Origin of the sequence: Nocardia sp. NPDC056541, assembly GCF_042794235.1 — a bacterium.
GTDB lineage: Bacteria > Actinomycetota > Actinomycetes > Mycobacteriales > Mycobacteriaceae > Nocardia.
The window spans coordinates 1-56,741 of the sequence record NZ_JBHTUD010000029.1 but is presented as its reverse complement, the minus strand read 5'-3'; the positions used below and the strand labels follow the sequence as shown (position 1 = coordinate 56,741).

Annotated in this window: 53 protein-coding genes and 2 tRNA genes (1 of these 55 running past the window's edge); 30 read left to right on the top strand and 25 right to left on the bottom strand. The window is 67.4% G+C overall.

The features are described from left to right. From ACFQ9R_RS32455 to pdhA, 5 genes are all read right to left on the bottom strand, one after another. Window positions 1–689, bottom strand: partial view of a uracil-xanthine permease family protein gene (locus tag ACFQ9R_RS32455; protein ID WP_378996248.1) — the beginning only. The gene continues 709 nt to the left of window position 1, outside the view; the window shows 689 of its 1,398 coding nt (coding positions 1–689); its start codon is at window positions 687–689; its stop codon lies off the left edge, out of view. A gap of 85 nt (window positions 690–774) precedes the next feature. After that, window positions 775–1,449 carry a hypothetical protein gene (locus ACFQ9R_RS32450; protein ID WP_378996246.1) on the bottom strand — a complete coding sequence of 225 codons (675 nt, stop codon included), beginning with the start codon at window positions 1,447–1,449 and terminating at the stop codon, window positions 775–777. A 108-nt stretch (window positions 1,450–1,557) separates the two neighbouring features. Continuing rightward, the gene (locus ACFQ9R_RS32445) at window positions 1,558–2,892 is read right to left on the bottom strand and encodes a dihydrolipoamide acetyltransferase family protein (RefSeq protein WP_378996253.1); all 1,335 of its coding nucleotides are present in this window, start codon (window positions 2,890–2,892) and stop codon (window positions 1,558–1,560) included. Next, a complete protein-coding gene (locus ACFQ9R_RS32440; RefSeq protein WP_378996244.1) occupies window positions 2,892–3,866 on the bottom strand; it encodes an alpha-ketoacid dehydrogenase subunit beta in 975 nt (324 codons plus the stop codon). Before ACFQ9R_RS32440 ends, ACFQ9R_RS32445 begins: the two co-directional genes overlap by 1 nt. Beyond that, the gene (gene pdhA, locus ACFQ9R_RS32435) at window positions 3,863–4,945 is read right to left on the bottom strand and encodes a pyruvate dehydrogenase (acetyl-transferring) E1 component subunit alpha (RefSeq protein ID WP_378996242.1); all 1,083 of its coding nucleotides are present in this window, start codon (window positions 4,943–4,945) and stop codon (window positions 3,863–3,865) included. The genes ACFQ9R_RS32440 and pdhA overlap by 4 nt, the downstream gene beginning before the upstream one ends. 171 nt (window positions 4,946–5,116) lie before the next feature. On the opposite strand from pdhA, the gene ACFQ9R_RS32430 reads away from it, so the two are divergent. After that, complete coding sequence (locus ACFQ9R_RS32430; protein WP_378996239.1) at window positions 5,117–5,608, top strand: Lrp/AsnC family transcriptional regulator; 492 nt, start codon at window positions 5,117–5,119, stop codon at window positions 5,606–5,608. Between the two features lie 22 nt (window positions 5,609–5,630). On the opposite strand, the gene ACFQ9R_RS32425 is transcribed toward ACFQ9R_RS32430, so the two are convergent. Then, window positions 5,631–6,833, bottom strand: a complete 1,203-nt coding sequence (locus ACFQ9R_RS32425) for a benzoate/H(+) symporter BenE family transporter (protein ID WP_378996237.1) — start codon at window positions 6,831–6,833, stop codon at window positions 5,631–5,633. 276 nt (window positions 6,834–7,109) lie between these two features. Between ACFQ9R_RS32425 and ACFQ9R_RS32420 the strand changes: the two genes are divergently transcribed. Further along, window positions 7,110–7,928: a sulfurtransferase gene (locus ACFQ9R_RS32420; protein ID WP_378996234.1), complete on the top strand. Its 819-nt coding sequence runs from the start codon at window positions 7,110–7,112 to the stop codon at window positions 7,926–7,928. A gap of 517 nt (window positions 7,929–8,445) precedes the next feature. After that, window positions 8,446–8,820, top strand: a complete 375-nt coding sequence (locus ACFQ9R_RS32415) for a hypothetical protein (protein WP_378996232.1) — start codon at window positions 8,446–8,448, stop codon at window positions 8,818–8,820. 19 nt (window positions 8,821–8,839) lie between these two features. On the opposite strand, the gene ACFQ9R_RS32410 is transcribed toward ACFQ9R_RS32415, so the two are convergent. From ACFQ9R_RS32410 to ACFQ9R_RS32395, 4 genes are all read right to left on the bottom strand, one after another. Beyond that, window positions 8,840–9,205, bottom strand: coding sequence for a hypothetical protein (locus tag ACFQ9R_RS32410; RefSeq protein ID WP_378996230.1), 366 nt, complete (start codon window positions 9,203–9,205; stop codon window positions 8,840–8,842). A 156-nt stretch (window positions 9,206–9,361) separates the two neighbouring features. Continuing rightward, on the bottom strand, window positions 9,362–9,715 hold the full coding sequence (locus tag ACFQ9R_RS32405) for a hypothetical protein (RefSeq protein ID WP_378996228.1): 354 nt from the start codon (window positions 9,713–9,715) through the stop codon (window positions 9,362–9,364). A 320-nt stretch (window positions 9,716–10,035) separates the two neighbouring features. Continuing rightward, on the bottom strand, window positions 10,036–10,659 hold the full coding sequence (locus tag ACFQ9R_RS32400; RefSeq protein WP_378996225.1) for a thermonuclease family protein: 624 nt from the start codon (window positions 10,657–10,659) through the stop codon (window positions 10,036–10,038). A gap of 247 nt (window positions 10,660–10,906) precedes the next feature. Beyond that, the gene (locus tag ACFQ9R_RS32395; protein ID WP_378996222.1) at window positions 10,907–11,269 is read right to left on the bottom strand and encodes a hypothetical protein; all 363 of its coding nucleotides are present in this window, start codon (window positions 11,267–11,269) and stop codon (window positions 10,907–10,909) included. A 198-nt stretch (window positions 11,270–11,467) separates the two neighbouring features. Between ACFQ9R_RS32395 and ACFQ9R_RS32390 the strand changes: the two genes are divergently transcribed. After that, window positions 11,468–14,329 (top strand): SNF2-related protein, encoded by a 2,862-nt coding sequence (locus ACFQ9R_RS32390; RefSeq protein ID WP_378996220.1) that lies wholly within the window; start codon window positions 11,468–11,470, stop codon window positions 14,327–14,329. Continuing rightward, complete coding sequence (locus ACFQ9R_RS32385; protein WP_378996218.1) at window positions 14,330–15,079, top strand: SWIM zinc finger family protein; 750 nt, start codon at window positions 14,330–14,332, stop codon at window positions 15,077–15,079. It begins immediately after the preceding gene. A gap of 37 nt (window positions 15,080–15,116) precedes the next feature. Here ACFQ9R_RS32385 and ACFQ9R_RS32380 read toward each other — a convergent pair whose 3' ends face one another. The 3 genes from ACFQ9R_RS32380 to icmF all read right to left on the bottom strand — a co-directional run bounded on the left by ACFQ9R_RS32380 (window position 15,117) and on the right by icmF (window position 19,936). Further along, window positions 15,117–15,524 carry a DUF3224 domain-containing protein gene (locus tag ACFQ9R_RS32380; protein WP_378996216.1) on the bottom strand — a complete coding sequence of 136 codons (408 nt, stop codon included), beginning with the start codon at window positions 15,522–15,524 and terminating at the stop codon, window positions 15,117–15,119. A 53-nt stretch (window positions 15,525–15,577) separates the two neighbouring features. Next, window positions 15,578–16,645: an amidohydrolase family protein gene (locus ACFQ9R_RS32375; RefSeq protein ID WP_378996212.1), complete on the bottom strand. Its 1,068-nt coding sequence runs from the start codon at window positions 16,643–16,645 to the stop codon at window positions 15,578–15,580. 81 nt (window positions 16,646–16,726) lie between these two features. Beyond that, complete coding sequence (gene icmF, locus ACFQ9R_RS32370) at window positions 16,727–19,936, bottom strand: fused isobutyryl-CoA mutase/GTPase IcmF (RefSeq protein WP_378996210.1); 3,210 nt, start codon at window positions 19,934–19,936, stop codon at window positions 16,727–16,729. 135 nt (window positions 19,937–20,071) lie between these two features. Between icmF and ACFQ9R_RS32365 the strand changes: the two genes are divergently transcribed. After that, complete coding sequence (locus tag ACFQ9R_RS32365; RefSeq protein WP_378996208.1) at window positions 20,072–21,031, top strand: DUF2157 domain-containing protein; 960 nt, start codon at window positions 20,072–20,074, stop codon at window positions 21,029–21,031. Between the two features lie 32 nt (window positions 21,032–21,063). On the opposite strand, the gene ACFQ9R_RS32360 is transcribed toward ACFQ9R_RS32365, so the two are convergent. After that, a complete protein-coding gene (locus ACFQ9R_RS32360) occupies window positions 21,064–21,615 on the bottom strand; it encodes a hypothetical protein (protein ID WP_378996206.1) in 552 nt (183 codons plus the stop codon). Window positions 21,616–21,755: 140 nt separating this feature from the next. Between ACFQ9R_RS32360 and ACFQ9R_RS32355 the strand changes: the two genes are divergently transcribed. After that, the gene (locus ACFQ9R_RS32355) at window positions 21,756–22,550 is read left to right on the top strand and encodes an enoyl-CoA hydratase (protein WP_378663168.1); all 795 of its coding nucleotides are present in this window, start codon (window positions 21,756–21,758) and stop codon (window positions 22,548–22,550) included. Here ACFQ9R_RS32355 and ACFQ9R_RS32350 read toward each other — a convergent pair. The 11 genes from ACFQ9R_RS32350 to ACFQ9R_RS32300 all read right to left on the bottom strand — a co-directional run bounded on the left by ACFQ9R_RS32350 (window position 22,547) and on the right by ACFQ9R_RS32300 (window position 32,211). Then, the gene (locus ACFQ9R_RS32350) at window positions 22,547–23,599 is read right to left on the bottom strand and encodes a hypothetical protein (protein WP_378996204.1); all 1,053 of its coding nucleotides are present in this window, start codon (window positions 23,597–23,599) and stop codon (window positions 22,547–22,549) included. The genes ACFQ9R_RS32355 and ACFQ9R_RS32350 overlap by 4 nt on opposite strands. A 25-nt stretch (window positions 23,600–23,624) precedes the next feature. After that, a complete protein-coding gene (locus ACFQ9R_RS32345; RefSeq protein WP_378996202.1) occupies window positions 23,625–24,212 on the bottom strand; it encodes a MarR family winged helix-turn-helix transcriptional regulator in 588 nt (195 codons plus the stop codon). A 38-nt stretch (window positions 24,213–24,250) separates the two neighbouring features. After that, window positions 24,251–24,322, bottom strand: a tRNA-Cys gene (locus ACFQ9R_RS32340). A gap of 65 nt (window positions 24,323–24,387) precedes the next feature. Next, window positions 24,388–25,446 (bottom strand): ABC transporter ATP-binding protein, encoded by a 1,059-nt coding sequence (locus tag ACFQ9R_RS32335; RefSeq protein ID WP_378996199.1) that lies wholly within the window; start codon window positions 25,444–25,446, stop codon window positions 24,388–24,390. Continuing rightward, window positions 25,443–26,981, bottom strand: coding sequence for an ABC transporter permease (locus ACFQ9R_RS32330; protein WP_378996197.1), 1,539 nt, complete (start codon window positions 26,979–26,981; stop codon window positions 25,443–25,445). The genes ACFQ9R_RS32335 and ACFQ9R_RS32330 overlap by 4 nt, the downstream gene beginning before the upstream one ends. A 15-nt stretch (window positions 26,982–26,996) precedes the next feature. Further along, window positions 26,997–28,019 carry an iron ABC transporter substrate-binding protein gene (locus tag ACFQ9R_RS32325; RefSeq protein ID WP_378663182.1) on the bottom strand — a complete coding sequence of 341 codons (1,023 nt, stop codon included), beginning with the start codon at window positions 28,017–28,019 and terminating at the stop codon, window positions 26,997–26,999. Window positions 28,020–28,112: 93 nt separating this feature from the next. Continuing rightward, complete coding sequence (locus ACFQ9R_RS32320) at window positions 28,113–29,468, bottom strand: metallophosphoesterase (RefSeq protein ID WP_378996195.1); 1,356 nt, start codon at window positions 29,466–29,468, stop codon at window positions 28,113–28,115. Window positions 29,469–29,525: 57 nt separating this feature from the next. Beyond that, window positions 29,526–30,152: a hypothetical protein gene (locus ACFQ9R_RS32315; RefSeq protein ID WP_378996193.1), complete on the bottom strand. Its 627-nt coding sequence runs from the start codon at window positions 30,150–30,152 to the stop codon at window positions 29,526–29,528. Between the two features lie 263 nt (window positions 30,153–30,415). Beyond that, window positions 30,416–30,488, bottom strand: a tRNA-Arg gene (locus tag ACFQ9R_RS32310). A gap of 113 nt (window positions 30,489–30,601) precedes the next feature. Beyond that, the gene (locus ACFQ9R_RS32305; RefSeq protein ID WP_378996191.1) at window positions 30,602–31,324 is read right to left on the bottom strand and encodes a DUF305 domain-containing protein; all 723 of its coding nucleotides are present in this window, start codon (window positions 31,322–31,324) and stop codon (window positions 30,602–30,604) included. Continuing rightward, window positions 31,324–32,211, bottom strand: coding sequence for a DUF3105 domain-containing protein (locus ACFQ9R_RS32300; RefSeq protein WP_378996189.1), 888 nt, complete (start codon window positions 32,209–32,211; stop codon window positions 31,324–31,326). Before ACFQ9R_RS32300 ends, ACFQ9R_RS32305 begins: the two co-directional genes overlap by 1 nt. Before the next feature lie 89 nt (window positions 32,212–32,300). Between ACFQ9R_RS32300 and argS the strand changes: the two genes are divergently transcribed. The 23 genes from argS (at window position 32,301) to murA (ending at window position 56,552) form a co-directional block, all read left to right on the top strand. After that, window positions 32,301–33,962 carry an arginine--tRNA ligase gene (gene argS / locus ACFQ9R_RS32295; RefSeq protein ID WP_378996187.1) on the top strand — a complete coding sequence of 554 codons (1,662 nt, stop codon included), beginning with the start codon at window positions 32,301–32,303 and terminating at the stop codon, window positions 33,960–33,962. A gap of 34 nt (window positions 33,963–33,996) precedes the next feature. Next, window positions 33,997–35,418, top strand: coding sequence for a diaminopimelate decarboxylase (gene lysA / locus ACFQ9R_RS32290; RefSeq protein WP_378996185.1), 1,422 nt, complete (start codon window positions 33,997–33,999; stop codon window positions 35,416–35,418). Continuing rightward, window positions 35,415–36,755 (top strand): homoserine dehydrogenase, encoded by a 1,341-nt coding sequence (locus ACFQ9R_RS32285; protein ID WP_378996183.1) that lies wholly within the window; start codon window positions 35,415–35,417, stop codon window positions 36,753–36,755. The genes lysA and ACFQ9R_RS32285 overlap by 4 nt, the downstream gene beginning before the upstream one ends. Next, entirely contained in the window at window positions 36,752–37,843 is a 1,092-nt protein-coding gene (gene thrC / locus ACFQ9R_RS32280; protein WP_378635756.1) for a threonine synthase, read from the top strand. The genes ACFQ9R_RS32285 and thrC overlap by 4 nt, the downstream gene beginning before the upstream one ends. A gap of 25 nt (window positions 37,844–37,868) precedes the next feature. Beyond that, window positions 37,869–38,795 (top strand): homoserine kinase, encoded by a 927-nt coding sequence (gene thrB, locus ACFQ9R_RS32275; RefSeq protein WP_378996181.1) that lies wholly within the window; start codon window positions 37,869–37,871, stop codon window positions 38,793–38,795. Between the two features lie 268 nt (window positions 38,796–39,063). Further along, window positions 39,064–41,190, top strand: coding sequence for a transcription termination factor Rho (gene rho / locus ACFQ9R_RS32270; RefSeq protein WP_378996178.1), 2,127 nt, complete (start codon window positions 39,064–39,066; stop codon window positions 41,188–41,190). A 254-nt stretch (window positions 41,191–41,444) separates the two neighbouring features. Next, complete coding sequence (rpmE, locus tag ACFQ9R_RS32265) at window positions 41,445–41,681, top strand: 50S ribosomal protein L31 (RefSeq protein WP_067447685.1); 237 nt, start codon at window positions 41,445–41,447, stop codon at window positions 41,679–41,681. 95 nt (window positions 41,682–41,776) lie between these two features. Continuing rightward, a complete protein-coding gene (gene prfA / locus ACFQ9R_RS32260; protein WP_062984459.1) occupies window positions 41,777–42,847 on the top strand; it encodes a peptide chain release factor 1 in 1,071 nt (356 codons plus the stop codon). A 180-nt stretch (window positions 42,848–43,027) separates the two neighbouring features. Next, window positions 43,028–43,909, top strand: coding sequence for a peptide chain release factor N(5)-glutamine methyltransferase (gene prmC / locus ACFQ9R_RS32255; protein WP_378996176.1), 882 nt, complete (start codon window positions 43,028–43,030; stop codon window positions 43,907–43,909). A gap of 331 nt (window positions 43,910–44,240) precedes the next feature. Beyond that, entirely contained in the window at window positions 44,241–44,906 is a 666-nt protein-coding gene (locus ACFQ9R_RS32250; RefSeq protein ID WP_378996174.1) for an L-threonylcarbamoyladenylate synthase, read from the top strand. Window positions 44,907–44,919: 13 nt separating this feature from the next. Continuing rightward, window positions 44,920–46,050, top strand: a complete 1,131-nt coding sequence (locus tag ACFQ9R_RS32245) for an MraY family glycosyltransferase (RefSeq protein WP_378996172.1) — start codon at window positions 44,920–44,922, stop codon at window positions 46,048–46,050. Between the two features lie 28 nt (window positions 46,051–46,078). After that, a complete protein-coding gene (locus tag ACFQ9R_RS32240; RefSeq protein ID WP_378996170.1) occupies window positions 46,079–46,537 on the top strand; it encodes a hypothetical protein in 459 nt (152 codons plus the stop codon). A 286-nt stretch (window positions 46,538–46,823) separates the two neighbouring features. Beyond that, window positions 46,824–47,678 carry a F0F1 ATP synthase subunit A gene (atpB, locus tag ACFQ9R_RS32235; RefSeq protein ID WP_378996168.1) on the top strand — a complete coding sequence of 285 codons (855 nt, stop codon included), beginning with the start codon at window positions 46,824–46,826 and terminating at the stop codon, window positions 47,676–47,678. Between the two features lie 72 nt (window positions 47,679–47,750). Then, window positions 47,751–47,999 carry an ATP synthase F0 subunit C gene (locus ACFQ9R_RS32230; protein ID WP_056817903.1) on the top strand — a complete coding sequence of 83 codons (249 nt, stop codon included), beginning with the start codon at window positions 47,751–47,753 and terminating at the stop codon, window positions 47,997–47,999. A gap of 5 nt (window positions 48,000–48,004) precedes the next feature. Then, window positions 48,005–48,562 (top strand): F0F1 ATP synthase subunit B, encoded by a 558-nt coding sequence (locus ACFQ9R_RS32225; RefSeq protein WP_378996166.1) that lies wholly within the window; start codon window positions 48,005–48,007, stop codon window positions 48,560–48,562. A 19-nt stretch (window positions 48,563–48,581) separates the two neighbouring features. After that, complete coding sequence (locus tag ACFQ9R_RS32220) at window positions 48,582–49,394, top strand: F0F1 ATP synthase subunit delta (protein ID WP_378996164.1); 813 nt, start codon at window positions 48,582–48,584, stop codon at window positions 49,392–49,394. Between the two features lie 67 nt (window positions 49,395–49,461). Continuing rightward, a complete protein-coding gene (gene atpA / locus ACFQ9R_RS32215) occupies window positions 49,462–51,102 on the top strand; it encodes a F0F1 ATP synthase subunit alpha (RefSeq protein ID WP_378996162.1) in 1,641 nt (546 codons plus the stop codon). A gap of 58 nt (window positions 51,103–51,160) precedes the next feature. After that, window positions 51,161–52,132 (top strand): F0F1 ATP synthase subunit gamma, encoded by a 972-nt coding sequence (locus ACFQ9R_RS32210; RefSeq protein WP_378996160.1) that lies wholly within the window; start codon window positions 51,161–51,163, stop codon window positions 52,130–52,132. A 25-nt stretch (window positions 52,133–52,157) separates the two neighbouring features. Further along, window positions 52,158–53,606, top strand: a complete 1,449-nt coding sequence (atpD, locus tag ACFQ9R_RS32205) for a F0F1 ATP synthase subunit beta (RefSeq protein ID WP_056817894.1) — start codon at window positions 52,158–52,160, stop codon at window positions 53,604–53,606. Window positions 53,607–53,612: 6 nt separating this feature from the next. Further along, the gene (locus ACFQ9R_RS32200) at window positions 53,613–53,990 is read left to right on the top strand and encodes a F0F1 ATP synthase subunit epsilon (protein WP_378963587.1); all 378 of its coding nucleotides are present in this window, start codon (window positions 53,613–53,615) and stop codon (window positions 53,988–53,990) included. Window positions 53,991–54,176: 186 nt separating this feature from the next. Next, complete coding sequence (locus ACFQ9R_RS32195; RefSeq protein WP_378639396.1) at window positions 54,177–54,605, top strand: DUF2550 domain-containing protein; 429 nt, start codon at window positions 54,177–54,179, stop codon at window positions 54,603–54,605. Next, window positions 54,602–55,180 carry a cob(I)yrinic acid a,c-diamide adenosyltransferase gene (locus ACFQ9R_RS32190; protein WP_378996158.1) on the top strand — a complete coding sequence of 193 codons (579 nt, stop codon included), beginning with the start codon at window positions 54,602–54,604 and terminating at the stop codon, window positions 55,178–55,180. Before ACFQ9R_RS32195 ends, ACFQ9R_RS32190 begins: the two co-directional genes overlap by 4 nt. 91 nt (window positions 55,181–55,271) lie before the next feature. Next, window positions 55,272–56,552 (top strand): UDP-N-acetylglucosamine 1-carboxyvinyltransferase, encoded by a 1,281-nt coding sequence (gene murA, locus ACFQ9R_RS32185; protein ID WP_378996156.1) that lies wholly within the window; start codon window positions 55,272–55,274, stop codon window positions 56,550–56,552. The last annotated feature ends 189 nt before the right edge of the window (window positions 56,553–56,741 follow it).

Genomic DNA, 56,741 nt, shown 5'->3' with positions numbered 1-56,741 from the left:
AACGGCTGCGGGATCCCTATCCAGTCGGCGGTACCGATCCCGGCGGTGGTGATCAGTCCCATCGGCAGCGCGATCACGATGCCCGCGACCAGCGCGATCAGCACACCGAGCTGCGACCACACGCCGCGTCCGAGGCAGACGAAGCCCACCGCGATCAGCACCACCACCGCCGCCAGCCCGATATTGGAGGGCGAGGCGAAGCCGGCCGACTTCGGATCGGTCCCGATGATCAGGCCCCCGGCGACCCCGATCAGCGATACCCCGACCACGGTCAGGACGGTTCCGGTGACCAATGGCGGGAAGAACCGCACCACCCGCGCGAACGGCCACGCCAGCGCCACCCCGACCACACCGCCGACCAGCATCGACCCGTACACGGCGTCGAGGCCGTACTCCTTGGCGATCAGGATCATCGGGTTGAGCCCGACGAACGTTGCGCCGCAGACGATCGGTAACCGCGCACCGGCCAGCTTGCCGACGCCGAGGCTCTGCACCAGCGTGATGATGCCCGCGACCAGCAGGTCCGCACTGATCAACAGCGCGATCGTCGCCCGGTCCAGCCCCGCGGCCGCGCCGAAGACCAACGGCACGGTGATACAGCCGGTGTACATGATCAGGACGTGCTGGATGCCGAACGCCAGTTGCCGAGCGAACGGCAGCCGGGTGTCGACGGGATGCGCCTCACTCATGTAACAGGTTGTAGTCCCCGTTTTTTACCGTGAGTGAGCGCCGTGTTTCGTCGGCGTTGCGGGTCGGATATATCACCCGGTGGGTTCAATACTGCTGGTAGCCGCCCTGTGGGTAGTTCGGTTGCTGCTGTGCTGCCCGGATCCAGCGCCCGGTCGACCCGGCCGCGGCCAGGCACAGGACAAGCGTCGCGAACCCGGCTTGGATCAGGCCGATGGCCACACCCGCGACCGAGCTCACCCCGGATCCGAGAGTGAACACGAGGGAGACGAGGCCGCCGAGCGCGGTGAGCGACGCCAGGATGATGATGATCACTCGGCCGGCCGATTTGCGGAGGAACAGCAGCGTCGCGCCGATGAACCACAGCCCGGCGACGACGGCTCCGACCACGAAGTAGGTCATCACCATGGACGAGACGGGCACGGACGTGTACCCGAAGCTGCCGTCCGGCAACTGGACCAGCGGGCCGGCGCTGCTGTCCCCCACCATCGCGTAGCCGATCGCCAACCCTGCCGCGCCTACCAAGGAAAGCAGCAGGGCGAGCACAGCTGCGGTGATCGCCGTGCCCCCGGTAGCGGGTGGTTGGGGATAGCCGTATCCGGGTGCGCCAGGGCCGGGCGTTCCGTATCCGGGAACGCCGTATCCGGGAGCGCCGGGGCCCGGTGCGCCGTACCCGGGAAGGGCTTGACCATACGGGTTGTAGCCCTGCTGCCCGACCGGCGGATAGCCCTGACCTTGCTGCTGCTCGTACGGATACCCCATGACGCCCCCCTTTTTCCTCGGATACACCTGCCGAAATTCGTTCGCACGGTGCGCGGTCCGGTCGGACACGCACCGGCCCGAACTATACGGCCGGGTCCCGACGCGTGCTCAGATGCGGCTGAGCAGCGTCAACGGGTCCTCCAGGAAACCCGCTGTGGTGGCGAGGAAGCGGGCGCCGAGCTCGCCGTCGACCATGCGGTGATCGAAGCTGAGGCCGAGGGTGGTGACCCAGCGCACGGCCAGTTCGTCACGGAAGACCCAGGGGCGCTTGCGGATCGAGCCGAGGCACAGGATCGCGGCCTCGCCCGGATTCACCAGCGCGACGCCGCTGTCGACACCGAAGACGCCCACGTTGGTGAGGGTGAAGGTGCCGCCGCGCAGGTCGTTCGGGGTGGCGTTGCCGGAGCGGGCGGTGTCGGCCGCCCAGCTGATCTCGCGGCACAGCTCGCGCAAGCTCAGCGACTGAGCCTCCTTGAGATTGGGCACCATCAGGCCGCGATCCGAGGCAACCGCGATCCCTAGATTCACATAGTGCTTGGTGACGATCTCCTGGTTCTGCTCGTCCCACGAGGTATTGATCCCCGGATACTCCGCGATCGCCGCCAGCGTGGCCTTGGCGACCAGCGCCAGTGGCGTGAGCGTGAGACCTTCGAAGGACTTGGTGGTGCGCAGGTGATCGAGCAGTTCCATCGAGGCGGTGCAGTCGACGGTGACGAAGGTGCTGGCCTGGGGAATCGTGCGCGAACTGGCCTGCATCGCGGCGGCGGTGCGCTTCCGGATGCCCGTGACGGGAGTGCGTTCTTCCCGGGCGGTCGGCTCGATCAGGCCGTCCCCGTCGGTGATGTGGCCGTTGGACGGAGCGCGCACGACATCGCCGAGGCGGGCGGGGGTGCGCGGCTGGGTCACCGGCACGGCCGAGCGCACATCGTCGACGGTGACCGCGCCCTCCGGCCCCGACCCCGCGACGAACCACAGGTCGATGCCGAGTTCCTTGGCCAGTTTGCGGGCTGCGGGAGTCGCGGCGGCGCGATGGGTGCTCGGCGTGCTAGAGGCCATGGACGGCGTGGCTTTCCTTCTCCGCGAGGTCGATTCGGCCTCGGGCCCATAACCCACCAGCACGTTCGTGCGGGGCTCCGCGGTCGGTGGGGCCGACACCTCGAGATCGTTGCGCACCCGGATCAGCGGCGCGCCGACCGGGACGGTGTCACCGGGCTGAGCGAGCAGTTCGACCACGACCCCGGAGAACGGCGACGGCAGCGCCACCACCGCCTTCGCGGTCTCCACCTCGGCGATGGTCTGGTTCAGTTCCACCGTGTCGCCGACCGCGACGGCCCAGGACACCAGGTCGCCGTCGGCCAGGCCTTCACCCAGGTCGGGAAGGCGGAACTCGAGAACATGACCGTCGTCATCGGCGGCTGGTTCCGGCACGAGGGCACCTTTCATCACGCGGCTAGACAGCGGTCGACCGCCGCCAGAATGCGGTCGGGGTCGGGCAGGTGGTGCTTTTCGAGCTTAGCCGGGGGGTAGGGGATGTCGTAGCCACCGACGCGCAGCACCGGCGCCTCGAGGTGATAGAAGCAGCGTTCGGTGACGCGGGCCGCGATCTCGGCGCCGAGCCCGGCGAACACGGGCGCCTCGTGCACGATGACCAGCCTGCCGGTCTTGTCCACCGATTCCGCGATCGTGTCGACGTCGATCGGCGAGAGACTGCGCAGGTCGATCACTTCGAGCGAATGTCCTTCCTCGGCGGCGATCTTCGCCGCGGTGAGCGCGGTGGCGACGGTACCGCCGTAGGCGACGACGGTGGCGTCGGCACCGCGGGTGCAGACCCTGGCCCTGTGCAGGGGCAGATCCGGTTCGCCTTCGAAATCTACGTCGGCCTTGTCCCAATAGCGACGTTTCGGTTCGAAGAAGATCACCGGGTCGTCCAGTGAGATCGCCTGGCGAATCATCGAATACGCGTCGGCGGGCGTACTCGGTGATACAACGCGAAGGCCCGCGGTATGCGCGAAATACACCTCGGGTGATTCCGAATGGTGCTCGACCGCGCCGATGCCCCCGCCGAACGGAATGCGGATCGTCAACGGTGCCTTCACTTTTCCGCCGGTACGGTTGTGGATCTTGGCCACCTGCGACACGATCTGGTCGAAGGCCGGATAGACGAAACCGTCGAACTGGATCTCCACCACGGGACGGTATCCGCGCAACGCCATCCCGAAAGCCGTTCCGACGATGCCGGATTCGGCCAGTGGTGTGTCGATGACGCGATTGTCGCCGAAATCCTTCTGCAAGGTGTCGGTTACGCGGAACACACCACCGAGCCGGCCGATGTCCTCGCCGAGCAGGACGACTTTGGCGTCGTCTTCCATCGCGCTGCGCAGGCCGACGTTGAGGGCGCCGGCGAAGGTGGTGATCATGACTGCGCTCCTTCGGCGAGGTAGGCCGAGAGCTGTTGGCGCTCTTCGGTCATCAGTGGATGCTCGGTCGCGTAGACGTTGTCGAACATCCGCACGGGATCGGGGTCGGGCATCTCGATTGTCGCGGTGCGCAGCCGGCGGGCGACCTCGTCGGCCTCGTCGGTGACCTGCCGGGTGAATTCGGGGGAGAGGTCGCCATCGCGGTCGAGGAGTAGACGCACGCGCTCGATGGGGTCGCGCTGGGCCCAGTACTCGGTGTCGGCGGCGGTGCGGTAGCGGGTCGGGTCGTCGGCGGTGGTGTGCGGGCCCATCCGGTAGGTCATCGCCTCGATGAAGGTGGGGCCGCCGCCGGTGCGCGCGCGTTCGACGGCCTGGCGGGTGACCGCGAGGACGGCGAGCACATCGTTGCCGTCGACCTGCACGCCCGGAATCCCGTAACCATCGGCTCGGTGGACCAGCGGGGTATGGCTCTGCACGGCCACCGGTTCGCTGATCGCCCACTGGTTGTTCTGGCAGAAGAACACGACCGGCGCGCTCCACGCCGCGGCGAATCCGAGTGCCTCGGCGAGGTCGCCCTGGCTCGTCGCACCGTCGCCGAAGTAGGCGATGGTGGCGATGTCGGCGCCGTCGAGATGGGCGGCGAAGGCGTAACCGGTCGCGTGCAGCCCCTGGGATCCGACGACGATATTGGCATTGGTCATCTTGACCTCGCCGGGGTCCCAGCAGTGGTGTGAGACGCCGCGCCAGAGGGCGGTGAGCTGCTCGGGCGCGACGCCACGGCAGTAGGCGACGGCGGTTTCGCGGTAGGAGCAGAACACGTAGTCGTCGGGGTGCAGCGCGTGCGCCGAGCCGACCTGCGCGGCTTCCTGGCCGAGCAGCGGCGGCCACAAGCCGAGCTGGCCCTGGCGTTGCAACGCGGTCGCCTCGATGTCGATCCGGCGGGTGATCACCATGTCCCGATACAGCTGCCGCAACCGCTCGGCATCGATGTCGGCGACCAGCGCGCCGTGCTCCCTGTCGAACACCCGGCGGCCGTCGGGCTGAACCAGCTGGACCGGGTAGGTCTGCTTCTGCGACATCGTGATCGCCTCCTCGCCACCGCGCCTTGTGGGCCGATGCAGGTACGCCACTCCGCTGAGTGCGATGTGTATCACTCAGCATCCACCATAATGCGGTGTGCGCAAGCGGTACACGCGCACATGAGCAGAATGCATGGTCTGCGGGGGTGGTGCGCTGTCATACTGCGTTGTATGACCAGTCGCGAACCGGACGTGACACTCGACGCCACCGACGCGCGTTTGCTGCGTGAGCTGATCGCCAACCCCCGTGCCACCGGGGTGGAGCTCGCGGCGCGCCTCGGCCTGTCGCGCAACACGGTGCAGGCGCGTCTGGCGCGCTGGGACAGCGGTGGGGTGCTCGGCAGCTTCGAACGCCGGGTGGAACCGCGCGCCCTCGGCTACCCACTGGCAGCGTTCGTCGCGGTCGTGGTCGACCAGCACCGACTCGACAGCGTGGTGGACGAGCTGGCCGATGTCCCCGAGGTCACCGAGGTCTGCGGAATGACCGGCGCTACCGATCTCACCGTCCGCATCGTCGCCCGCGACGCCGACGACCTCTACCGCATCGCGGGCCGAATCCTGAAGATCCCCGGCGTGGAGCGCACCAATATGGCCCTGGTCATGCGTGAGCTGGTGGGACCGCGGACCGGCCCGTTGCTCGACCGGCTGGCCGGACCGAACTGAACTCGGCCCCGCCGCCGGACCCTCAGGTGCCGGTGGGCAGGAAGCGGCGCACGACGAGTCCGGCTACCAGCGCCCAGAAGGCGCCGCCGATGCCGAAGAGGGCGGTGCCGGAGGCGGCGACGAGGAAGGTGACCAGGGCTGCCATGCGATGGGCCGGGTCGCTGAGGGCGCCGGTCAGGGCGGCGGCGAGGGTGGCGAGGAGGGCAAGGCCCGCGACGGTTTCGATGGTGCCCGCCGGCGCGGCGGCGATCAGAGTAACCAGGGCGGCGGAGGCGAGGCCGAGGACGAGGTAGCTTGCGCCCGCTGTCGCCGCGGCGATCCACCGGCGTTTGGGGTCGGGGCTCGCCGACGGTGCGGCGGCGAGGGCGGCGCTGATCGCGGCGAGGTTGATCGCGTGGCCGCCCGCTGCCGCGCCGAGGATGGTGCCGATACCGGTGACGAGCATGGCCGGACGCCACGGGACCTGGAAGTCGAACGAGCGCATCACCGCGACGCCCGGAATGTTCTGCGAGGCCATGGTGACGATGTAGAGCGGGATGGCGATGCCGACGACGGCCTGCCAATGCCACTGGGGGACAGTCCATTCCACAGTCGGAACCATGGCGGACAATTCCAGGTGCCGGTTGTTCACCACGATGTCGATGCCCGTACCGACGGCCGCCGTGGCGAAGGCGACGAGCACCGCCCACTTGGGTGCGAACCGCTGCAGGACCAGCCACACCGCGATGACCGGGACCACCACGGCGGGCGAGGTGCGCAGCGCCTGCACCGGGGCCAGGCACAGCGGAACGAGGACACCGGCCAGCATCGCCTGCGCGATCGGCACGGGGATCGCGGCCACCAGCGAGCCGAGCCGCTGCCACAACCCGGTGATCACGATCAGTACGCCGGTCACCGCGAAGGCCGCGACCGCGCCCGGCCAGCCGCCCGCGACCAGTCCGGTGCTCGCGAGCAGGGCGGCACCCGGCGTGGACCAAGCCAGCGTGATCGGGATCCGGTACCGCACACTCAGCAGCAGAATGCCGATGCCCTGGGTGAAGCACAGGATCAGCAGGCCCGACGCGGCCTGCGCCGGACTCGCCCCCACCGCGCGCAAACCACTCAGCACTACCGCGAACGAACTCGTGAAGCCGACCAGTGCCGTGATGGCGCCCGCACCGAGCGGCTGTGCGATGCCCGCCGGCTTGTCGGCGATATCGGGCGAAGTGGTGGAGACCTGCGACATTGTGCCGATACTGCCCGACGCAGTGGGGGTCGTCGCCTGCCAGTCTCGCGAAAGTGGCCTGATTCGTGCGTGCCGATGGTGGGTCCAGTTTCGCGACCGGCCTGTGAACGATGCGACCGGGTTCGCGGGCCCGGCGGCGTGCGTTGCCGCGCCGGAGTCACCGGCTCGGCCTGCGTTGCCGGGTGAAGTCGTGCGTCGATAGGTGCCGCGGAGCCGGTTCGATGCGTAGGGTGTCGGGGACGGTTTCGCAGGCGGGGGCTTGGAGGAGGAGTGGGAGTGGGCGCGGTATTGATTTCCTCGGCTGAGCTTCGGGAAGAGCTGGCGGACAAGCCGATTCACCTGCTCGATGTGCGGTGGGCGCTGGGCGATCCCGATGGCCCGCAGCACTATCTCGACGGGCATGTTCCGGGCGCGGTGTTCGTCGATCTGGAGACCGAATTGGCCGCCGCGCCGGCGCCCCCGCGCGGCAGGCATCCGCTGCCCGATCCCGGCACCTTCGAGAAATGCGCGCGCAGTTGGGGATTGAGCTCGGGCGACCCGGTGGTGGTCTACGACGCGACCGGCGGCATGGCGGCCGCGAGGGCGTGGTGGCTGCTGCGCTGGGCCGGTGTGGACAACGTGCGCATCCTCGACGGCGGGCTGCCCGCGTGGATCGCGGCCGGTGGGGAAGTCGCGACCGGCGCCGAACCGGATCCGGTGGGTGGTGACCTGGTGGTGCGCCCCGGCGGTTTGCCGATGGTCGATGCCGACGCCGTCGCGAAATGGCCGGGTGTGCTGCTCGACGCGCGCGCGGGCGAGCGGTATCGCGGCGAGGTCGAACCGGTCGATCCGCGTCCCGGACACATCCCCGGCGCGGTGAGCGCGCCGACTGCTGAAAACCTGGATGGCACAGGGCATTTCCGGAATGCGGAAGAACTGCGCGCACGGTTCGCGGGATTCGGCGACGGCCCGGTCGCGGTGTACTGCGGCTCCGGCGTCACCGCTGCCCACCAGATCGCGGCGCTGGCGATCGCGGGCATCGACGCCGCCCTCTACCCGGGCTCGTACTCGCAGTGGTCGAACGATCCGAAACGGGCGGTGGCGACCGGAGAGTAGGCGCTGCTGGGAGCGCTTGGCGACCGCGGGGTTCGGCGGTGTGACAGCACTGGCTCGGACCGGCTGCGGACCCACCCGAGCTCACGGGCAGCCGCGGGCGATGTCGTGGAGGGTGGCGTTGTCCGCGGCGGTGATGGGTAGGTCGTAGTCGACCGCCACAGTGAGGTACTCGGCGGCGTAGAAGCAGTGGTTGGGGCGCGCGGGCGGCAGCCATTCGGCCGGGGTGTCCTAGTGTGTGGTGTTGGATCATGATGTGGCCGAGTCGGATTCGCTGGTTGCCAGGGTTGGTTGCCGGTTCGCCCGGCCCGAACCTCGGTGACCCGGCTGCGGTTGTCCCGGGTCACCATGTGCGCAGCGTTTGTCTCGGAGCGATCGAATGGTCGACTTTACTGTTGATGTGTCGAAGCTGTCCGCTTCACACTGGATCTCCAGGACATCGGCGCCAATTTCACCGAGAACGCGGGCCGTTTACTACCGGGTTTAGCGCTACCAGCCGGAACAGCTGGCACAGCTGTCGGTGTCGATCCAGAAGCTGCAAACCACACTGTCCGGCGACCATCAGAAGGACACGAGCGCCCACCAGGCCGCGGACCTGACGAGCGCTCTCACGAAGCGCATGACCTTCGCCGATTTCACTCTCCCCCTGGCCAGTTGGGCGCAGCTGATCGACCAGCCGATGGACGAGCCGACCAAATCTCAGATCACCTCCGCCGTCGACGCGCTGAAGAAGTCGGCCGCGACTCGCCAGGACGCGATAACGACCACGATCCAGCGGATCTCCGGCGCTTTGGGCTACGAGTCCGGCCGGGCCGAGAAGGTGATCGTCGACCTGGGTGCCATTCGGTACGGATACGGAGACAACGTGTGGTTCGAACACGCTGTCTCCGTCTGACCCGGCTACTCCGGTCAGGTCAGTCGGGTGCGAATCCGTTGATCTCGAAGGAAATCACGACAGCGGCGACCGCGGCAGCGCCGAGGACGAACGTCACCGTAGACGCCAGTGCGAAAACCCGGATGCGCCGCCACCAGGACAATCCCAATCCGGCGGGAATCGCGACGAGCGCCGGAATCATCCACGTTATCCAATACCACGGCGAGATTGGTTCCGTGTCGCCTCGGTATTTCTTGGGAGTCGCAGTGGGCTCGGGCACGTCGAAGACGTTCTGCAGTAGCACGACCAAGGGGAAATAGGCGATCACCGCCAGTAAGCCGCCGATAATGACTCCGAAGATCGCCGGGACCAGTACATCATCGGTCCTGCTGTTCCTATCAGTCATATCCCCACCTATTTCGAACCCGACCAGGAGTGCACCGCACCGGAACCGTATACCAGGAACGACTTGGCGAGGCCGAGTTCGTCGCTCTGCGCCATGGTGTTCACAGCGGACTGAGCCATGTTGCCGTAGTCGTCGTCGGTATGGAAATTGTAGACATCACAGATGTGGGACTGCTGCTTCAATTCGATCTGATGTGATCCGGCCGCACCTGGATGGGCGACCACAACGGTGGTCGAGGCGGATCGCCGATTCCTCCAGCACGTAGTCGTCGCCGGTCACGCGATAGTAATGATCGAACAATTTTTTGGCGACGGGGCGATCTCTCGAGCTGAAGTAGATCCCCACGGCTGCCGCCTGGGTGGCATTGGCTTGAATCAATTCACCGGTGAAATCGCGAATTGTCTTGAATTTGCTCGAGTCGACTACCGGAAAATTTGGATGAATAGAAGTGTCGTAACTCTTGATCGGCGGCGCCTGTCCGTTCTCGCCACCTTGAACTTCCTCGTACATCACATTCTCCAACTCGCAGGTCTACGATATTCCTGCGCGGTCCGATGCTGGTCGGGCCACTCGGACTCTACTTCGCCGCGGGTTCGATGGTCAATTTCGGTGGCACCGAATCTATTGCGGTGCAATGCGTCCGGGTTATCGGCGGTCAGCCCCATCGCAATCCGCGCGGGGCGAGCCAGTGCTGCAACTGCACTCGGTGGTCAGTCGAGCGGGTGCCCGCCGCCGGTCGTGCGATAGCCGGGCGTGATCTGGCGGTATCGAGCCGGGTCAACACAAGCGCGACAAGCAGACGCCCGAATCACACGGATGCCGTTGCAGTACTAGTTCGTGACGCCGTTGCACGTCGCCGGGTTCCACAGCCCCAGGTGGTGGACCTGCGCATACCGCGCTGCGGCGCGGAACTCGCGCTGATACTGGTAGGGGTGTGAGTGTGAATATGTGTATTCGTGTCCAAACCCCTGAGCGATCTGGTTGAGGTTGAACAGCGCCCCATCCACCCAGACATACGCCAGGAGCCGACCGTATTTGTCGGTGCTGTCCTGCGACGGATCGGGCCTCACGACTACTTGTTTGCCGACCAGCACCCGCTTGGCACGGTCAGCCGCCTCGGTACCGAAACACTGCACCGACTTGCGCGGATCCTGGGTCTCAGGTGTGTCCAGACCCAACATCCGGACCTTCACCTGTGTGCTGTCCTTCAGGATCGACACCGTGTCACCGTCGATCACCTGCAACACCGGAAACGGCCCCGCTGCATCAGCCGGAACCGGAATTGGACTCGGCACCTCACTGGGCGGTGACGCCGATTCGACTCCAGGCACCTGACCACATGCCACAGCCAATGGAACCATCACCACGGCGCCGACAGCTGCGACGCCGTGACTGACGTCCCTCAGGCCCTGCCGAACTGAGCGCTGCCGCACTACCAGGAAATCACGCAACATCGCCCTCAACAGTCCAGATAATGCGGGTGTCGCAGCCGTCGTGACTGCCCGGCGCGCGTCGGACTGCCGGGTGCGGGTGTGACCGGCCCATCCGGTCCGATCACCGCGCACCCGGCAACCGCGAGCACTGTGACGAGCAACCACGCCGGCTTCCCCATACCCGCATGTTGTAGCCGGTGGTACCGACAACAACCCCGCTTCGAGCGGCGCTGGGCGAGGGGAAGGCCGCGTCAGTCGACGATGCGGCCTACAACCAGGCTCGGGCCAGCAGGTCGTCCGCGGCCTGCGCGGCCGGGTTGGGCGGGAATCGGGTGGCTGCTATCGAGGAGACGTGGGCGCCGTCATGGCCGACCAGCCACGAACCGCCACGGTCTTCGCATTCGGCGATCTTGGCGAAGACGGTGAGCAGGAAGGTGATGGATTCACTGGGGTCGATGGTGTGCGCCAGGCGCTGGGATTCGCCTGGCCGCGACAGATCGAGCCAGACGCCTGCCTGACCGTCCAGCCGCATGCCGAGGATCTTCGTGGTGTCGATGAAGGTGAATTTGCGCCGTTCCCAAGGGGTGTTGGGTGTGTAGCTCTGCTCGAGAACCTGGAGCAGAATCGTCATCGCTGCCCTCCGCACGAATTACAAGGGGTCATCGGTCGAACCGGATCCGTCCGGTCCGCCTGGGTCCATATGAAGTTGTCGCCGGTGGGTGTTCCGGCCCGTGACCTGGGGTTATTTCAGTATGTTCTCGTTGCGGCGAGAAATCCAGGGGTATGGCGGCCGTGATCGGTGTCGGTGCCGCCTGCTTGGATGGAGTCCATGCTGCACGGTCTGTGGTCCCCCGAATCGGGCCTACTGCTGTGGCACGACGCGGAGCCGGTCGCCGTGGGGTCGGTGCTCGGCGACATCCTGGATCGTGCGAGGTTCCGGCACCGCGCCCAGGTGCTCGTCGTCGATGCCGGGGGACAGTCCGGGACCGCCGAGGTTCGCGCACACGCGCTCGCCCCACCGACGGCGGCCGTTGTGCTGCGCAGCCGACTGCCGCGCGAGCACATCTCCGGCGACCTGCGGTTCCTCGCGCACGTCGCGCGCGGCATCGAACGGTGGGTGCGAGCCGGTCGGGTGGTGCCCCAGATCGAGCGGGCCGACGGTCAGTGGTGGGTGCGCTGGCGGCTCGTCGGCGGACAACGTCAACGGGCATGGCTGGCCGAGCTGGCCGCCGCGATGCCGCCGGCGCTGCGGGTGGCGGGCCCGCCCGCCGCCGTGCTCGACGACCTGTGCACACACCTCACCGACCCGATCGCCCGCGAATATCTCGCGCACCGCACGATGACGCACCCGCTGCTGGCCGCGCTGGTTGCCGACACCCCGTTGGACGCCGGCTCCTACCGCCTGTCGGAAACGCTGACGCAGTGGCGGGAAGGCTATGCCGCCGATGAGCCGGAACTGGTGTTGCGCCTGTGCGAACCCGACGGCGAATTCGGCACGGCCGACGAATCGGTGGCGCTGTGGCGACTACAGGTGTGCCTACGCCCGGTCGACGACGCACCCAAACCCGTTGTCTTCGAAGATGATCCGGTGCTCGTACGGACGGCGGCGGAGAAACTCGGCCAAGCGCGCAAGGCCTACCCGCGCCTGCGCGACCTCCCCACCGATCCGCGCGGCCTCGACCTGCTGCTCCCCACCGAGGTGGTAGCCGACCTGGTGGCCCACGGCGCACATGCCCTGCAGGAAGCCGGTATTCGGCTGCTCCTGCCACGGGCCTGGAACATCGCCGAACCGAGCATGCGATTGCGCGTGAGCAGCCCCGCCGCCGCCGAATCCACCGTCGGCCTCAGTGGCCTGCTCTCCTACCGGTGGGAGTTGGCGCTCGGCGATCTGGTGCTCACCCAGGCCGAGATGGAACGGCTGATCAGCAGCAAATCCGACCTGGTCCAGTTGCGCGGCGAGTGGGTGCAGGCCGACCATCGAGCACTGGCCGCCGCTGCCCGCTACGTCGCGCAGCATGTCGACGACAGTCCGATCACCCTGGCCGACATGATCGGTGAACTCGCCGCCGAGCGGGTCGACAATGTCCCGGTCACCGAGGTCACCGCCGACGGCTGGGCGGCCGAATTGTTCGCCAGGGAAAGCGAACCCGAGCCGGTTCCGGTTCCGGTCGGCCTGAAAGCCCAGCTACGGCCCTACCAGGAACGTGGCCTGAGCTGGCTGGCCACGATGAGCCGGCTGAACTGCGGCGCGATCCTGGCCGACGACATGGGGCTGGGCAAGACTGTGCAGGTGCTGGCGCTGCTCGTGCACGAGCGCGAGGTCGGCACGGCTGCCGCGGCGGGTGAGAAGACGCAGCCCGCGGTGGTCGCCCTCACGAGCTTCGACGCTGGGGCGCAGGTCGGACCGACGCTGCTGGTGTGTCCGATGTCGGTGGTCGGTAACTGGCAGCGGGAGACCCAACGGTTCGCACCTGACCTCCGGGTGCTCGTGCATCACGGCCCCGGTCGCCTCCAGGGCGCGGAATTCGCTGCGGCGGTGGCTGATTCGGATCTGGTGATCACCACCTACGCACTGCTCGCCCGCGATATCGCGCTGCTGAACGAACAGCAGTGGGAGCGGATCGTGCTCGACGAAGCACAGCACATCAAGAACGCGGTGACCAGGCAGGCGCGTGCGGCCAGGGCGCTCACCGCGCGACATCGGCTGGCGCTCACCGGAACTCCGGTGGAGAACCGGCTGGAAGAACTGCGCGCGCTGTTCGACTTCGCCATGCCGAAACTGCTCGGCAGCCCGCAGTCGTTCCGCGCCAAGTTCGCGGTGCCGATCGAGCGCGAGCGCGACCAGCAGGCCATCGACCGGCTGCGGCTGATCACCGATCCGTTCGTATTGCGCAGGCTCAAAACCGATCCGGCGGTGATCAGCGACCTGCCGGAGAAGCTGGAGATGACGGTGCGGGCCAACCTCACCGTCGAACAGGCCGCCCTCTACCAGGCCGTCGTCGACGACATGCTGGAGAAGCTCAAAGACGCGAAAGGCATGGCGCGCAAGGGCGCTGTGCTCGGCGCGCTGACCCGGCTCAAACAGGTCTGCAACCACCCCGCGCACTATCTGGGTGACGGTTCGCCGATCCTGCGACGCGGCGGCCACCGCTCCGGCAAGCTGGCGCTGGTCGAGGACGTGCTCGACGCGGTGCTCGCCGACGGCGAGAAGGCCCTGCTCTTCACCCAGTTCCGTGAGTTCGGCGACCTGATCCTGCCCTACCTCACCGAACGGTTCGGCACCCCGATCCCGTTCCTGCACGGTGGCGTGGCCAAGCAGCACCGCGACGATATGGTGACCGGCTTCCAGGGGGAGAACGGCCCGCCGCTGATGTTGCTCTCGCTCAAAGCGGGCGGCACCGGGCTGAACCTCACCGCCGCCAATCACGTGATCCACCTGGACCGCTGGTGGAATCCGGCCGTCGAGAACCAGGCCACCGATCGCGCGTTCCGGATCGGCCAGCAGCGCGCGGTGCAGGTCCGCAAGCTGGTGTGCGTCGACACCATCGAAGAGCGGATCGACGAAATGATCAACGGGAAGAAGCAATTGGCCGATCTGGCGGTCGGCGCGGGCGAGAACTGGATCACCGAGATGAGCACCGACGAACTGCGCGAGCTGTTCACCCTCGGCGCCGAGGCGGTGGGTGAGTAGATGGCCGACTTCAGCCAGTTCGGTCCGCGCAAACCGGTGCGCGGCGGCGCCCAGGCTCGCGGCGGTTTCGGCCGGACCTGGTGGGGCAAGTCGCTGCTCGACTCGGTGGAGAAGGTCGCCGATGCGGGCAGGCTCTCGCGCGGACGCACCTACGCCAGGGTCGGGCAGGTGGTGAACTACCGGATCGAACGGGGTGCGGTGACCGCGGAGGTGCAGGGCAGCCAACCGAGCCCGTTCACCTCGGTGCTGTCGATCCGGCCGCTGCGCGAGGACGAGGTGGACCTGCTGCTGGCCGAGATCAGGGAGGCGCCCGGCATGCTCGCCGAGATCGCCTCGGGCGCGCTCCCACCCGCGCTCGGCCCGCACCTGCTGCCGACCACGGCCTCCGAACTGGACTTCACCTGCAGCTGCCCGGACATGGGCTGGCCGTGCAAGCACGTGGCGGCGGTCTGCTATCTGCTCGCCGAACGCCTCGACGAGCAGCCCAGCGAGATCCTCACCCTGCGCGGCCTCGACCTCGACACCCTCATCGGCGGTGTCGAGAAGTCCGCGCGCACCGCCGATTCCGACGACCCCTACGGCGACGAGCTGGTCCTACCCGAGCTGCCCCGCGTCGAATTCCACGCCGTCATCGACGACCTCGACGCGATTCCGCTGCGTCGCGCGCTGCGGATGTCGGCCGAGGACGAACCGACCGCGGCAACGGGCTTACGCGAATTGCGCTCGCTCTATACCGAATTCGACGACTGAGTCGACGGTTCGGCCCGGTCTGCTGTTCGACCTGGCATCAGCCCAGCTCGTACTCGAACCAGATGTGGTGCCCGCCTTCGGCATCCACGTACAGCGCGCCGGTACCGGTGATGCCGGTCAATTCCCCGGTGCCGCTGCGGGGGACGATGTGGAAGAACTCGTCGGTGCGGTCGGTACCGCCGGTGGTGGCGGAGTGGACGAAGTTGAAGGCACCGGCTTTGCCGTGCAGCGCACCCTCGAAGGACTCCATCGCGAGATAGGTGCCCGCGCCGGTGCTCATGTCGAAGGCGGCGGTGAACAGCGTGGCCGAGAGCCCTTCGATCTCGCCCGCGTAGGCCTTCGTCATGGTCGAGATGCCGACCGGCATCCCGGTGACGATGGGGGGCTGCGGCGTCAGTTCGGTGGGATCGAACGCGGTGACCTCGAAGGTGCCGATGGCTTTCATGCGCCGATGCTAAACCCGTCCACCGACAGAAACCGGCTCGCGGACGCGGCGATTCACGCGGTCGGCTCGATCCGGTAGAACCGGACGGCATTGGCGCCGAACACCTTCCGCAGGTCGTCGGTGCTCGCGCCCGCGTCGCTCAGCGCGGTGGCCACGGTCTCGGCCGCGCCGCCGAGGCTGGTGATCGGCTTGTCGACCGGAAAGTTCGACCCCCAGATCAGCCGGTCGGCGCCGAACACCGCCAGCGCGTGCGCCAGCAGCGGCCCCACCCGTCTCAGCAGAGTGGGGACAGGTGTCGCAGTACCGCGTCGTGGCACCGGGTGCCCGAGCACCGGCATCATCAGCCCGCTCACCTTGGCCACCACGTTGGGCTGCGCGGCCAGATCGGTGAGGTCCTCGCGCCACCGATCGAACAGGAGCTCCCGCTGTCCGCCGGTGTGCCCGGTGTCCTTGCCGACCGGCCCGAAGATGCCCGCGGGCGTCCCCAGGTGATCGAGCACGATCGGTACCTCGGGGAACCGTTCGGCCAGCGCCGTCACCTCGGGTAGCTGCCCCGAATACACCCACGCGTCGAACGAGAGCCCCCGCTCGGCGAGCTGCCCGAAGCCGTTCAGGAACGCCGGGGCGGTGAGTGCGCCGTCGTGGGCGGCGAAGGACTTCACGCCGGGGTCGGGGTGGTAGGCGACCATCGACCGGATGCCACGGAACAGCGGCGACGCGGACTGATGCGCATCGAGCACTGCGCCGAAGTCCGCGCCGGCGGGGTCGGCCGAGCCGATGATCGTGGCCAAGGCGGGCGTGTCGACACCGAACGGCAGGCTCGCCACCCAGCGCGTCTCGTCGGGCTTCCAGCCCGTCCACTGCACCTCGATTTCCACCACGGATTCGACCGGCGTATTTCCCCGGTCCGCGCGGTAGTCGGCGGGCAGATAAGGCTGGAGGTAGGCGCTGGGCTCGCCGACGAATTGGCGGTCTCGCAGCGGGGCCAGCTTTGCCGCGGTACCGACCGGCAGAGGCAGATATCGCATCAATTTCGCGAGCTTGCTGAACTCGCGTGGGGTGGCATGCGGATCCCACTGGTGAATATGGGCATCGATGATGTCGAAGTCGGTCAGATCCATGCTGTGCGTCCCATCGCCGCCGCTGGCAGAGCTCACGGCGATTGTCACACGCCAACGGCGTGTCGCGACGGATTACGCGGCTCACACAGTGCGCCGATACTGTCCGCCCACCGCGAAGAAGGCATCGGTGACCTGCTGCAATGTGCACACCCGCGCCGCGTCCATGAGCACATCGAAAATATTTCCGTCGGTGTGCGCCACCTCGGTCAGCCGGGCCAGCGCGCGATGGGATTCTTCGGCGTGATCAGCCTGGAAACCGTGCAGCCGGTCCAGTTGGGAGCGGCGTTCGGTTTCGGTGCCGCGAGCCAGTTCCAGCGGGGCGTGTTCGGTGTCGTCGTCGCGGCCGCGGAAGGTGTTCACCCCCACGATCGGCAGCGATCCGTCGTGTTTGCGCTGCTCGTAGCGCATGGACTCGTCCTGGATGCGGCCGCGCTGATAGCCGGTCTCCATCGCGCCGAGCACTCCGCCGCGTTCGCTGATCCGCTCGAATTCGACCAGCACGGCCTCTTCGACGAGATCGGTGAGTTCGTCGACGACGAAACTGCCCTGGAGCGGATTCTCGTTGACGGCCAGCCCCCATTCTTTGGCGATGATGAGCTGAATCGCCAGCGCGCGGCGCACCGAATCCTCGGTCGGGGTGGTCACCGCCTCGTCGAAGGCGTTGGTGTGCAGGCTGTTGCAATTGTCGTAGACGGCGATCAGCGCCTGCAGAGTGGTGCGAATGTCGTTGAACTGCATTTCCTGCGCGTGTAGCGAACGCCCGGAGGTCTGCACGTGGTACTTGAGTTTCTGGGCGCGTTCGCCCGCACCGTACCGGTCGCGCATCGCGATCGCCCAGATCCGGCGGGCCACCCGGCCGATCACCGTGTATTCGGGGTCCATGCCATTGGAGAAGAAGAACGACAGATTCGGGGCGAAGTCGTCGATCGCCAACCCGCGCGCCAGGTAGGTCTCCACATAGGTGAATCCGTTGGCGAGGGTGAAAGCGAGCTGGCTGATGGGATTCGCGCCTGCCTCGGCGATGTGATACCCCGAAATCGAGACCGAATAGAAGTTCCGGACGTTGTTGCGCACGAACCATTCCTGGACGTCGGCCATCATGCGCAGGCTGAATTCGGTGGAGAACAGGCAGGTGTTCTGGCCCTGGTCCTCCTTGAGGATGTCGGCCTGCACCGTGCCGCGCACGGTCGACAGCGTGCGTGCCCGGATATCGGCGGCTTCCGCCGGTGTCGGCTCGCGCCCTTCGGCATCGGAGAAGCGCTGCAGCGCTTGATCGATCGCGGTGTTGAGGAAGAAGGCGAGGATGGTCGGGGCGGGGCCGTTGATGGTCATCGAGACCGAGGTGGTCGGGGCGCCGAGGTCGAAACCGTCGAACAGGGTGCGCATGTCCTCGACGGTGGCCACCGAGACACCGGAGGTGCCGACCTTGCCGTAGATGTCGGGGCGTTCGGCCGGGTCGTGGCCGTAGAGGGTGACGGAGTCGAACGCGGTGGACAGGCGGGTGGCTTCGGCGTGGGCGCTGAGGACCTTGAAGCGGCGGTTGGTGCGGGCCGGATCACCCTCGCCCGCGAACATCCTGGCGGGGTCCTCGTTCTCGCGTTTGAAAGGGAAAACGCCTGCGGTGAACGGAAATCGGCCGGGCAGGTTCTCGGCGCGCAGAAAACGCAGGAGGTCGCCGTCGTCGGTGCAGCGGGGCAGGGCCACCCGGGGAATGCTGGTCCCGGACAGGGATTCGCGGCGCAGCGGCGTGCGCAGTTCGCGGTCGCGGATGCGCACCACCTGTTCGTCGCCGCGATAGCTCTCGGCGACCGTCGGCCAGTCGGCCAGTGCCGCGGTCGAGGCCGCGGAGAGGGCGGGACGGGCCTGCGTGAGCAGGTCGGCGACCGCCGCGTCGTCGGGGAGCTCCGCGTGTACCAGTGCCAGCCGTTGAATCCGTTGGGCGGCAGTGGCTTCGCGCCGGGTGTCGGCGTGGTAGCCGCGGACCGTGTCGGCGATGTCGGCCAGATACCGGACCCGTGACGGGGGCACGAGCTGGGCGAAGCGGGTGGAGACCGAGGTGTCGACGCGGGGCAGGGCGCCGGGCTCGAGCGTCAGGCCGTGTTCGGTGAGCAGGCCGGTGAGGTGCTGGTACAGGGCGGTGACGCCGTCGTCGTCGAACGTCGCTGCACTGGTGCCGAAGACCGGCATGTCAGCGGGGCTCGCGCCGAATTCCGCACGGTTGCGGATCAATTGGCGCGCCACATCACGCACCGCGTCGGCCGCGCCACGGCGCTCGTACTTGTTGATCGCGACGACATCGGCGTAGTCGAGCATGTCGATCTTCTCGAGCTGGGACGCGGCGCCGAACTCCGGCGTCATCACATACAGCGCCACATCCACGTGGTCGACGATGCCCGCGTCGCCCTGGCCGATGCCGGGGGTCTCGAGGATGACCAGGTCGTGACCGGCGGCCCGGCAGGCGGCGATCATGGCGTCGATATCGTCGGGCAGTTCGTGATTGCCGCGGGTGGCCAGTGACCGGAAATACACGTGATCACCGTCGAGGGCGTTCATCCGGATCCGGTCACCGAGCAGGGCGCCGCCGGCTCGCCTGCGGGTCGGGTCCACCGCGAGCACGGCGATGCGCAGCTTGTCCTGCTGGTCGGTGCGGAGCCTGCGCACCAATTCATCGGTGAGGGAGGACTTTCCGGACCCGCCGGTGCCGGTGATGCCGAGAACGGGAACACGCCGTGTGGTCGCGGCCGCGAGGATCGCCGCTCGATCGGATTCGGGCAGCGAGCCCTGCTGCAGGCAGGTAATGGTGCGCGCCAAGGCGTTTCGATCCCCGGTATAGAGCGCGTCGAGATCGGGGGCGGTGCGCGCGGGGTCGACATCGCAGAGCTGGATCAGTTCGTTGATCATGCCGGGCAGGCCGAGGCGCTGGCCGTCCTCGGGGGAGAAGATCCGCACGCCGCTCGCCGCGAGCCGCTCGATCTCCTCGGCGACGATCACCCCGCCGCCACCGCCGAAGATCCGCACCTCACCGGCGCCCGCCTCGCGCAGTGCCCGCGCCAGGTATTCGAAGAACTCGATGTGCCCACCCTGATACGAGCTCACCGCGACGCCCTGCACGTCTTCCTCGATCACCGCGTCGACGATCTCGCGCACCGACCGGTTGTGCCCGAGATGGATCACCTCCGCGCCCTGGGCCTGCAGAATCCGCCGCATGATGTTGATCGCCGCGTCGTGCCCGTCGAACAGTGCCGCCGAGGTCACGAATCGCACGGGATTCACCGGAACATGCAGGCTCATGACTGCCTCCGCCATTGATAGAGCGCCCGATACTAGGACATCAAAGTAATTCTACTGTGAACCGCGTCACTTGGCCGCGAAACGCCCCGCCCAGCTTGCGGCGGAATCATCACCGCAGGTCGACATACTCGACGGATGGTTCGCGAGCACCGGGTGGATGTGGCGTTGGAGCGACTGGTGGCGTCCGGGGTGATCAGCGGCGAGCAGCGGGGAGCGGTGCTGCGGGCGGTCGACGAGCAGGAGCGGGCCGGGCGCGCGAGCGGGGGACGGGTGGCCGCCGAGATCGTGGCGTACCTGGGGGCCGCGCTGGTGGCCGCGGGTTTGGGACTGTTCATCGACAAGGCGTGGGCGCAGGTGGCGCAATCGGGCCGGGTGGTGTTGCTGGTGGTGGTGGCCGGGTGCGCGATGTGGGGAGCGGTGGTACTGGCCGAAGGATGCGTGGGCGTGTTCCGCCGGGTGCCGATCGCGTCGGCGGGGCGGGTGCGGCTGGCGGCGGTGCTGCTCGTGCTGGCGGCGGTGGCGGTGACCGGTGCGGTGGCGACGGCGTTCGACGGGCATCATGGCGACGCGACGGCCATCGCGGCCTCGATCGCGGGTCTGTTCGTCGCCGTTCTCGGATATCTGCTGGTGCCGAGCGTGCTCGGAATGGTCGCCGTGGCCTGCTTCGGTGTCGCGAGCATTCTCAATGTCACCTCGGAGCTGTTCGAGGTCCGGTCGCCGTGGCAGGGGATCGCGCTGATGGCGTTCGGTGCGCTGTGGTTCGGACTCGCGTCGGCTCGCCTGCTGGTGGCCGAATGGGCCGGCTATCTCCTCGGCGGGATGATCGCGGTGATCGGCGCGCAATCGGTGACGTTCGGCGAATCGCTGTGGCGACCCTGCCTGACCGCGCTGATCGGGGTGCTCTGCTTCGTGCTGTACGTGCTGCGTCGCGACGCCGTGCTGGTGCTCGGTGGGGCGGCGGGGATCGCGGTCGCGGTCGTGCAGGCGGTGGCCGACTACACCGCGGGAGGGCCGGTCGTCGCGAGCGTGGTGTTGGGGATCGGCGCGCTGGTACTCACCGCGGGGGTGGTGGTCGTGGTCGGCAAGCAGGGATGACCTGCTGTGGGCCTCGGCAGGATCGGTTCAGGTCAGCGGATCAGGGTGGTTTCCTGGGCGCGGATCGTCCGGAAGAAGCGGGGACCCACATCGGCGCCGTCGTGGTTGTAGCTGTCGATGATCTCGGCGAGTTCATCGGCGAGCCGGCGCAGGTCCGCGGTGGCGGTGATGCGGTCGAATTCGTCGGGTTCCCACCCCCACGCGGGGGGTATGTCGGTGATGGTGACGACGATCTGGTCGGCGAACGGGGTCGTCACGGCCACGGTGAGCTGGGCGGGAGCCGCGGCGAGGGGGCTGTGGACGGTGACCTCGCCGGGCGCGCCCGCGGCGACGAAAGTGCGGGCGAAGGCGATGTCCTCGCGGACCGATTCCACGATCGAGGCGGTGCTCGCGTGCCTGCCCGCACGGTGGTGCCGCGAACCGTAGACGCGGTCCGGCGCGGCGCCCGAAGCAGTGTGGTCCGCGGATTTTCGGAGCAATCGGTCCAGCATCCGCTCGGCGGTGGCGCGCTCGCCCGCGCCGGTGTTCTCGTGGTCGATCAGTGCGCGCAGGCGGGTGATCCGCACGAAGTGGTCGCTGCCCATGGCGACGATTGTGCCGCAAATCGGGCGCGGTGGAATGCGTCACAGACGGCGTGGCACAGTTCAGATCCAGGTCACCGGAGAGCGGCGCGGCTCGGTATGGTCTGCACCATCCGTGACCGTTGATTGACAAGAGGGTGGCTGTGACCGAATTCGAGACGATTCTGCTGGAGCGCAAGGGCGGCACCGACGGTAAGGGCGGGGTCGGCTGGATCACCCTGAACCGGCCCAAGGCACTCAATGCTCTCAATGCCCAGGTCCTCGACGACGTCATCGCCGCGCTCGACGAGCTCGACCGCGATGATTCCATCGGCGCCGTCGTGATCACCGGCTCGGCGAAGGCCTTCGCGGCGGGCGCCGACATCAAGGAGATGGCGCCCAAGTCGTACATGGACATGTTCCTGGCCGACTACTTCGCCCGCTGGGACCGCCTGGCCAACTTCCGCAAGCCCACCATCGCCGCCGTCTCCGGGTACGCGCTCGGTGGTGGCTGTGAGCTGGCGATGCTGTGCGACATCCTGATCGCCGCCGACAACGCCAAGTTCGGCCAGCCCGAGATCACCCTCGGCGTCATCCCCGGCATCGGCGGCTCGCAGCGTCTCACCCGCGCGATCGGCAAGGCCAAAGCGATGGATCTGATCCTGACCGGCCGGATGATCGGTGCCGAGGAAGCCGAGCGCTCCGGGCTCGTCTCGCGGGTCGTGCCCGCCGACGAACTGCTCGACACCGCGCTGGAGGCCGCGCAGACCATCGCGTCGATGTCGCTGCCGGTCGCGATGATCGCGAAGGAGGCGGTGAACCGCTCGTTCGAGAGCACGCTCGCCGAGGGGCTGCTGTTCGAACGCCGGGTGTTCCATTCGCTGTTCGCGACCGAGGATCAGAAGGAAGGCATGGCCGCCTTCGTCGAGAAGCGGCCGCCGAACTTCACCAACCGCTAGTTCGGTTTCCAGTGCGGCGCACCGTCGATGAAGTGCGCGGTGCTCGGCGCGGTGCCCTGTTCAGGGGACCGCGCCGAGGGGTTGTCGTTGCTGAGCAGGCCGGCGACCGTGCCACCGAGGGTGGCCGTCACCGCGACCGCGGCGAGAAGTTTTCGGCGACCCTGGCGCGGCGGCACTCCGATGACCCCCGCACCTCGACGCGGCATCCGTAACCGTGCCGAGGGACGGCGGGCGCACAGCAGCACCGCGCCGCGCGCCGAAACATATTCCGGCTCAGGGTCGTACACGATCGGCAGGCCGATCAGCTGGGCCAGATCCGCACGCAGGCTCGGGTTGCGCGCGCAGCCGCCCAGCAGTGCCAGCGCTCCCGGCTGAACCCCTGTCTCCTGGATCAGCAGGCGCACGAACGACGCCGAATGATGCAGTCCCGCTTCGCAGAGGGCGGCCAGATCGCTGCGGGTGAGCACGGCGCGGCCGCCGGTGTCGGCATCGGCGGCGGTGACAACTCTGGTGCGGCTCAACGATTCCCGATGTTCGCGGCTGGCGTGCGCGTCGGCCGAGACGCCACTGCGCGCGAGTTGCCAGCGCAGCAGCGCGTCGTAGCCGTTGCCGCTGATGACGGTGCTGCGTTTGCCCGCGAGGATGGTTTCGGTACGGCAGTCGGCGTGGGTGATGGTCAAACCGGAACTGCCCAGGTCGTAGAGCATCACCGAGTCGATGGCGGGCAGCAGGCCGCTGAAACGCAGATAGCGCAACTGGGCCAGTGGCTCGTCGACGATCGCGAAGTCGGCCTGGCCCGCTGCCGCTCTGATCGCATCGGCCTGTAACTCGCTGCGGCAGGTGACCGCGGTGCCCGAAATGTACTCGTCACGGTCGGCGGCCGCGGCGCGCATGCGATGGATCGCGGTGAGTACCGATTCCTCCACCGATCCGCCCGGCCTGCGCGGTACCTGGATCCGGTCGATGGGCGGCATGTGGGGCTGATCGGAATGGGTCAGCAGCGCACGGGCTCCACCCGCGCCCGCCGACACCCCGAGGATCAGCACCATGCGCTACATCGTGAACCTTTTCGGGCTAGCTGCCAAGGGAATCGGCCGAAGATTCTCCGGTCGATTGCCAGGTCGCGTGGAATGCGAGGTTTTCCGGGTCGTCGACCTCGAAATCGCCCGCGTCGAGACGGAATTGTGCCAGCAGTCGTAACAGGTCGCGGCCCTGGTCGGCGGGCAGGCCGGGTTCGGCGAACACCTCGGCGTTCAGTGCCGCCGTGGCTTCGGCCACGGATTTCCTTCCCGCGCTGGTGATTTCGATGAGAGTTGCCCGTCGGTCGCTGGGGTGCGGGACGCGGACCACCAGCCCGGCGGCTTCGAGCCGATCGACGGTATTGGTCACGCTCGTCGGATGCACCTGCAGGCGCGCACTCGCCTTGGCCATCGGCAGCGCGCCGGTGCGGCTGAAACTGAGCAGCTGCAGGAGTTCGTAGCGGGAGAACGTCAGCCCGGACGGTTTGAGCGCCTCGTCGACGCGCGCCATCACAATCTGCTGCGCCCGAACCAGCGAGGTCACCAGGGCCATCCCGTCGGCGACCGACTCCCAGCCGTGGGCGACCCACTGCCGGTAAGCCTCGGCGATCGGGTCCTCGGAAAGCGGTCTGGGCCGTGACATGAAAACGATCATTCCACGACCCAGCCGCTTTCCCACAGAGCGAGCGGCGGGAATTGAACCCGCGTTAACGGCTTTGCAGACCGTTGCCTAAACCACTCAGCCACGCCCGCCTCGCCATTGATAGTGCCGTGCTCCGGCGCTCGCGGCGAGGGTTGGGATCAGCGTGATCGCAACGTCAGTAGGCCACGGCGGGGCCGTGGACGGTGAGGCGGACGCGGTTGCCGGTGGTGGGGGCGTCGATGCCGGTGCGGCGGACACGGACGGTGCCCGCGCCCTCGGCGAGGTCGATGGTGACGATCACATCGGGGCCGCGGAAGTCGACGGCGGTGACGTGGCCGGAGTGCGGTTCGTCGTCGCCGATCACCTGGGCGGCGAGCTGTTCGGGGCGGATCATCAGGGTCACTTCGCCGGTGGGGGCGCCCGGCTGCACCGGGACGGGCCCCAGGACCGACTTGGCGGTGTCGGCTTCGCAGAGGGCGTCGAGGAGCACACAGTCCCCGAGGAAGCGGGCGGTGAACAGGTCGGCGGGCCGGTGGTAGACCTGCGGCGGCGGCCCGACCTGGGTGAACCGCCCCGCGCGCATGACGGCGACCTGTTCGGCGAAGCTGAGCGCTTCCTCTTGATCGTGGGTGACCAGGATGCTGGTCATGCCCGCGGCGCGCAGCGTGTCGGCCACAGCCTGACGGGTGGTGGCGCGCAGGCCCGTGTCGAGGGCGCTGAACGGCTCGTCGAGCAGCATGAGATCCGGCTTGCGGGCCAGGGCGCGGGCCAGGGCGACACGCTGTTGCTGGCCGCCGGAGAGTTGATGGGGTTTGCGGTCGGCGTAGTCAGGGTCGAGGGAGACCATGGCCAGGAGTTCGATGACACGGGGGCGGTCGCGGTGTGGGCGCAGGCGGTCGACGGCGCCGCGCAGCCCGGTGTGCAGGCCGTAGGCGATATTGTCGGCGACGCTCAGGTGCGGGAACAGGGCGCCGTCCTGGGCGACGTAACCGATTCTCCTGCGCTGTGGTGGTACGCAAATATCTTGGTGCACAACAGTTTCCGAGCCGAGTCGCACCGAACCTGTATCCGGGCCCTCGAATCCGGCGATCACCCGCAGCAGGGTGGTCTTGCCGCAGCCCGACGCGCCGACCACCGCCGTGGCCGTGCCGTTCGGTACGTCGAGGTCGATGTGATCGAGCACCGTGGTGCCACCGAAACTCTTCGAAACCCCTTCGACAACAAGCCGACTCATATCCCGGCCGCCTTTCGTGACTGGGTGAACAGTAGATATGTCACCGGGACGGCGGCGATGATCATGATCAACGCGTACGGTGCCGCGGCCGCGTAGTCGAGTTCGCCCGACTTCGCCCAGAACTGCATGGCCAGAGTGCGCGTACCGGTGGGCGCCAGCAGCAGCGTCGCGGTGAGTTCTGTTGATACCGCGACGAAGACGAGCGCGGCGGCCGACGCGGCGGCGGGCGCAGTCATGCGCAGGGTGACCCGGAAGAAGGTGGTCGAGGCCGATTCGCCCAGCGACCGCGACACCTCTTCGACGCCGACCGGGACCTGGGCCAGCCCGGCTCGCACGCTCACCAACGCGCGGGGCAGGAACATCAGCGCGTAGGCGATCACCACCAGCGACACCGTTTGGTACAGCGGCGGTGTCCAGCGAATGGTGACGGTCACCAGGGCGAGCGCGATCACGATGCCGGGCAGCGAACTGGTGATGTAGTTGGCGCCCTCGATCAGCCGGGCGAACGCGCTCGTGGAACGCACCGCGATCCAGGCGACGGGGAACGCGCACAGCGTGGTGACCAGCGCGGCCGCGGCCGCCAGGCTGATCGTCTGGCCCAGTGCCGCACCGATTTCCGCGGAGTCCCACACCGCTGCACCACCCAGCCACAGCCAGCGCCCGATCGTCCACAGCGGCACGCCGAGCGACCCGGCGACCACCGCTACGAGTACCCCGAACAGCGGCACCCGCAGCCCACCCAGCGCGATCGGCCGCGCCGCCCGCGCCGCACCACCACCCAGCCGGGCGTAGCGCGCGTCGCCGCGCAGCAGCGACTCGCCACCGAGCAGCGCCAGGCAGCACAGCACCAGCACCCCCGCGAGCATGCTGCCCGCCGGACCGGCGAAACTGCTCTGGTACTGCTCGAAGATCGCCGTGGTGAACGTGTCGAAGCGCAACATCACGAACGCGCCGTATTCGGCGAGCAGATGCAGCCCGATCAGCAGGCCGCCACCGAGAATCGCTAATCGCAACTGCGGCAGCGTGATCCGCCAGAACACCGCTAGCGGCCCCGAGCCCAGCGCACGCGCCGACTCCTCGATCGCCGGGTCGAGTCGGCGCAGCGTGGCCGCGACCGGCAGGTACACCAGCGGAAAATACGACATCGTCGCCACGATCACCGCGGCCGACAGGCCGTGCATCGACGGGAAAACGCTCACCCACCCATAACTGTTGACGAACGCGGGCACCGCGAGCGGGGCGACCAGCACCGGCCCCCACCACGCCCGTCCCGGCACATCGGTGCGCTCGACCAGCCAGGCCGACCCGATGCCGAGCACCACACAGACCGGCACCGTGCACACCACCAGCAGCGCGGTGTTCGTCAGCAGCTCGCCCACCCGCGGCCGGAACACCAGCGCGCCGGCCTCACTCAGCCCGGTGTCGAACAGCACCGAGACGATATAGCCCAGCGGCACGAACGTCGCCGCTGTGAGCACCAGTGCGACGAGCGTGCTGAACACCCCGGGCCGACCGACCCGGGGTGTCGACCTCACGAGGGTAGTGCGCACCTAGAGCAGCCCGGCCTCGGTCATCAGCTGGGTGACCTTCTTCGCGTCGAGCTTGCTCGGGTCGATCGCGGGTGCCTGCAGGTCGGCCAGCGGCGGCAGCGCGGGGTTCGCGGCGACATCGCTCGCCACCGGGTACTCCATCGAATCGCCGTCGCGCAGCACCTCCTGGCCCTTCTTCGCGGTGATGAAGGCGAGGAACTTCTGCGCGGACTCCTGCTTCTTGCTCGACTTCAGCACCCCGCCACCCGACACGCTGACGAAGGCGCCGGGGTCCTGGTTCTTGAAGTAGTGCAGCGCCGTGTTCGCGCTGCCCTCCTTGGTCTTGGCCTGGTCGCGGTACCAGTAGTAGTGGTAGATCACGCCGCCGTCGGGATTGCCCGCGTTGACCGCCTTCATGGTCGCGACATTGTTCTGCAGACTGGTCGCGTTGGCCTTCATGCCGCGCAGCCAGGCGCGAGTGACGTCCTCGCCCTTCAGGGCGAGCAAACCGGCCACGATCGCCTGGAAGTCGGCGCCGGACGTGCCCGCCGCCCAGCGGCCCTGCCACTGCGGCTGCGCGAGATCCAGCAGCGAGGCGGGCAGCCCCGCGGTGTTGAGCTTGTCCTTGTTGTAGACGAAAACCGTTGCGCGAGCGGCGACTCCGGTCCACTTACCGGTCGACGGACGGTACCGTTCCGGCACCTGGTCGAGGGTGGCCTTGTCGACATCGGCGAACAGGCCCGCGTTCTCCACCAGTGCCATGGCCGGGGAGTTCTCGGTGAGGAAGGCGTCGGCGGGGGAGTTGGCGCCCTCGGCGACGAGCTGATTGCCCAGCGCGGTGTCACCACCCTGGCGCAGGGTGACCTTGATGCCGGTCTCCTCGGTGAACGCCGCGACCCACTCCTTGGTGAGCGACTCGTGCTGGGCGTTGTAGACGGTGATCTCGTCGGCGCTGCCCGAGGACGAGGAGCAGGCGCTGAGGCCGAGGGTCGCCACGGCGACCGCCATCAGTCCGGCCAGAGGTTTCCAACTGCGCGAGGTCATTCGCGTCCTTCCACCAAGGGTCCCCATCCTATGATGAGGCTTGCCTAAGGAAGATACCCCGCGTGACGTGCACAGATGCGGACGACCGGCGAATCAGAGTCCGGACAGATCGCGGGTGACGGCGTGATTGCGGTCCTCGATCGTGCCGAGGAGATAGTCCGGTGCGGTGCCGAAATACTGGCCGCGAGTCAGGCTGCTCCAGCGGCGGGCGTCCTCGGATCGGGTCTTGTGGAAGTTCACCCGGTAGCCGCCCTCGTAGACGTGGAGCAGGCAGTAACCGCCCGGATACTCCTTCACCGCACCGACTTCCAGGAATTCCACCGCGCAGGGCAGGTCGGGCCGGGTGCGTCTGGTTCGGTGGGTGTGACCGCTGTGGTGCAGGAAGACGCCCGGCGCCTGCTGGTAGAGGCTCTGTAGTTCGAGGGCGGTCGCGCGGTCGAGGATGAAGCCGGGGCCGCCGATATTGGTGAAGCCCGCCTCGGCGGTGACGGGGTGGTGTCCGAACACGATGGTCGGCCGGTCCGGGTCGGCGCGCAGCGTTTCGGTGAGGGCGTCGAGTTGCGGGCGGTCCATGGTGCCGCCCGCGGCATCCGGGGCGCTGGTGTCGAGGCCGAGGATGCGCAGGTCACCGAGGTGGTGTTCGGTCAATTGCTGACGGGGCAGGAACTGATCGCCCCAGCAGTCGGCGCAGTCCGGATAGTCGTGCGGGCGGTCGTGGTTGCCGCGGGCGACCAGGTAGTCGGTGCCGAGAGTTCCCCATGCGTCCAGACGTTGTCGGACAGCACGTGATTCGTCGGCGGTGGCCTCGTTCGTGAGGTCGCCTGCCAGCAGCAGGAGCGAGGCGTCGCGGGCGCTGATATCAGCGAGGAGGCCGTCGAGCATGAACCGCGGATAGGGCGGGTCGCTCTGGTATCCGGGTGGGAAACCCGCGATCACGATGCCGCTCACCGTCTCGCCGTAGTGCACGTCGTTGGCCAGGGCGATGGTGTGTAGCAGACGTCCGGGAGGTGTTGTGAGCGTGGTGAATTCGCCACGGGCTTCGGGAGCGCCGGATGCCGCCGTGGTGAGCGCCGGGGCAGGGAGCGCGCGAATTCCGTTGGACAGGGCCTGGAATCGGTACGGGCGGCCGGGCTCGAGGTCGTCGATCTCGGCGTAGTGGAACGGGGTTCTGGAGTCGTCGTGGTAGACGGTGAACGGCTCGCGGGGCGAATCCACCGGGGCCAGGCGCACTTCGGTATCGGCGGGGACCGGAAAGGGCCGGCCTGCCGGATCGAGACCGAACGTGGTCCAGGTCAGCACCGCGCCACGATCGGTCACGGTGACGATTTCCAGATCGAGCGCGATCAGCGGATCGAATTGCGCCGCAACGGAACCCGGTATCGCCGCGGCGAGCGCCGCGCCCGCCGCGGCGGCCAGTACGGTTCGGCGCGACGCTCCGCAGCAGCCCATGCTGTCGAGCGTAACGGCGGTTCCAGGCGATACCGGGAAGCGTCACCGGGTGTTCGGTCAGTGTTTGTTGGCCGGTGCCGAGCAGATCTTCCAGGTGCCGTCTTCCTTGGTGAGGTGCTCCTCGGTACTCGACTCGGTATCGGGCTCCTCGCCCTCCACCGACAGCGTCAGCTGACCGGTGACCGTCGCTTTCGCGTCGTCGCCGGTGATGACGATGTCCTTGACCTCGTCGATCGTCACCTGCACCGTCGCCCGCTCGAACTGCGCCCGCTGCTCGGGGGTGAGATTGTCGATCTCCGTGCGATCCGCCTGGCAGGCCAGCTGCGCGGCGGCGATGAAACCGTCGGCATCGAGCGTGTCGTAGAAGTCGCGCACCGCGACGTCGATCTGCTTCTCGTCCGACGACAACGGCGTACGCCCCTGCAACGTGAGCACGACCCCCGTCACCAGCACACCGACGACCACCAACGCGACGATCCCCAACGCCACGAACAACCCGGTCCGCTTCTTCTTCGGTGCGGGCGGCGGCACGAACACATCGGGCCCACCCGGATACTCGGGCCCCGGCGGCCCCCCGGCCCCGAACCCCGCATGCGGATACCCCGGCGGCCCGGACGGCATCCCCGGATCGCCGGGCGGCTGCTGACCGAAGGGAGGCTGTTGTCCCTCGGGCGGATTCGTCATGGCAACGCTCCTGATGTCATCGGGGGCGTCGACCCCCAAAACCTATGGAACCGTGCGAGATCAAACCTGAATATCGAACAAACGAGGCGAACCATAACCTCCGCGCTCCACTCGACCTCACCCGGGTCTGGATGCCTCCGTGAAGGCAAGATGAAGCCATGACGGCGTCGAGTGGGGACTTGCCTGGCTCGGTGGCCGATCGAAACCTTGTCCTGGCTCGGCAACGAGAAAGGCCCCGACCAAGTGGTCGGGGCCTTCTTCGGTGCCCTCGGCAGGAATCGAACCTGCGGCCTTCTGCTCCGGAGGCAGACGCTCTATCCCCTGAGCTACGAGGGCGGGATAGATGCCGGTCGCGGTGAGGCGATCGGGCAGCGACAGCGTATCGCATCGAGTGCGGTGCGCCAAAAACTGTGCCGGACCGGGGGTTGGGGCCGGTCCGGCCGCGGTTGTCAGCCGAGGGGGAGGGGGGTGGCGTTGCGGGCGGCGAGCATGGTGGTCATCAGCTGCGATTCGCCCTCTTGGGTTTTCGACATCGTGGCGGCCAGGGTGCGGACCGCGGTGGTGTCGGCGTGCTCGGCGGCGTAGTCGAGCATCGGGACGCCGCCCTGGTGATGGCGCAGCATCAGTTGCAGGAACATCGTGTCCAGTGCGGGGCCGGTGGATCGGCGCAGCGCGGTCATCTCCTCCTGGCTCGCCATGCCGGGCATGGACTGCATCGGGCCCGACATCGCCGGCTCGGCGGTGGAACCACCGTGGTGGCCGGTGCTGCCGTGGTTGTCGCTCATCCAGCCCATGTAGCCGTCGACGTTCTGGTTGGACTCGCCCCACAGCTGCAACCAGGCCTGCATGCGGCCGATCTGGTTCTGCTGGGTGGTCAGGATGTCGTAGGCGAGGCGACGCACATCGTTGTCGGTGGAGGCGATCAGGGCCACCCCGGCCATGTCGACGGCCTGCGCGTGATGCGCCGACATGTCCTGACTGAAACCGATGTCGACCGCGCTCGGCTCCGGTTCGGCGTTCTTCTCCAGCGGCATCCGCAACAACACACCCGCCACCGCGCCGAGCAGCAGCAGACCGATCGCGCCGAGAACGAGCACCGCCCCGGCCGGGCGACGCGCGCTCGACTCGGGCGCGGTGTCGTCGGGTTCGACCGTGCTCTCCTGCGCGCTCACTACTGACCCGCGGGCAGGCCGCCCGGCATCGGGATGTTCGGCAGGCCGGGGATGCCCGAGCCCGTGCCGCCGCCACCGAGTTCGGTCTGGTCCTGCGTCAGGCCCTTGCCGTCCATCGGGACCGCTTCGGGACCGTAGGGCGAGGAGTCGAACGGCGGCGGGTTGTTCGCGTCGAAGATCGGGTTCGAGCAGCTCGCGCCGACCTCGGGGTAGGCGTAGGGATTCTCACGCAGGGCGGAGATGAACTGCTTGATCCGCGCGTCGTCGGCGTTGTCCAGCTTGAGCTGGTGGCCCCACGACTGCAGCGAGACCGCCGAGTCCAGACCCGGGTACGGCGACATCAGCGAGTACTGACGGCCCTTGACGAAGTTCGACAGCTTCTCGACACCGGCCGCGTCGACCTTGTCGGGGTTGTAGGCGATCCAGACCGCGCCGTGCTCGAGCGAGTGCACCGCGTTCTCCATGCGGATCGGCTTGGCGTACACGGTGCCCGTGCAGTTCGCCCACGCGCCGTCGTGCGGGCCACCGAAGGCGGGGGCCTTGTCATAGGCCACGCGCTGGCTGGCGGTCACGTGCAGACCGGCCGGGTACTCCGACTTCACGACGCCGTCGATCTTCGCCGACGGGTCCTGGTTCTCCTTGGAGGGGACCCATTCCTTGAGGTCGGTCTGGGCCTCGCGGATCGCGGCCTGGTCCATGTACTTGGGCACCAGGCTGTAGGCCAGCAGCCCGATCAGCGCGACGATGGCGACGCCCGCGCCGAGCAGCACCCATGGGGTGTCGCGCTTCTTGCCCGGAAGGTTGCCCTTGCGGGTCTTGCGGGACGGAGACGACTTCCCCGCGGCCCGCACGGCCTTGGCTGATGTGGCGCTGGTCCTGCTAGGCATCGCTCGTTGTGCTCTTTCGACGTGTGGATCGGTGGGTTCGTGGCGGGCGGTCGTGGTTGCAAGGGGCCCAGCCAATAGGATAGAGACTCGTGACTCCAGCTGACCTTGCAGATCTCCTTCGTACCACCGCGGCGAAGGTGCTTGTCGAACGCGGACTGGACTCGTCGGTCCTGCCCGAGCAGGTCACAGTGGAGCGTCCGCGCAACCCCGAACACGGCGACTATGCCACGAATGTAGCGATGCAGGTGGCCAAGCGGGTCGGAACCAACCCCCGCGAGCTGGCAGGCTGGCTCGCCGAGGCGCTGTCGGCCACCGAGGGGATCGATGTGGCCGAGATCGCCGGGCCCGGCTTCCTGAACATTCGTCTCGCCGCTTCGGCGCAGGGCGTCATCGTCAGCCAGATCCTGGCCGCGGGGCAGATCTACGGCACCGGGTCCGCGCTGGCAGGCACCAAGATCAACCTCGAGTTCGTCTCCGCGAACCCGACCGGTCCGGTGCACCTCGGCGGTACCCGCTGGGCCGCCGTCGGTGACGCGCTGGGTCGCATCCTGGCCGCTCAGGGCGCCGACGTGACGCGGGAGTACTACTTCAACGACCACGGCGCGCAGATCGACCGCTTCGCGAAGTCGCTGGTCGCCTCCGCACTGGGCGAACCGACCCCGGAGGACGGGTACGCGGGCGAGTACATCGCCGAGATCAGCGCGGGCATCGTCGCCGCGCATCCCGATGTGCTCACCCTGCCCGCCGACGAGCGGCACGAGGTGTTCCGCAGCGAGGGCGTGCAGCAGATGTTCGCCCAGATCCGCGCGGACCTGCACGAGTTCGGCACGGATTTCGACGTGTACTTCAACGAGAGCGAACTGTTCGCCTCCGGCGCCGTCGAACAGGCCGTCGAGCAGCTGAAGAACTCGGGCAACCTGTACGAGAAGGACGGCGCCTGGTGGATCGCCAGCACCGAATACGGCGACGACAAGGACCGGGTGGTCCTCAAGAGCGACGGCAACGCCGCCTACATCGCCGGTGACATCGCCTACTTCCAGAACAAGCGTGGCCGCGGTTTCGACCTGGCCATCTACATGCTCGGCGCCGACCACCACGGCTACATCGGCCGGTTGAAGGCCGCCGCCGCCGCGTTCGGCGACAACCCCGACACCGTCGAGGTGCTGATCGGGCAGATGGTGAACCTGGTGCGCGACGGCGTCGCCGTGAAGATGAGCAAGCGTGCGGGCACCGTGGTGACTCTCAACGACCTGGTCGAACAGATCGGTGTCGACGCCTCGCGCTACTCGCTGGTGCGTTCCTCGGTGAACTCGAGTATCGACATCGACCTGGACCTGTGGACCAAGGCGAGCAGCGAGAACCCGGTCTACTACGTCCAGTACGCGCACTCGCGGACCAACAGCATCATCGGCAATGCCGCGAAGTACCCCGAATTCGCTTCTGTCGAACCGGATTTCGCGCTGATGACCTCCGGTCGCGAAGGCGATCTGATCCGCACCCTCGGCGACTTCCCGCGCGTGGTCGCGACCGCCGCCGATACCCGCGAACCGCATCGCATCGCCCGCTACCTCGAAGAACTGGCCGGTGTGTACCACCCGTTCCAGTCCGACGACGACATGCGCGTGCTGCCCAAGGGCGACGACGCCGTCACCCCGCTCAACGCGGCTCGCCTCGAACTGGTCAAGGCGACCCGTCAGGTGCTGGCCAACGGCCTTGCCCTGCTCGGCGTGAGCGCACCGGAGCGCATGTGAACACCGGCAAGCTTTTCAGGAAGGACGCACTGCGATGAGTGCACACCCGGCCGGTCCCCGGCACGCAGAGATCCCGCACGCGCCGAGTCTGGCCGAGCGCCCGACCGACCCGAGGGAGATGATCGACCTCCCCGACAACGTCTGGCCGCGCAATGCCTCGCGCGGTGACGACGGTGTGGTCGCGCTGGCGGGCGTGCCCGTCACCCAGCTCGCCGAGCAGTACGGCACGCCGCTGTTCGTGATCGACGAGGACGACTTCCGCTCGCGCTGCCGCGACATGGTCGCCGCGTTCGGGCCGAACGCCCGCGTGCACTACGCGTCCAAGGCGTTCCTGTGTGGCGAGATCGCGCGCTGGATCCGTGACGAGGGCCTTTCCCTCGACGTGTGCTCCGGCGGCGAGCTCGCGGTGGCGCTGAATGCCGGTTTCCCGGCCGAGCGCATCGCGCTGCACGGCAACAACAAGTCGGTGCCCGAGCTCGAAGCGGCCGTCACGGCCGGTGTGGGGCACGTGGTCGTCGACTCGCTCTACGAGATCGAGCGGCTCGAAGCGGTCGCCGGTGCGGCGGGCGTGGTGCAGGACGTGCTGGTCCGCGTGACCGTCGGCGTCGAGGCACACACCCACGAGTACATCTCCACCGCGCACGAGGACCAGAAGTTCGGCTTCTCGATCGCGGGCGGCGACGCCATGGAAGCCCTCGCGCGCGTCTTCGAGGCCGACAACCTGCGTCTGGTCGGTCTGCACAGCCACATCGGCTCGCAGATCTTCGAACTCGACGGTTTCGAGATCGCCGCGCGCCGCATGCTCGGCCTGCTGCGCGAGGCCATCGACAAGTTCGGTATCGACCGCACCGCCCAGATCTCGACCCTGGATCTCGGCGGTGGTCTCGGCATTTCGTACCTGCCGAGCGACAACCCGCCGCCGCTGGGTGAATTCGCCACCAACCTGCGCGCTCTGGTCGCGGCCGAAGCCGCCCGTGCCGGGCTGCCCGAGCCGACCATCGCCGTGGAACCGGGTCGCGCGATCGCGGGTCCCGGCACCGTCACTCTGTACGAGGTCGGCACCATCAAGGATGTCGAACTCGACGGTGGCGCGCGCCGTCGCTACGTCAGTGTGGACGGCGGGATGAGCGACAATATCCGCCCCGCGCTGTACCAGGCCGACTACGATTGCCGTCTGGTCTCGCGCTCCTCGGACGCCCATGCGGTCGTCGCGCGCGTGGTCGGAAAGCATTGCGAGAGTGGCGATATCGTCATTCGTGACACGTGGATGCCCGCCGATGCGGCCCCCGGTGACCTGGTGGCCGTGGCGGCGACCGGTGCGTACTGCTACTCGATGTCGAGCCGCTACAACCTGCTCACCCGGCCCGCCGTGGTCGCGGTGCGTGACGGTGCGGCGCGACTGATTCTGCGCCGGGAAACGGTGGCGGACCTGCTCAGCCTGGAGGTGGAAGAATGAACGGCACCAATGACGCGGGACGTCCGCTCGGCGTAGCCGTGCTCGGGATGGGCACTGTCGGCACCGAGGTGGTTCGCGTGCTGCGCGATCACGCCGATGACCTGCGTTCGCGCGTCGGAGCACCGCTCGTGCTGCGCGGTGTCGCGGTGCGCGACATCGGCAAGGACCGCGGTCTGCCCGCCGAGCTGCTCACTACCGACGCCTCCGCGCTCGTCGCTCGCGACGATGTCGACCTGGTCGTCGAGGTCATGGGCGGCATCGACCCCGCCCGCAAGCTGATCGGCGACGCGCTCAACGCGGGCAAGTCCGTCGTCACCGCCAACAAGGCGCTGCTGGCCGACTACACCGGCGAACTCGCCGCCGCCGCCGAGGGCAGCCGCGCCGACCTGTACTTCGAGGCCGCCGTCGCCGGTGCGATCCCGGTGGTCCGGCCGCTGATCCAGTCGCTGTCGGGTGACCGGGTGAACAAGGTCGTCGGCATCGTCAACGGCACCACCAACTTCATCCTCTCCGCGATGGACGAGACCGGCGCGGCCTACGACGACGTGCTCGCCGAGGCCACCGCGCTCGGCTACGCCGAGGCCGACCCCACCGCCGACGTCGAGGGCTACGACGCTGCCGCCAAGGCTGCGATCCTGGCCTCGCTGGCGTTCCACACCCGGGTGACCGCGGCCGATGTCTATCGCGAGGGCATCTCCAAGATCACCGCCGAAGACCTCGAGACCGCGTCGGCCGTCGGCTGCACGGTCAAGCTGCTCGCCATCTGCGAGCGCGTCTCGGCCGGTCCGGGTGAGCCGACGCTGGAAGAGGGCGGCAAGGATCGCGTCTCGGTGCGCGTCTACCCGGCGCTCATCCCGCGCAAGCACCCGCTGGCCTCGGTGAACGGCGCGTTCAACGCCGTCGTGGTGGAAGCCGACAACGCCGGTCGCCTGATGTTCTACGGGCAGGGCGCCGGTGGCGCCCCCACCGCGTCGGCCGTGCTCGGTGACCTGGTGATGGCCGCGCGTAACAAGTTCTACGGTGGTCGTGCGCCCGGCGAATCGGTCTATGCTGAGCTGCCGATCGCGCCGATCGGCGACACCCCCACCCGCTACCACGTGAACCTGCAGGTGGAGGACCGTCCCGGCGTGCTCGCCGCGGTCGCCGACACCTTCGCCCAGCACGGGGTGAGCATCTCGACCGTGCGTCAGCAGGGCCACGGCGACGGCGCCCGGCTCGTGGTCGTCACCCACCATGCGGTGGAGTCGTCGCTGGCAGATACTGTCGCCGTATTGGCGGACATGGAATCCGTCACCGCTGTGACCAGCGTTCTCAGATTGGAAGGCACCGAAGAATGACGAACGGCATCGCCCCCCAGACCGGCGTGCACTCGCGCTGGCCCGGTCTGATCGCTGCCTACCGCGACCGCTTGGCCGGCGCGGCCGACTGGGAGCCGGTGACCCTGTTCGAGGGCGGTACCCCGCTGGTCCCCGCGCCGCACCTGTCCGCGCTCACCGGGTGCGAGGTGTATCTCAAGGTCGAGGGTGCCAACCCGACCGGTTCGTTCAAGGACCGCGGCATGACCATGGCGATGACCGACGCCAAGTACCGCGGCCAGAAGGCCGTGCTGTGCGCGTCGACCGGCAACACCTCGGCCTCGGCCGCGGCGTACGCCACCCGCGCGGGCATGGAATGCGCCGTGCTGATCCCGCAGGGCAAGATCGCGATGGGCAAGCTGGCCCAGGCCGTGATGCTCGGCGCCAAGATCATCCAGGTCGAGGGCAACTTCGACGACTGCCTCGAGCTCGCGCGCAAGGTGACCGCGGAGTTCCCGCAGGTGGGCCTCGTGAACTCGGTGAACCCGGCGCGTATCGAAGGCCAGAAGACCGCCTCGTTCGAGATCTGCGATGTACTCGGCAAGGCGCCCGATGTGCACGTGCTGCCGGTCGGCAACGCGGGCAACATCACCGCCTACTGGCGTGGATACCGCGAGTACTACGCCGACGGCATCACCTCGGTGCTGCCGCGCATGCTCGGTGTCCAGGCCGCCGGTGCCGCGCCGCTGGTCAACGGTGCGCCGGTGAAGGACCCGGAGACCATCGCGACCGCCATCCGGATCGGCGCCCCGGCGTCGTGGAACGGTGCGATGGAAGCCAAGGAGCAGTCCGGTGGCGCGTTCCGCGCGGCCACCGACGACGAGATCCTGGCCGCCTACCGCCTCGTCGCCGCGAAAGAGGGCGTCTTCGTGGAGCCCGCGTCGGCCGCGAGCGTGGCCGGTCTGCTGGCCGCGCGCAAGGAAGGCTGGCTGGATTCGGGCCTGACCGTCGTGTGCACCGTGACCGGCAACGGTCTCAAGGACCCCGACAACGCGCTGGCCGGAATGCCCGAGGTCAAGCCGATCGCGGTCGACCCGGTCGCTATCGCCCGCGAACTCGAGCTGGCCTGAGTTGACCGCACCCGAGCCAACGCTGATGACAGCGACGCTGCCCGCCGGTCTCGAAGTGACCGTGCGTGTTCCCGCCTCGACGGCCAATCTCGGTCCCGGATTCGATTGTCTCGGAATGGCATTGGGCATCTACGACGAAATCGTGGTGCGCACTACCGAGTCGGGGCTGGGCATCCGCGTCGAGGGTGAAGGCGCCGACGACGTGCCTTGGGGCCCAACACATCTGGTGGTCCGCGCGATCGAGCGTGGACTGGAATCGCTGGGTGTGTGGGCCGACGGTCTCGACGTCGTGTGCCGCAACGTGATTCCGCACTCGCGTGGGCTGGGTTCCAGCGCGTCGGCCGTGGTCGGCGGGCTGGCCGCGGGCGCCGGGCTGGCCGCGAAGTTCGATCCCGCGCTGCGCATGGACGACGACCGGCTGGTGCAGCTGGCCTCCGAGTTCGAAGGCCACCCCGACAATGCCGCTGCCAGCGTGCTCGGGGCAATCGTGGTGTCGTGGACCGAAACCGATGCCGCGCAGACCCGTGCCTACCGGGCCGTGCGGCTCACCCCGGCATCGGCCCTTCGTCCGGTGGTGCTGATCCCGCAGGAACGCTCGTCCACGGCGCACACCCGCGGGCTGCTGCCCGAGCAGGTGCCTCACGGTGACGCGGCGTTCAACGTCAGCCGGGCGGCGCTGGCCGTTGTCGCGCTGACCGAACGTCCCGATCTGCTGATGTCGGCCACCGCCGACCGGTTGCACCAGACCCAGCGTGCCCCCGCGCTACCGCTCACCACGAAGTGGATCGAGCTGTTGCGCGCCGCGGGTATCGCGGCGACCGTCTCGGGCGCCGGCCCGACCGTGCTTGCCCTGACCACCGAAGAATTCCCCGATGACCTGCGCAAACAGGCCGAATCGGACGGTCTGCGCGTGGTCGAACCCGGCATTGCCGACGGGGTATCGATCGACTGACGGCGTGCCTGCCTTGCCGTTGTTCGCAATAGGCAGCTATTCTGAGCAAGTCCGTACATCGTGCGCATCAGACGCCGGTGCTTCATCAGGGCAATCGCTCCCCTCACCACTGTCTTCTGGTGGCGAAGGCCTCCGGTCCTCCCGCGGCGGGTAGTACGGCACAGGCGTCGAACATGGACGCATAATCCGAGCTCGGCATATATTGCCGGGTCTACGGAACGGAACCCTCGAATCAGCACACGGCATTCGAGGGAAGGAAAGGACTTCCGTGACAGAAACGGACCTGCTCGCGACACCCGGGGTGGATTCCAACCCTACGAACTCGGGCAGCCGCGAAAGTGAATCCGGACAGATTTCGAAAATGAGCGAACAAACCGACGTCGCACGATCGGGGCTGACTGGAATGCTGTTGCCGCAGTTGCGCGCACTGGCGGGGGAGCTCGGTATCCGAGGTACCTCCGGAATGCGTAAGGGCGATCTCATCGCCGCTATCAAGGAAAATCAATCCGGAGCGCCCGCCAAGGGGGACAAGCCCGCCGCCGCGCCCGTCGCGAACGACGCGCCCGCGAAGAACGAAGCGCCTGCCAAGAACGAAGCGCCCGTCAAGAACGAAGCGCCCGCGAAGGTGGACAAGTCCGCCAAGGCCGACAAGCAGGCCGCGCCCGTCGAGAAGCAGGCTCCCGTCGAGGTCAAGGCCCCCGAGGCCAAGACCGTCGAGGTTCCGGCCGAGCAGGTCAAGACCGACGCCCCCGCCGACGCAGGCGAGGATTCCGGTCGCGACGGCGGTCAGCGTGGCCGCGGTCGGCAGCGTCGTGGTCGTGACCAGGCCCGTTCCGGTGGTGGCGACAACGCTCCCGCCGAGAACCGCGCCCCGGCCGAGAACCGCGCCGAGGAGACCAAGCAGGCCGACAAGGCCGAAGGTGGCGATCAGGGCGAGCGTCGCCGCGAGCGTGGCGACCGCAACGGCGCCGAGCGTGGCGAGCGCACCGGTGGCGACCGCAACGGCAACGACCGTGGCGAGCGCACCGGTGGCGACCGTAATCAGAACGAGCGCAACCAGAACCAGAGCCAGAACGGCAACAGCGGCGGCAATCGCGGACCCCGCGACGACCGCGGTGGTGACGACGAGGAAGGCGGCCGCGGTCGCCGGGGTCGTCGATTCCGCGAGCGTCGTCGTGGTCGTGACCGCGATGGTGGTCCCGCCGGTGGCGGCCAGTCCGAGGCGCGCGACTACGACATTCGCGAAGACGATGTGCTCCAGCCGGTCGCGGGCATCCTCGATGTCCTCGACAACTACGCGTTCGTGCGGACCTCCGGCTACCTCGCCGGCCCCAACGACGTGTACGTGTCGATGAACCTGGTGCGCAAGAACGGCCTGCGCCGCGGTGACGCGATCACCGGTGCGGTGCGCGCCCCGCGCGACGGCGAGCAGAACAACCAGCGGCAGAAGTTCGACCCGCTGGTTCGCCTGGACACCGTGAACGGTGGCGAGCTCGAAGCGGCGCGTCGTCGGCCGGACTTCCAGAAGCTCACCCCGCTGTACCCGAACGAGCGGCTGCGTCTGGAAACCGCGCAGAACAAGCTCACCACGCGTGTGATCGACCTGATCATGCCGATCGGTAAGGGTCAGCGTGCGCTGATCGTGTCTCCGCCCAAGGCGGGTAAGACCACGATCATGCAGGACATCGCGAACGCGATCGCGATCAACAACCCCGAGTGCTACCTCATGGTTGTCCTGGTCGACGAACGTCCCGAAGAGGTCACCGATATGCAGCGTTCGGTGAAGGGTGAGGTCATCGCCTCCACCTTCGACCGCCCGCCGGGTGACCACACCTCCGTCGCCGAGCTCGCCATCGAGCGTGCCAAGCGTCTGGTGGAAATGGGCAAAGACGTTGTGGTGCTGCTCGATTCGATCACTCGATTGGGCCGTGCGTACAACAACTCCTCGCCTGCCTCGGGCCGCATCCTCTCCGGTGGTGTCGACTCGACCGCGCTGTACCCGCCGAAGCGTTTCCTCGGCGCGGCCCGCAACATCGAGAACGGTGGCTCGCTCACCATCATCGCCACGGCGATGGTGGAGACCGGTTCCACCGGCGACACGGTGATCTTCGAAGAGTTCAAGGGCACCGGCAACGCCGAGCTCAAGCTCGACCGCAAGATCGCCGAGCGGCGCGTGTTCCCCGCGGTGGACATCAACCCGTCGAGCACCCGCCACGACGAGCTGCTGCTCTCGCCCGACGAGATGGCTGTGGTGCACAAGCTGCGGCGCGTGCTGTCGGGTCTGGACTCGCACCAGGCGATCGATCTGCTGATGGATCGTCTGCGCAAGTCCAAGAACAACCTCGAGTTCTTGATGACGGTCTCCAAGACCGCACCGAGCGCTCTCGACGAGTGATCGTCTAGAACCACCGGCAAGGGCCTCGCTTCGGCGGGGCCCTTGCTCGTTCTCGGCCGAGAACGCGCGGCGCCGGCCGCAATATCACAGGGAACAAAGCGGAGGTGGGGGGTGTTCTGGGAGGGTGCGGTCTGCTCTGGCATACTGGACAACTGTGTGTCTGCGAGTTCGCAGACATCCCGCCTAGTCGGTTCCGGTTCACGTACTCCACTCCATGGGGCTACGACCCGGCGACCATTATCGAGAGGACGCCCATGAAGGCAGGAATCCACCCCACGTATGTCGAGACCACCGTTGTGTGTGGTTGCGGCAACACCTTCCAGACTCGCTCCACCAAGGAGTCCGGCCAGATCTCGGTCGAGGTCTGCTCGCAGTGCCACCCGTTCTACACGGGCAAGCAGAAGATCCTCGACACCGGCGGCCGCGTGGCTCGCTTCGAGGCTCGCTACGGCAAGCGCGCAGGTGCCAAGAAGGCCGAAGACGCCTCCTAGTTACCTCTCCCGACGCCCGGTACTGCATCAGCAGGCCGGGCGTCGGTGGTTTCTCTGCCCGAGGTCATCGCTTTCCCACACATAAGGAACTTTCTGTGACGCAGCCGTCCGCTATCGACGACATCCTGGCCGAGTACGCCGGCCTGGAGATGCAGCTCGCCGATCCGTCGTTGCACAACGACGCGGGTGCGGCGCGACGGGTGGGTAAGCGGTTCGCCGAGCTGGCACCGGTGATGAGCACCTATCGCAAGCTCGAGACCGTGCGCGACGATCTGGAAGCCGCCCGTGAGCTGGCCTCCGACGACGCCTCGTTCGCCGCGGAGGTGCCGGGGCTGGAGACACAGCTGGTGGAGCTGGAACAGGCTCTCGCCGACTTGCTCGCCCCGCGCGACCCGCACGACGGCGACGACGTGGTGCTCGAGGTGAAGTCCGGCGAGGGCGGCGAGGAATCGGCGCTGTTCGCCGCCGACCTGGCGCGCATGTACATCCGGTACGCCGAGCGGCACGGCTGGAAGGTGGAGACGCTCGATGTCACCTATTCCGACCTGGGCGGATACAAGGACGCGACGCTGTCGATCAAGAGCAAGGACGCCGCGCGCGACGGGGTGTGGTCGCGATTCAAGTTCGAGGGCGGGGTGCACCGGGTGCAGCGCGTGCCGGTGACCGAATCGCAGGGCCGCATTCACACCTCGGCCGCGGGCGTGCTGATCTACCCCGAGCCCGACGAGGTCGAGCAGGTGCAGATCGACGAGACCGACCTGCGCATCGACGTCTACCGGTCCTCCGGCAAGGGCGGCCAGGGCGTCAACACCACCGACTCCGCGGTACGCATCACCCACCTGCCCTCGGGCATCGTGGTGACCTGCCAGAACGAACGCTCCCAGCTGCAGAACAAGGCGCGCGCCATGCAGGTGCTCGCCGCCCGGCTGCAGGCGCTGGCCGAGGAGCAGGCCGACCAGGAAGCCGCGGCCGGTCGCGCCAGCCAGATCCGCACGGTCGACCGCTCCGAGCGGATCCGCACCTACAACTTCCCGGAGAACCGGATCGCCGATCACCGCATCGGGTTCAAATCGCACAATCTCGACGCCGTCCTCGATGGCGATCTGGACCCGCTGCTCGACGCGCTCGGCAAGGCCGACCGCGACGCGCGAATGGCTGCCGAGTAACCGGCATGAGCAGTCGACTCCCCGCACCGGCGGCCCCACGGGACACCGACGTGGACCGCTCGGCCGGGGCGGTCGCAGGCCTCATCACGCCCGCCATGGCCACGCCGAGGTCGCTCGGATGAACGATCGACGCGAGCAGCGGCCGACCTGCGAGCGCGCCGTGATGGACCGGACGGATCGATGACCGAGCGGGTGCGGTTGCGGCCGCTGATCGTCGAAGCCGCCGCCCGGCTGGCCGAGGCCGGCGTCGGTTCGCCGATGCCCGACGCGGAGAACCTGGCGGCCCATGTGCTCGGTACCGAGCGCATGCGGCTGGCGATGATCCCGTTGGTCGAGCCCGAGGTCGCCGATCGATACCGCGCGGTGATCGAGCGGCGGGCCTCTCGAATTCCCTTGCAGCACTTGATCGGAACGGCCGCGATGGGTGAGATCGACCTCGCGGTGGGCCCCGGGGTGTTCGTCCCGCGCCCGGAGACCGAACTGCTGTTCGCGTGGGCGCTGGCCTACCTGGAGACCCTTCCGCACGACCACACGCCGATCGTCGTCGACCTGTGCACCGGCTCGGGCGCACTGGCGCTGGCCATCGCGCACGCCCGCCCGGACGCCGAGGTCCACGCCGTCGAACTCGACCCCGCCGCCCTCGCCTGGGCCCGTCGCAACGCCGACACCCGTATCGCCGGGGGCGACACCCCGATCACCCTGCACGCCGACGACGTCACCGACCCGGCCCTGCTCACCCCGCTGACGGGCCGCGTCGACCTGGTCGTCGCCAACCCGCCCTACATCCCCGACGCCGCGATCCTCGACCCCGAGGTCGCCGACCACGACCCCCACCGCGCCCTCTTCGGGGGCCCGGACGGCCTCGACGTCATCCGGGCGATGATCCCCACCATCGCCCGCCTCCTGAACTCCGGCGGCGCCACCGGCATCGAACACGACGACACCAATGGCGGGGGAGTGGCGGCGCTACTGGCGGCAGCCGATTTCACCGACGTCGTCGAACACGTCGACCTGGCCGACAAGCCCCGCTTCGTGGTCGCCCGGCGCCCTGACCGTCCCTGAGCGCAGGCGAATCCGGCGTGGCCCGGGCCGGCCTCGATCGCCGTCGATTCCGACGGTGCGTGAGTCGCCTCGGCGGCCCGGCACGAGTTCGCATCTGCGCGCGTGAGACCCGGTTCAGCGTAGCCCCGCCGACGGCCGGCAAACTCTGGACGATTGCCCAATTGCCGGGGCTGACGCCGCGACTCGGTCGGCGAGCGGTCAACCAGCACACTCTGAGCATCAGGCGCCCGGTCATGCCCAAAAGTCCCCCGGCACTGCGGCCTCAGCCTGGGAGTTAGACTCTTGCGCGCACCAACGACCGGAAAAAATTCGCGGAGAGGCGACAGACGCTGTGAGTACCGTCTATGACTGTGCCGAAGCTGATTCGCGTGCGGCGGGCATCACCGCCGCGACCAGCGCTCTGAAGTCCGGTCGGTTGGTCGTGATGCCCACCGACACGCTCTACGGCATCGCCGCCGACGCGTTCGATTCCGCCGCGGTGAGCGATCTGCTGGCCGCCAAGCGCCGTGGACGCGATATGCCGGTGCCGGTGCTCGTCGGGTCGTGGCACACCATCGACGGCCTGGTGTTCTCGGTGCGGCCGCAGGCGCGGGACTTGATTCGCGCGTTCTGGCCCGGTGCGCTGAGTCTTGTCGTGCAGGCCGCGCCTTCGCTCGCGTGGGATCTCGGTGATACCCGTGGCACGGTGATGTTGCGGATGCCGTTGCATCCCGTGGCGCTCGAATTGTTGCGTGAGGTCGGGCCGCTGGCGGTGTCGAGTGCCAATGTGTCGGGGCAGCCGCCCGCGACCACCGCCGCGCAGGCGCGCGAGCAGTTGGGGTCGCTGGCGAGCGTGTATCTCGACGGCGGCCCGGCCGAACACGCTGTGGCCTCGACGATCGTCGATCTCACCGCGGATCAGCCGCGGGTGTTGCGGGAGGGTGCTGTGTCGGTGGCCGATATCGCGGAGGTGCTCGGGATGGTGCCGGAAGCCCTGATCAGCTCCGCGCAGCGGTGATCGCACGCCGCTGATGAGCTCAGTCGTTCCCCTGCGCGAGCTACTGCTCGTGCTGCTCGTCTCCGCCACGGTGACTTTCCTGGCCACCGGAGGCGTGCGGGTGCTCGCCATCGCGTTCGGCGCCGTGGCGGTGCCACGTGAGCGTGATGTGCACGTGAAGCCGGTCCCGCGGATGGGTGGTGTCGGCATGTATGTCGGCGTCGTCGCCGCGGTGTTGTTCGCGCACCAATTGCCCGCGCTGCGACGAGGTTTCGACTACGCCCCGGATATCCCGGCGGTGCTGGTCGCCGCGACGATCATCGTGCTGGTCGGCATCGTCGACGACCGGTGGGGATTGGACGCGCTCACCAAATTCGTCGGTCAGATCACCGCCGCGGGCGTGATGGCCGTGATGGGCCTGAGCTGGTACGTGATCTACAACCCCTTCAACGACACCACCGTTGTGCTCGACGCGTTGCAGGGCGGCCTGGTCACCGTCGGCATCACCGTCACCCTGGTGAACGCGATGAACTTCGTCGACGGTTTGGACGGCCTCGCCGCCGGTCTCGGTTTGATCTGCGCGAGCGCGGTTTTCGTGTTCTCCATCGGTTTGCTCTACGACCAGGGCGGTTCGGTCGACACCTATCCGCCCGCGTTGCTGGCCGCCGCGCTGGCCGGTGCCTGCCTCGGATTTCTGCCGCACAATTTCTCGCCCGCCCGAATATTCATGGGCGATACCGGCTCGATGATGATCGGTTTGATCCTGGCCGCGGTATCCACCGGCGCCTCCGGGCGAATTCCACTCCAGGGTTACGGACCGCGCGACATTGTCGGTTTGCTGTCGCCGATCTTGCTGGTCGGGGCGGTGATGTTCATTCCGGTGCTCGACCTGTTGCTGGCGATCGTGCGCCGGGTGCGCGCCGGCGTGAGTTTCTCCACACCGGACAAAATGCATCTGCACCACCGATTGCTCCAGATCGGGCATTCGCACCGTCGCGTGGTCTTGCTGATCTATTTATGGGTCGGTGTTCTCGCGTTCGGCGCGGTGGGAACTTCGCTGATGGATAGACGCCTTGTTGTCCTGCTGGTGGCAGGCGGATTGGTGTTCGCGCTGGTAGTGACCGCGATCCCGTCCGTGCGCAGGTCGGAGTCGACGCAGCACTGAGTTCGGCCCGCAAGGTAAAGTTCGGGCCGTGAGCTTTACACCCGAAACCGTGCCAGGCCCTGACGCCCCTCTGCGCGCCGCGCTGCGCTACGGCCTGATCGGCCTCGGCGTGCTCGTCGTCGTCTCGGTGGCGATCGCCTCCGCGGTGGCCGGGATGCCCGGTCTGTGGGGGGCGCTGCTCGGCGCCGCGATCGGTGGTGGGTTCATCCTCACCACGGTCGTCGCGGTGCTGCTCGGCGCGAAACTGCCGCCGACCATGGCAGGTGCGGTGATGCTGGTCAGCTGGGTGGGCAAGTTGCTGGTGGCGCTGCTGGTGATCGTGGTGCTCAAGCAGTTCGACTTCTACAGCGGGCCCGCGCTGTTCTTTACGGTGGTAGGAGCCCTGCTGATCGTCCTCGGTGCGGAGACGTACGGCGTTGTGAGCCAGAAGGTTCCGTACGTCACGACACGCGCGGGAGACAGCGAAACGGCTTCCGAGCAGGAATAATCCCACCCAGCTACACACTGTCGTAGATAGCTTGGTAAAGTGTTGGTAAGCAAGCACCCAAGCTAGAGGCCCGGCCCGACAAACTCGGGGCTATGCCTCGAGTTACCAGGGGGGATCATCGGGATCCCACCCGGTGCCGCTATGCTTACTGCCGATCCGGGTGGAATGTGCCCGGTTGAAGCATGTCGACGATGTCGCCGACGCCCGAACAGAAGCCGATACGGGTTATACCGTACGAGCCGCTGTCGAATTTCGAGCCGACCAGAGTCGACCCCATTGATCGTCAATGTCCGATCGAACCGCGGGAATGACAGTCGTACCTGCGGCCCGAACACGGGAGAGAACGCTGAGCGTCATCACTTTGGCGGCGGGCGAGTTTCACGCGCCATCGCTGTCCGACTTCTACCCTCCAGCAGTGCTGTTCGCGGGGACGCCGTTCGAACTCGATCGCCTGATGCTGGTCCGGCTGCTGATGACCGCCGTATTGGTGGCCGTCTTCGTGCTGGCATTCCGCTCGCCGAAGATCGTGCCACGCGGCCTGCAGAACGTGATGGAAGCCGGTGTGGTTTTCGTCAAGGAGCAGATCGCCGACGAGGTTCTCGGTAAGGAAACCGGCAAGAAGTTCCTCCCGCTCATCGCGACGATCTTCTTCACGGTTCTGTTCCTGAACTTCTCCGGTGTGATTCCCGGATTGAACATCTCGTCGAATGCGCGCATCGGCATGCCGCTGGTGCTGGCCGCGATCGTCTATATCGCGTACAACTACGTCGGTATCCGGAAGTACGGGTTCTTCTCCTACATCCGCCACAGCATCGTCGTCCCCGACGTGCCGGTCGCGCTGCACGTGCTGCTGATCCCGATCGAGTTCATCTCGACCTTCATCCTGCGCCCGTTCACGCTCACCGTGCGTCTCATGGCCAACATGCTGGCCGGCCACATCATGCTGGTGCTGTTCTTCAGCGCGACCTGGTTCTTCCTGTTCGACGCCGCCGCGTGGATGAAGGTCTTCTCGCCGTTCTCGCTGCTGGCCGGCATCGGCTTCACGCTCTTCGAGCTGCTGGTGATCTTCCTGCAGGCCTACGTTTTCGCGCTGCTGGCCGCCGTGTACATCGGCCAGTCGCAGCACGCTGCCGACCACTGACCTGACTGACCAACGACCGGAAACCTGCTACACACGCCGACCGGCGGGTGAGCAACAGAAAGGGAAAGATTCATGAGCCTCGCTTACCTGGCCCAGGAAGCCGCGACCACCGAGAGCACCTTCAAGGGCTTCGGCGCCATCGGCTACGGTCTGGCCGCGATCGGCCCCGGCATCGGCGTGGGTATCGTCGTCGGTAAGGCCATCGAGGGCATCGCTCGTCAGCCCGAGCTGTCCGGCCAGATCCGCACCACCATGTTCCTCGGCATCGCGTTCACCGAGGCCCTGGCGCTGATCGGCCTCGTCGCCGGCTTCATCTTCTGATTCCGATGCGCGAACTCATCACGCTCGCAGCTGAGGGTGGAGAGGATGTGAATCCTCTCGTTCCCGAAACGTACGACATCGTCTGGTCGATCGTCTGCGTCGTCATCATCGGCGTGCTCTTCTGGAAATACGTGATCCCGCGTGTGACCAAGACACTCGAAGAGCGCACAGACAAGATCGAAGGCGGTATCGCCAGGGCCGAAGCAGCCCAGGCCGAGGCACAGCACACGCTGGAGCAGTACCAGCAGCAGCTTGCCGACGCCCGGCTCGAGGCCGCGCGCATCCGCGAGGAAGCACGCACCCAGGGTCAGCAGATCCTCGCGCAGATGCGCACGGATGCCCAGGCCGAAAGCGACCGTATCGTCGCCGCCGGTCACTCCCAGCTGGAAGCCCAGCGCCAGCAGATCCTGACGGAGCTGCGTTCCGAGGTCGGCCGTACGGCCGTCGACCTGGCCGAGAAGATCATCGGTCAGTCGGTTTCGGACGAAGCCAAGCAGGCGGCGTCGATCGACAAGTTCCTCAGTGAACTCGACGACACCGACGCCATCGGGGTCGGAAGGTAGCGACGCGAAAGTGAGAAGCATGTACGCAGCGAGCCGCGAGGCCAGTACCCGGTCTCGCGAGGCGCTTCGGGTCGCTCTGACCGGAAGCGAAACTGTTGCGGCCACAACGGGGTCGGAACTGTTCGCCGTTGTCGCCGTGCTGGACGACCAGCGTTCGCTGCGTGTGGCGCTCGCGGACGCCTCGGTGCCGGGTTCGGCGCGCGCTGAACTCAGTGAGCGGGTCTTCGGCGGCAAGGTCAGCATTGCCACGCAGGCAGTGCTGACCACCGCGGTGGCGCAGGACTGGTCACGCACCCGCGACCTGGTCGACACCCTGGTGCTGCTCGGGCAGGAGGCTCTGCTGGAGTCTGCCGCCGTCGGTGGCCGACAGGACGCGGTGGAGGACGAGCTGTTCCGGCTCGGACGCATCATCGCCGACAACCCGAAGCTGGAGCAGGCACTGTCCGATCAGGGAAAGCCCGCCTCGGCGCGGCGCGAACTGGTCGAGCGGCTGCTCAACGGCAAGGTCGAGCCGGTCACCCTGGCGCTGGCCGAGCAGGCGGTGACCCGCCTGCGGACCAACAACATCGGCGTCGCCTTCGACGCCCTGTCCGATCTGGCGGCGGCCCGTCGTGACCAGATCGTCGCCCACGTGAACTCGGCGGTCGAGCTGAACGATCAGCAGAAGGAGAAGCTGTCGGCTTCCCTGCGGCGGATCTACGGCAAGGCGGTCACCGTGCACGTGCAGGTCGACCCGACGCTGCTGAGCGGCGTCGTCGTCCGCGTCGGAGACGACGTGATCGACGGCAGCGCCACCGGCCGACTGGAGAAGCTGCGTCGGGCTCTGTCGTAATCGACAAGGCCCAGACTCCACTTCCCCCATCCCCGACATTCGAGACCACAGCGAGAGCAGGAACAACATGGCGGAGCTGACGATCTCCTCCGACGAGATCCGTAGCGCGATCGAGAGCTACACCCAGAGCTACACCCCGGAAACCTCCATCGAAGAAGTCGGCATCGTGACCGATACCGGCGACGGTATCGCGCACGTCAGCGGCCTGCCTTCGGCGATGGCCAACGAGCTGCTCGAGTTCCCCGGCGGGGTTCTCGGCGTCGCGCTGAACCTCGAGGACACCAACATCGGTGCCGTCATCCTCGGCGAGTACGCCTCGCTCGAGGAGGGCCAGCAGGTCCGTCGCACCGGCGACGTGCTCTCCGTCCCCGTGGGTGACAAGTTCCTCGGTCGCGTCGTCAACCCGCTCGGCCAGCCGATCGACGGCCTGGGCGAGATCGAGGCCGACGAGCGCCGCGTGCTGGAGCTGCAGGCCGCGTCTGTGCTGGAACGTCAGCCGGTCGAGGAGCCGCTGGCCACCGGCATCACCGCGATCGACGCGCTGACCGCCATCGGTCGCGGCCAGCGTCAGCTGATCATCGGCGACCGCAAGACGGGCAAGACCGCCGTCGCGATCGACGCGATCCTGAACCAGAAGGCGAACTGGGAGACCGGCGACGCCGACAAGCAGGTTCGCTGCATCTACGTCGCGATCGGCCAGAAGGGCTCCACCATCGCGGGCGTCAAGACCGCGCTCGAGGAGCACGGCGCGATGGAGTACACCACCATCGTCGCTGCCCCGGCCTCCGATTCCGCCGGCTTCAAGTGGCTGGCTCCGTACACCGGTTCGGCCATCGGCCAGCACTGGATGTACCAGGGCAAGCACGTCCTCATCGTGTTCGACGACCTGACCAAGCAGGCCGAGGCGTACCGCGCCATCTCGCTGCTGCTGCGTCGTCCGCCGGGCCGCGAGGCGTACCCCGGTGACGTCTTCTACCTGCACTCCCGTCTGCTGGAGCGTTGCGCGAAGCTGTCCGACGAGATGGGCGCCGGCTCGATGACCGGTCTGCCGATCATCGAGACCAAGGCCAACGACGTCTCGGCGTTCATCCCGACCAACGTCATCTCCATCACCGACGGCCAGGTCTTCCTCGAGTCCGACCTGTTCAACAAGGGCGTCCGCCCGGCGATCAACGTCGGTACCTCGGTCTCCCGTGTCGGTGGCGCCGCCCAGACCAAGGCCATGAAGAAGGTCGCCGGTTCGCTGCGTCTGGAAATGGCGCAGTACCGCGAGCTGGAGGCGTTCTCCGCCTTCGCCTCCGACCTCGACGCCGCGTCGCTGGCGCAGCTCGAGCGTGGTGCCCGCTGGGTCGAGCTGCTCAAGCAGGACCAGTACTCCCCGGTCTCGGTCGAGGATCAGGTCGTCTCGATCTTCCTGGTCGACGCCGGTTACTACGAGTCGGTGCCCGTCGAAGACGTGCGTCGCTTCACCGCCGAGCTGCTCGAGTACCTGCACGGCGCGACCCAGAGCTCGTTCGACGCGCTCGAGGGTGGCAAGAAGCCGCTCGCCGGCGAGGCCGCCGACGCGATCAAGGCCGAGACCGACAAGTTCAAGCAGGGCTTCCTCGATTCGAACGGCAATCGCATCGTGAACGAGGCTGCCGCGGGCGAGCTGGACCACGAAGAGGTCGAGTCGCTGTCGGTCACCCGCAAGCACGTCGACAAGTAAGCCGGGTCATGATGTCGGCAATTTCCGATCTGGCGAATGAAGGGAGTGTGAACCGCTAGTGGCAAGTTTGCGCGAATTGCGCTCCCGCATTCGTGGTGTGAATTCGATCAAGAAGATCACCAAGGCTCAGGAACTGATCGCGACCTCGCGAATTTCCAAGGCCCAGGCCAGGGTTGCGGCTGCCAAGCCGTACGCCGAGGAGATCACCAAGGTCCTCGGCGAACTGGCGAGCGCTTCGAAGAACCTGTCGCACCCGCTGCTGACCGAGCGTCCCAACGCTCGTCGGGCCGCTGTCCTGGTGATCACCAGTGACAGCGGTATGTGCGGTGGCTACAACTCGAACGTGCTCAAGCGTGCCGAAGAGCTCATGACCACGCTGCGTGGCGACGGCAAGGAACCCGTTCTGTACGTGATGGGCAGCAAGGGCATCACGTACTACAAGTTCCGCAACCGTCCGTTCCAGGCGTCGTGGTTCGGCTTCTCCCAGCAGCCCAAGTACACCGATGCCTCGGCCGCGTGCCAGCACCTGGTCGAGGCCTTCATGGCCGGCTCCGACAGCGAGGTCTCCTCGCTCGACGGCACCGGAACCATCGAGGGTGTCGACGAGCTGCACATCGTGTACACCAAGTTCGTCTCGATGCTGACCCAGAACCCGGAGGTGCGCCGCCTGGCGCCGATCCAGGTCAGCTACGTCGACGAGAACTACGAGCTCGGTGACGACATCATGTCGGATTCGCCGAACGCGGTGGCCACGGCGCAGTACGAGTTCGAGCCGGACGCCGATGTGCTGCTCGGGGCGCTGCTGCCCAAGTACATCAACACGCGTATCTACGCATCGTTGCTCGAGGCAGCGGCATCCGAGTCCGCGGCTCGGCGCACCGCAATGAAGGCGGCGACCGATAACGCCAACGAGCTGGCCAATGTGCTCCAGCGCGAGGCGAACTCGGTGCGTCAGGCCCAGATCACGCAGGAAATCAGCGAAATCGTCGGCGGCGTCAATGCGCTGGCGTCGAGCTCGGACCGCGACTAAGAAGCGCAGGAAGAGAACCAATCTAATGACCGCAGCTGTCACTCAGGACAACGCGAAGAAGGCGGGCGAAACCGCTGGTCGCGTCGTCCGTGTCATCGGCCCCGTCGTGGACGTCGAGTTCCCGCGTGGCGCCATCCCCGAGCTGTTCAACGCTCTGAACTCCGACATCGAGCTCCCGTCGGTGGCCAAGACCCTCACCCTCGAGGTCGCTCAGCACCTCGGCGACAACATCGTGCGCACCATCTCGATGCAGCCGACCGACGGCCTGGTCCGTGGCGCGACCGTCACCGACACCGGCAAGCCGATCTCGGTGCCCGTCGGCGACATCGTCAAGGGCCACGTGTTCAACGCCCTCGGTGACTGCCTCGACACCCCCGGCCTCGGCCGGGACGGCGAGCAGTGGGGCATCCACCGTCAGCCGCCGAGCTTCGACCAGCTCGAGGGCAAGACCGAGATCCTCGAGACCGGCGTCAAGGTCATCGACCTGCTGACCCCGTACGTCAAGGGCGGCAAGATCGGTCTGTTCGGTGGTGCCGGTGTCGGCAAGACCGTGCTGATCCAGGAGATGATCACCCGTATCGCTCGCGAGTTCTCGGGCACCTCGGTGTTCGCAGGCGTCGGTGAGCGTACTCGTGAGGGCACCGACCTCCGTCTGGAAATGGAAGAGATGGGCGTCCTTCCGGACACCGCCCTCGTCTTCGGCCAGATGGACGAGCCGCCGGGCACGCGTATGCGCGTCGCCCTGTCGGCGCTGACCATGGCGGAGTACTTCCGCGATGTCCAGCACCAGGACGTGCTGCTCTTCATCGACAACATCTTCCGTTTCACCCAGGCCGGTTCCGAGGTCTCGACCCTGCTGGGTCGCATGCCTTCGGCCGTGGGTTACCAGCCCACGCTGGCGGACGAGATGGGTCAGCTCCAGGAGCGCATCACCTCGACCAAGGGTCGCTCGATCACCTCGCTGCAGGCGATCTACGTCCCCGCCGACGACTACACCGACCCGGCGCCGGCGACCACCTTCGCCCACCTGGATGCGACGACCGAGCTTTCGCGCCCGATCTCGCAGAAGGGCATCTACCCGGCCGTCGACCCGCTGACCTCGACCTCTCGTATCCTCGAGGCTTCGATCGTCGGCGAGCGCCACTTCCGGGTTGCCAACGAGGTCAAGCGGATCCTGCAGAAGTACAAGGAACTGCAGGACATCATCGCCATCCTCGGCATGGACGAGCTCTCCGAAGAGGACAAGGTCCTCGTCGGTCGCGCCCGTCGCCTGGAGAAGTTCCTCGGTCAGAACTTCATCGTCGCCGAGAAGTTCACCGGCCAGGTCGGCTCGGTCGTTCCGCTGGAGCAGACCATCGACGACTTCGACCGTGTCTGCAAGGGCGAGTTCGACCACTACCCGGAGCAGGCGTTCAACTCCTGCGGTGGTCTCGACGACGTCGAGGCAGCCGCGAAGAAGATCCTCGGGAAGTAGTCCACTATGGCGGAGATGACAGTTGATCTCGTAGCTGTCGAGCGCAAGATCTGGTCCGGCCAGGCTTCGTTCGTCAGCGCGCAGACCACCGAGGGTCAGATCGGCATCATGGCAGGCCACGAGCCGCTGCTCGGTCAGCTCGTCGAGGGCGGCACGGTTTCCATCGTGTCGACCGACGGCGAGCGGATCGTCGCCGCGGTGCACGGCGGCTTCTTCTCGGTCACCGCCGACACCGTGCGGGTGCTGGCCGAGTCCGCGGATCTCGCGGGTGAGGTCGACGTCGACGCGGCACGCAAGGTGCTGGCCGATGCGAGCGCCACCGAGGTGGAGCTGCGCGCGGCCCAGGGCCAGGTGCGTGCGGTCGAAGCGACCGTGACCGACTGATCGCAGTAGTACGACTCTCTGCCGGCGAGGAACTTCGGTTCCTCGCCGGCAGAGTTGTTTGCACCGCCTTTTCGTGGGGATAGACGATCCGGCCGGAGCACCGCGTAGTGGGCGTGATTGAATGTCTGGGCGGGGGTGTCTTTGACACCGGCTAGAGCGAAAGGGCGTACGGCATTGCAAACCGGGATGGTTCTCCTGATCATTCTGGTGCTGACGCTCGTGTTCGTAGCCGGTGCGTCGACCTATCGCCTGGTGATGTTGCGCCGCGGGGGCACGGCCGCGCTCCTACGTTCACTGCCCGCGCGCGGCGGCCAAGGCTGGCGGCACGGGCTCATTCGCTACGACGAGGATCGCCTCGTCTTCTTCAAATTGACCAGCCTGAAATTCGGACCCGACTCCACGGTGCATCGGCAGGGCCTCGAGATCGTCGAGCGCCGAGCGCCGCAGGGCGACGAATTCGACATCATGAGCGATGACATCGTGGTGGTAGCCGTCACCGATCCGCACAGCAAATTCGAGCTCGCGCTCGACCGCGGTTCGATGGCGGCTTTTCTGTCCTGGGTGGAGTCGCGACCGTCCGATCGCGCCCGCCGCACTCGTGGAGGCCCGTCGTGAGCGTGCATTTGACCCGGATCTATACCCGCACGGGCGACGACGGGACGACCGGTCTCAGCGATTTCTCCCGTGTCGCCAAGAACGATCCCCGGCTGATCGCCTACGCCGACTGCGACGAGGCCAATGCCGCACTCGGTGTCGCCGTCGCCCTCGGTGCGCCCGAACCCGCTGTGCTGACGGTGCTGCGCCAGATCCAGAACGATCTGTTCGACGCGGGCGCCGATCTGTCCACCCCGGTTGTCGCCGAACCGAAGTATCCGCCGCTGCGCATCACCCAGCCCTATATCGACCGGCTCGAGAAGTGGTGCGACGAGTTCAACGACGGTCTGGCACCGCTGAATTCGTTCATCCTGCCCGGCGGCACGCCGTTGGCTGCGTTGTTGCACACAGCCCGCACTGTGGTGCGGCGCGCCGAGCGATCCGCGTGGTCCGCTGTCGAAACGCACCCTGCCGACACCAGTGTGCTGCCCGCGAAATATCTGAATCGACTCTCGGACCTGCTGTTCATCCTCAGCCGCGCCACCAATCCTTCCGGTGACGTGTTGTGGCAGCCCGGCGGCGGGCTACCACGCTGAAAGCGACTCTCCGACGCGGAGAATCGGTCGGTTTCTTGTTCTTTCGTGGCAGGGGGGCGTGTCGTCGCGTGACGGTCGATAAGCTGGCGTGGTGAGCGAACGGTTTCTGGTCTCCGGCGGCAATCGACTCGTCGGCGAGGTCGCGGTCGGCGGCGCGAAGAACAGCGTGCTGAAGCTGATGGCTGCCTCGTTGCTGGCCGAGGGCACGACCACCATCACCAACTGCCCGGACATCCTCGATGTCCCCTTGATGGCGGAGGTGCTGCGCGGCCTCGGCTGCGATGTGACGATCTCCGACGATGTCGGCGGTGACAACTCGGTGGTGACGATCGATACCCCCGCCGAGCCCAAGTACCACGCGGACTTCCCCGCGGTGACCCAGTTCCGCGCCTCGGTGTGTGTGCTCGGTCCGCTGATGGCGCGCTGCAAACGCGCCGTGGTGGCGCTGCCCGGTGGCGATGCGATCGGTTCGCGACCCCTTGACATGCACCAGGCGGGCCTACGCCTGCTCGGTGCGACCAGTGCGATCGAGCACGGTTGCGTCGTGGCGTCGGCCGAACAGTTGCAGGGCGCGCGGATCCGCCTCGACTTCCCGTCGGTGGGCGCGACCGAGAACATCCTGATGGCCGCGGTCCTGGCCGAGGGGGAGACGGTCATCGACAATGCGGCGCGCGAGCCCGACATCGTCGACCTGTGCACCATGCTCGTACAGATGGGTGCGCAGATCGACGGTGCCGGTTCCTCCGTGCTCACCGTGCAGGGCGTCAAGAGCCTCTCGCCCACCACACACCGGGTGATCGGCGACCGTATCGTCGCCGCCACCTGGGGGATCGCCGCCGCGATGACCACCGGCGATGTCCGGGTCACCGGCGCCAACCCCAAGCACCTGGCGCTGGTGCTGGACAAGCTGCGTTCGGCCGGCGCGCGAATCTCGTACGAGCCCAACGGTTTCCGGGTCGTGCAGGCCGAGCGTCCGCGCGCGGTGAACTTCGCGACGCTGCCGTTCCCCGGTTTCCCGACCGACCTGCAGCCGATGGCCATCGGCCTGGCCGCTATCGCCGACGGCACCTCGATGATCACCGAGAACGTCTTCGAGGCGCGGTTCCGTTTCGTGGAGGAGATGATCCGGCTCGGCTCCGACGCCCGGACCGACGGTCACCATGCGGTGGTCCGTGGAATCCCGCGGTTGTCGAGTGCACCGGTCTGGTCTTCCGACATCCGCGCGGGTGCGGGCCTGGTGCTCGCCGGCCTCGTCGCTGATGGCGTCACCGAAGTGCACGACGTCTATCACATCGACCGCGGCTACCCCCGGTTCGTCGAGCAGATGCAGGCGCTCGGCGGACAGGTCGAACGGGTAGATGCGCCGAAATAGGGCCCCTGACCAGCCGATTTGACTTCGTGTTGGTCGGCACGTAACTTTATTCGAGTCAGAGCGACACGGACACCGACTCAGCCGCCCAGCGGCCGGGACACGAGGTAGGACGTTGAGCGCCTGACTGATCATGTGTTCAGGGTTACTTGATCGGAACTTGCTTCCGGTGAGCTTCCTGAGCTAAAGTTT

Excerpts from the sequence above, each read along its gene's own strand:
- ACFQ9R_RS32450 (WP_378996246.1), bottom strand. The coding sequence starts at position 1,449 with ATGGGGTATCCGTACGAGCAGCAGCAAGGTCAGGGCTATCCGCCGGTC.
- ACFQ9R_RS32445 (WP_378996253.1), bottom strand. The coding sequence starts at position 2,892 with ATGAAAGGTGCCCTCGTGCCGGAACCAGCCGCCGATGACGACGGTCAT.
- ACFQ9R_RS32440 (WP_378996244.1), bottom strand. The coding sequence starts at position 3,866 with ATGATCACCACCTTCGCCGGCGCCCTCAACGTCGGCCTGCGCAGCGCG.
- pdhA (WP_378996242.1), bottom strand. The coding sequence starts at position 4,945 with ATGTCGCAGAAGCAGACCTACCCGGTCCAGCTGGTTCAGCCCGACGGC.
- ACFQ9R_RS32430 (WP_378996239.1), top strand. The coding sequence starts at position 5,117 with ATGACCAGTCGCGAACCGGACGTGACACTCGACGCCACCGACGCGCGT.
- ACFQ9R_RS32425 (WP_378996237.1), bottom strand. The coding sequence starts at position 6,833 with ATGTCGCAGGTCTCCACCACTTCGCCCGATATCGCCGACAAGCCGGCG.
- ACFQ9R_RS32410 (WP_378996230.1), bottom strand. The coding sequence starts at position 9,205 with ATGACTGATAGGAACAGCAGGACCGATGATGTACTGGTCCCGGCGATC.
- ACFQ9R_RS32405 (WP_378996228.1), bottom strand. The coding sequence starts at position 9,715 with ATGTACGAGGAAGTTCAAGGTGGCGAGAACGGACAGGCGCCGCCGATC.
- ACFQ9R_RS32400 (WP_378996225.1), bottom strand. The coding sequence starts at position 10,659 with ATGTTGCGTGATTTCCTGGTAGTGCGGCAGCGCTCAGTTCGGCAGGGC.
- ACFQ9R_RS32395 (WP_378996222.1), bottom strand. The coding sequence starts at position 11,269 with ATGACGATTCTGCTCCAGGTTCTCGAGCAGAGCTACACACCCAACACC.
- ACFQ9R_RS32390 (WP_378996220.1), top strand. The coding sequence starts at position 11,468 with ATGCTGCACGGTCTGTGGTCCCCCGAATCGGGCCTACTGCTGTGGCAC.
- ACFQ9R_RS32385 (WP_378996218.1), top strand. The coding sequence starts at position 14,330 with ATGGCCGACTTCAGCCAGTTCGGTCCGCGCAAACCGGTGCGCGGCGGC.
- ACFQ9R_RS32380 (WP_378996216.1), bottom strand. The coding sequence starts at position 15,524 with ATGAAAGCCATCGGCACCTTCGAGGTCACCGCGTTCGATCCCACCGAA.
- ACFQ9R_RS32375 (WP_378996212.1), bottom strand. The coding sequence starts at position 16,645 with ATGGATCTGACCGACTTCGACATCATCGATGCCCATATTCACCAGTGG.
- icmF (WP_378996210.1), bottom strand. The coding sequence starts at position 19,936 with ATGAGCCTGCATGTTCCGGTGAATCCCGTGCGATTCGTGACCTCGGCG.
- ACFQ9R_RS32365 (WP_378996208.1), top strand. The coding sequence starts at position 20,072 with ATGGTTCGCGAGCACCGGGTGGATGTGGCGTTGGAGCGACTGGTGGCG.
- ACFQ9R_RS32360 (WP_378996206.1), bottom strand. The coding sequence starts at position 21,615 with ATGGGCAGCGACCACTTCGTGCGGATCACCCGCCTGCGCGCACTGATC.
- ACFQ9R_RS32350 (WP_378996204.1), bottom strand. The coding sequence starts at position 23,599 with ATGGTGCTGATCCTCGGGGTGTCGGCGGGCGCGGGTGGAGCCCGTGCG.
- ACFQ9R_RS32345 (WP_378996202.1), bottom strand. The coding sequence starts at position 24,212 with ATGTCACGGCCCAGACCGCTTTCCGAGGACCCGATCGCCGAGGCTTAC.
- ACFQ9R_RS32335 (WP_378996199.1), bottom strand. The coding sequence starts at position 25,446 with ATGAGTCGGCTTGTTGTCGAAGGGGTTTCGAAGAGTTTCGGTGGCACC.
- ACFQ9R_RS32325 (WP_378663182.1), bottom strand. The coding sequence starts at position 28,019 with ATGACCTCGCGCAGTTGGAAACCTCTGGCCGGACTGATGGCGGTCGCC.
- ACFQ9R_RS32320 (WP_378996195.1), bottom strand. The coding sequence starts at position 29,468 with ATGGGCTGCTGCGGAGCGTCGCGCCGAACCGTACTGGCCGCCGCGGCG.
- ACFQ9R_RS32315 (WP_378996193.1), bottom strand. The coding sequence starts at position 30,152 with ATGACGAATCCGCCCGAGGGACAACAGCCTCCCTTCGGTCAGCAGCCG.
- ACFQ9R_RS32300 (WP_378996189.1), bottom strand. The coding sequence starts at position 32,211 with ATGCCTAGCAGGACCAGCGCCACATCAGCCAAGGCCGTGCGGGCCGCG.
- lysA (WP_378996185.1), top strand. The coding sequence starts at position 33,997 with ATGAGTGCACACCCGGCCGGTCCCCGGCACGCAGAGATCCCGCACGCG.
- ACFQ9R_RS32285 (WP_378996183.1), top strand. The coding sequence starts at position 35,415 with ATGAACGGCACCAATGACGCGGGACGTCCGCTCGGCGTAGCCGTGCTC.
- thrC (WP_378635756.1), top strand. The coding sequence starts at position 36,752 with ATGACGAACGGCATCGCCCCCCAGACCGGCGTGCACTCGCGCTGGCCC.
- thrB (WP_378996181.1), top strand. The coding sequence starts at position 37,869 with ATGACAGCGACGCTGCCCGCCGGTCTCGAAGTGACCGTGCGTGTTCCC.
- rpmE (WP_067447685.1), top strand. The coding sequence starts at position 41,445 with ATGAAGGCAGGAATCCACCCCACGTATGTCGAGACCACCGTTGTGTGT.
- prmC (WP_378996176.1), top strand. The coding sequence starts at position 43,028 with ATGACCGAGCGGGTGCGGTTGCGGCCGCTGATCGTCGAAGCCGCCGCC.
- ACFQ9R_RS32245 (WP_378996172.1), top strand. The coding sequence starts at position 44,920 with ATGAGCTCAGTCGTTCCCCTGCGCGAGCTACTGCTCGTGCTGCTCGTC.
- atpB (WP_378996168.1), top strand. The coding sequence starts at position 46,824 with ATGTCCGATCGAACCGCGGGAATGACAGTCGTACCTGCGGCCCGAACA.
- ACFQ9R_RS32230 (WP_056817903.1), top strand. The coding sequence starts at position 47,751 with ATGAGCCTCGCTTACCTGGCCCAGGAAGCCGCGACCACCGAGAGCACC.
- ACFQ9R_RS32225 (WP_378996166.1), top strand. The coding sequence starts at position 48,005 with ATGCGCGAACTCATCACGCTCGCAGCTGAGGGTGGAGAGGATGTGAAT.
- ACFQ9R_RS32220 (WP_378996164.1), top strand. The coding sequence starts at position 48,582 with ATGTACGCAGCGAGCCGCGAGGCCAGTACCCGGTCTCGCGAGGCGCTT.
- atpA (WP_378996162.1), top strand. The coding sequence starts at position 49,462 with ATGGCGGAGCTGACGATCTCCTCCGACGAGATCCGTAGCGCGATCGAG.
- atpD (WP_056817894.1), top strand. The coding sequence starts at position 52,158 with ATGACCGCAGCTGTCACTCAGGACAACGCGAAGAAGGCGGGCGAAACC.
- ACFQ9R_RS32200 (WP_378963587.1), top strand. The coding sequence starts at position 53,613 with ATGGCGGAGATGACAGTTGATCTCGTAGCTGTCGAGCGCAAGATCTGG.
- ACFQ9R_RS32195 (WP_378639396.1), top strand. The coding sequence starts at position 54,177 with ATGGTTCTCCTGATCATTCTGGTGCTGACGCTCGTGTTCGTAGCCGGT.